52 protein-coding genes and 1 pseudogene (1 of these 53 only partly in view) are annotated in these 56,577 nt (G+C 75.0%); 30 read left to right on the forward strand and 23 right to left on the reverse strand.

Going from position 1 to position 56,577, the window contains the following annotated elements:
* Positions 1 to 154: 154 nt before the first annotated feature.
* The gene (locus tag E4P41_RS03305; RefSeq protein WP_135139456.1) at positions 155 to 1,579 is read right to left on the reverse strand and encodes an NAD(P)/FAD-dependent oxidoreductase; all 1,425 of its coding nucleotides are present in this window, start codon (positions 1,577 to 1,579) and stop codon (positions 155 to 157) included.
* A 119-nt stretch (positions 1,580 to 1,698) separates the two neighbouring features.
* Between E4P41_RS03305 and E4P41_RS03310 the strand changes: the two genes are divergently transcribed.
* A complete protein-coding gene (locus tag E4P41_RS03310; protein WP_135139457.1) occupies positions 1,699 to 2,376 on the forward strand; it encodes an alpha/beta hydrolase in 678 nt (225 codons plus the stop codon).
* Positions 2,377 to 2,551: 175 nt separating this feature from the next.
* Here the strand turns inward: E4P41_RS03310 and E4P41_RS03315 are convergent, their stop codons facing one another.
* The 4 genes from E4P41_RS03315 to E4P41_RS03330 form a co-directional block, all read right to left on the reverse strand.
* Positions 2,552 to 2,974 carry a hypothetical protein gene (locus E4P41_RS03315; protein WP_135139458.1) on the reverse strand — a complete coding sequence of 141 codons (423 nt, stop codon included), beginning with the start codon at positions 2,972 to 2,974 and terminating at the stop codon, positions 2,552 to 2,554.
* Positions 2,971 to 3,453, reverse strand: a complete 483-nt coding sequence (locus E4P41_RS03320) for a plastocyanin/azurin family copper-binding protein (protein WP_135139459.1) — start codon at positions 3,451 to 3,453, stop codon at positions 2,971 to 2,973. Before E4P41_RS03320 ends, E4P41_RS03315 begins: the two co-directional genes overlap by 4 nt.
* A gap of 125 nt (positions 3,454 to 3,578) precedes the next feature.
* Complete coding sequence (locus E4P41_RS03325; RefSeq protein WP_135139460.1) at positions 3,579 to 4,505, reverse strand: alpha/beta fold hydrolase; 927 nt, start codon at positions 4,503 to 4,505, stop codon at positions 3,579 to 3,581.
* Between the two features lies 1 nt (position 4,506).
* Positions 4,507 to 4,845, reverse strand: coding sequence for a hypothetical protein (locus E4P41_RS03330; RefSeq protein ID WP_209307517.1), 339 nt, complete (start codon positions 4,843 to 4,845; stop codon positions 4,507 to 4,509).
* A gap of 62 nt (positions 4,846 to 4,907) precedes the next feature.
* Between E4P41_RS03330 and E4P41_RS03335 the strand changes: the two genes are divergently transcribed.
* On the forward strand, positions 4,908 to 5,438 hold the full coding sequence (locus tag E4P41_RS03335; RefSeq protein ID WP_135139462.1) for a helix-turn-helix domain-containing protein: 531 nt from the start codon (positions 4,908 to 4,910) through the stop codon (positions 5,436 to 5,438).
* A gap of 33 nt (positions 5,439 to 5,471) precedes the next feature.
* Here E4P41_RS03335 and E4P41_RS03340 read toward each other — a convergent pair whose 3' ends face one another.
* Entirely contained in the window at positions 5,472 to 5,972 is a 501-nt protein-coding gene (locus E4P41_RS03340; RefSeq protein WP_135139463.1) for a hypothetical protein, read from the reverse strand.
* A gap of 94 nt (positions 5,973 to 6,066) precedes the next feature.
* Positions 6,067 to 7,671 carry a DEAD/DEAH box helicase gene (locus tag E4P41_RS03345; RefSeq protein WP_209307518.1) on the reverse strand — a complete coding sequence of 535 codons (1,605 nt, stop codon included), beginning with the start codon at positions 7,669 to 7,671 and terminating at the stop codon, positions 6,067 to 6,069.
* Positions 7,672 to 8,066: 395 nt separating this feature from the next.
* Here E4P41_RS03345 and E4P41_RS03350 point away from each other — a divergent pair, with 395 nt between their 5' ends.
* On the forward strand, positions 8,067 to 8,399 hold the full coding sequence (locus tag E4P41_RS03350; RefSeq protein WP_245177075.1) for a hypothetical protein: 333 nt from the start codon (positions 8,067 to 8,069) through the stop codon (positions 8,397 to 8,399).
* Between the two features lie 62 nt (positions 8,400 to 8,461).
* Here the strand turns inward: E4P41_RS03350 and E4P41_RS03355 are convergent, their stop codons facing one another.
* Positions 8,462 to 9,640 carry an MFS transporter gene (locus tag E4P41_RS03355; RefSeq protein WP_135139464.1) on the reverse strand — a complete coding sequence of 393 codons (1,179 nt, stop codon included), beginning with the start codon at positions 9,638 to 9,640 and terminating at the stop codon, positions 8,462 to 8,464.
* 57 nt (positions 9,641 to 9,697) lie between these two features.
* Here E4P41_RS03355 and E4P41_RS03360 point away from each other — a divergent pair, with 57 nt between their 5' ends.
* Positions 9,698 to 10,666, forward strand: a complete 969-nt coding sequence (locus E4P41_RS03360; RefSeq protein ID WP_135139465.1) for a DUF5937 family protein — start codon at positions 9,698 to 9,700, stop codon at positions 10,664 to 10,666.
* Positions 10,667 to 10,743: 77 nt separating this feature from the next.
* Here the strand turns inward: E4P41_RS03360 and E4P41_RS03365 are convergent.
* The 3 genes and pseudogenes from E4P41_RS03365 to ppk2 all read right to left on the reverse strand — a co-directional run.
* Positions 10,744 to 10,902, reverse strand: a pseudogene (locus E4P41_RS03365) (GMC oxidoreductase); the annotation flags it as partial.
* A 48-nt stretch (positions 10,903 to 10,950) separates the two neighbouring features.
* A complete protein-coding gene (locus E4P41_RS03370; protein ID WP_135139466.1) occupies positions 10,951 to 12,474 on the reverse strand; it encodes an aldehyde dehydrogenase family protein in 1,524 nt (507 codons plus the stop codon).
* 50 nt (positions 12,475 to 12,524) lie between these two features.
* A complete protein-coding gene (ppk2, locus tag E4P41_RS03375) occupies positions 12,525 to 13,457 on the reverse strand; it encodes a polyphosphate kinase 2 (RefSeq protein ID WP_135139467.1) in 933 nt (310 codons plus the stop codon).
* Positions 13,458 to 13,515: 58 nt separating this feature from the next.
* On the opposite strand from ppk2, the gene E4P41_RS03380 reads away from it, so the two are divergent.
* On the forward strand, positions 13,516 to 15,693 hold the full coding sequence (locus tag E4P41_RS03380) for a hypothetical protein (protein ID WP_245177077.1): 2,178 nt from the start codon (positions 13,516 to 13,518) through the stop codon (positions 15,691 to 15,693).
* 130 nt (positions 15,694 to 15,823) lie between these two features.
* Here E4P41_RS03380 and E4P41_RS21900 read toward each other — a convergent pair whose 3' ends face one another.
* Complete coding sequence (locus tag E4P41_RS21900) at positions 15,824 to 16,114, reverse strand: hypothetical protein (RefSeq protein ID WP_167760903.1); 291 nt, start codon at positions 16,112 to 16,114, stop codon at positions 15,824 to 15,826.
* Between the two features lie 208 nt (positions 16,115 to 16,322).
* Here E4P41_RS21900 and E4P41_RS22985 point away from each other — a divergent pair, with 208 nt between their 5' ends.
* The 6 genes from E4P41_RS22985 (at position 16,323) to E4P41_RS03410 (ending at position 22,066) form a co-directional block, all read left to right on the forward strand.
* Positions 16,323 to 16,685: an STAS domain-containing protein gene (locus tag E4P41_RS22985; protein WP_245177078.1), complete on the forward strand. Its 363-nt coding sequence runs from the start codon at positions 16,323 to 16,325 to the stop codon at positions 16,683 to 16,685.
* Between the two features lie 307 nt (positions 16,686 to 16,992).
* Complete coding sequence (locus E4P41_RS03390) at positions 16,993 to 17,781, forward strand: ABC transporter ATP-binding protein (protein WP_135139470.1); 789 nt, start codon at positions 16,993 to 16,995, stop codon at positions 17,779 to 17,781.
* Entirely contained in the window at positions 17,778 to 18,701 is a 924-nt protein-coding gene (locus E4P41_RS03395; RefSeq protein WP_135139471.1) for an ABC transporter ATP-binding protein, read from the forward strand. The genes E4P41_RS03390 and E4P41_RS03395 overlap by 4 nt, the downstream gene beginning before the upstream one ends.
* Entirely contained in the window at positions 18,698 to 19,588 is an 891-nt protein-coding gene (locus E4P41_RS03400) for a branched-chain amino acid ABC transporter permease (RefSeq protein ID WP_135139472.1), read from the forward strand. The genes E4P41_RS03395 and E4P41_RS03400 overlap by 4 nt, the downstream gene beginning before the upstream one ends.
* On the forward strand, positions 19,581 to 20,819 hold the full coding sequence (locus tag E4P41_RS03405; RefSeq protein ID WP_135139473.1) for a branched-chain amino acid ABC transporter permease: 1,239 nt from the start codon (positions 19,581 to 19,583) through the stop codon (positions 20,817 to 20,819). Before E4P41_RS03400 ends, E4P41_RS03405 begins: the two co-directional genes overlap by 8 nt.
* A complete protein-coding gene (locus tag E4P41_RS03410) occupies positions 20,816 to 22,066 on the forward strand; it encodes an ABC transporter substrate-binding protein (RefSeq protein WP_135139474.1) in 1,251 nt (416 codons plus the stop codon). Before E4P41_RS03405 ends, E4P41_RS03410 begins: the two co-directional genes overlap by 4 nt.
* Before the next feature lie 156 nt (positions 22,067 to 22,222).
* Here the strand turns inward: E4P41_RS03410 and E4P41_RS03415 are convergent, their stop codons facing one another.
* Complete coding sequence (locus E4P41_RS03415; protein WP_167760904.1) at positions 22,223 to 23,377, reverse strand: MFS transporter; 1,155 nt, start codon at positions 23,375 to 23,377, stop codon at positions 22,223 to 22,225.
* 122 nt (positions 23,378 to 23,499) lie between these two features.
* Here E4P41_RS03415 and E4P41_RS03420 point away from each other — a divergent pair, with 122 nt between their 5' ends.
* A complete protein-coding gene (locus tag E4P41_RS03420) occupies positions 23,500 to 24,711 on the forward strand; it encodes an acetyl-CoA C-acetyltransferase (protein WP_135139475.1) in 1,212 nt (403 codons plus the stop codon).
* 127 nt (positions 24,712 to 24,838) lie between these two features.
* On the forward strand, positions 24,839 to 25,606 hold the full coding sequence (fabG, locus tag E4P41_RS03425; RefSeq protein WP_135139476.1) for a 3-oxoacyl-ACP reductase FabG: 768 nt from the start codon (positions 24,839 to 24,841) through the stop codon (positions 25,604 to 25,606).
* A gap of 138 nt (positions 25,607 to 25,744) precedes the next feature.
* On the opposite strand, the gene E4P41_RS03430 is transcribed toward fabG, so the two are convergent.
* The 3 genes from E4P41_RS03430 to E4P41_RS03440 are packed head-to-tail and all read right to left on the reverse strand — an operon-like array spanning position 25,745 to position 28,835.
* Positions 25,745 to 27,097, reverse strand: coding sequence for a DUF2254 domain-containing protein (locus tag E4P41_RS03430; protein WP_167760905.1), 1,353 nt, complete (start codon positions 27,095 to 27,097; stop codon positions 25,745 to 25,747).
* A complete protein-coding gene (locus tag E4P41_RS03435) occupies positions 27,094 to 27,960 on the reverse strand; it encodes a DUF1206 domain-containing protein (protein ID WP_135139478.1) in 867 nt (288 codons plus the stop codon). Before E4P41_RS03435 ends, E4P41_RS03430 begins: the two co-directional genes overlap by 4 nt.
* Before the next feature lie 23 nt (positions 27,961 to 27,983).
* Positions 27,984 to 28,835: a DUF1206 domain-containing protein gene (locus E4P41_RS03440; RefSeq protein WP_135139479.1), complete on the reverse strand. Its 852-nt coding sequence runs from the start codon at positions 28,833 to 28,835 to the stop codon at positions 27,984 to 27,986.
* A gap of 388 nt (positions 28,836 to 29,223) precedes the next feature.
* Between E4P41_RS03440 and E4P41_RS03445 the strand changes: the two genes are divergently transcribed.
* The 4 genes from E4P41_RS03445 to E4P41_RS03460 all read left to right on the forward strand — a co-directional run bounded on the left by E4P41_RS03445 (position 29,224) and on the right by E4P41_RS03460 (position 33,286).
* A complete protein-coding gene (locus E4P41_RS03445; RefSeq protein WP_135139480.1) occupies positions 29,224 to 29,847 on the forward strand; it encodes a hypothetical protein in 624 nt (207 codons plus the stop codon).
* Positions 29,848 to 29,918: 71 nt separating this feature from the next.
* Positions 29,919 to 31,550: an SIR2 family protein gene (locus E4P41_RS03450; protein WP_135139481.1), complete on the forward strand. Its 1,632-nt coding sequence runs from the start codon at positions 29,919 to 29,921 to the stop codon at positions 31,548 to 31,550.
* 202 nt (positions 31,551 to 31,752) lie between these two features.
* Complete coding sequence (locus E4P41_RS03455) at positions 31,753 to 32,988, forward strand: cytochrome P450 (RefSeq protein ID WP_245177079.1); 1,236 nt, start codon at positions 31,753 to 31,755, stop codon at positions 32,986 to 32,988.
* Between the two features lie 94 nt (positions 32,989 to 33,082).
* Positions 33,083 to 33,286, forward strand: coding sequence for a hypothetical protein (locus tag E4P41_RS03460; RefSeq protein ID WP_135139483.1), 204 nt, complete (start codon positions 33,083 to 33,085; stop codon positions 33,284 to 33,286).
* A gap of 100 nt (positions 33,287 to 33,386) precedes the next feature.
* Here the strand turns inward: E4P41_RS03460 and E4P41_RS03465 are convergent, their stop codons facing one another.
* Together E4P41_RS03465 and E4P41_RS03470 are read right to left on the reverse strand one after the other, a co-directional pair.
* Positions 33,387 to 35,696 (reverse strand): ATP-binding domain-containing protein, encoded by a 2,310-nt coding sequence (locus E4P41_RS03465; protein WP_135139484.1) that lies wholly within the window; start codon positions 35,694 to 35,696, stop codon positions 33,387 to 33,389.
* A 250-nt stretch (positions 35,697 to 35,946) separates the two neighbouring features.
* Complete coding sequence (locus E4P41_RS03470; RefSeq protein WP_135139485.1) at positions 35,947 to 36,426, reverse strand: SRPBCC family protein; 480 nt, start codon at positions 36,424 to 36,426, stop codon at positions 35,947 to 35,949.
* Positions 36,427 to 36,839: 413 nt separating this feature from the next.
* Between E4P41_RS03470 and E4P41_RS03475 the strand changes: the two genes are divergently transcribed.
* The 5 genes from E4P41_RS03475 (at position 36,840) to E4P41_RS03495 (ending at position 42,692) form a co-directional block, all read left to right on the forward strand.
* On the forward strand, positions 36,840 to 37,634 hold the full coding sequence (locus E4P41_RS03475) for an alpha/beta hydrolase (RefSeq protein WP_245177080.1): 795 nt from the start codon (positions 36,840 to 36,842) through the stop codon (positions 37,632 to 37,634).
* An 8-nt stretch (positions 37,635 to 37,642) separates the two neighbouring features.
* On the forward strand, positions 37,643 to 39,916 hold the full coding sequence (locus E4P41_RS03480; protein ID WP_135139486.1) for a SpoIIE family protein phosphatase: 2,274 nt from the start codon (positions 37,643 to 37,645) through the stop codon (positions 39,914 to 39,916).
* Positions 39,917 to 39,975: 59 nt separating this feature from the next.
* A complete protein-coding gene (locus tag E4P41_RS03485; RefSeq protein ID WP_135139487.1) occupies positions 39,976 to 40,302 on the forward strand; it encodes a hypothetical protein in 327 nt (108 codons plus the stop codon).
* 150 nt (positions 40,303 to 40,452) lie between these two features.
* A complete protein-coding gene (locus E4P41_RS03490) occupies positions 40,453 to 41,619 on the forward strand; it encodes an acyl-CoA dehydrogenase family protein (protein ID WP_135139488.1) in 1,167 nt (388 codons plus the stop codon).
* On the forward strand, positions 41,619 to 42,692 hold the full coding sequence (locus E4P41_RS03495; RefSeq protein ID WP_135139489.1) for an acyl-CoA dehydrogenase family protein: 1,074 nt from the start codon (positions 41,619 to 41,621) through the stop codon (positions 42,690 to 42,692). The genes E4P41_RS03490 and E4P41_RS03495 overlap by 1 nt, the downstream gene beginning before the upstream one ends.
* Positions 42,693 to 42,942: 250 nt before the next feature.
* On the opposite strand, the gene E4P41_RS03500 is transcribed toward E4P41_RS03495, so the two are convergent.
* The 3 genes from E4P41_RS03500 to E4P41_RS03510 are packed head-to-tail and all read right to left on the reverse strand — an operon-like array spanning position 42,943 to position 46,177.
* The gene (locus E4P41_RS03500; protein ID WP_135139490.1) at positions 42,943 to 43,746 is read right to left on the reverse strand and encodes an enoyl-CoA hydratase/isomerase family protein; all 804 of its coding nucleotides are present in this window, start codon (positions 43,744 to 43,746) and stop codon (positions 42,943 to 42,945) included.
* Positions 43,743 to 44,891 (reverse strand): acyl-CoA dehydrogenase family protein, encoded by a 1,149-nt coding sequence (locus tag E4P41_RS03505; RefSeq protein ID WP_135139491.1) that lies wholly within the window; start codon positions 44,889 to 44,891, stop codon positions 43,743 to 43,745. Before E4P41_RS03505 ends, E4P41_RS03500 begins: the two co-directional genes overlap by 4 nt.
* A 38-nt stretch (positions 44,892 to 44,929) precedes the next feature.
* Positions 44,930 to 46,177 carry a CaiB/BaiF CoA-transferase family protein gene (locus tag E4P41_RS03510; RefSeq protein WP_135139492.1) on the reverse strand — a complete coding sequence of 416 codons (1,248 nt, stop codon included), beginning with the start codon at positions 46,175 to 46,177 and terminating at the stop codon, positions 44,930 to 44,932.
* Between the two features lie 82 nt (positions 46,178 to 46,259).
* Between E4P41_RS03510 and E4P41_RS03515 the strand changes: the two genes are divergently transcribed.
* Entirely contained in the window at positions 46,260 to 47,162 is a 903-nt protein-coding gene (locus E4P41_RS03515; protein ID WP_135139493.1) for a LysR substrate-binding domain-containing protein, read from the forward strand.
* On the opposite strand, the gene E4P41_RS03520 is transcribed toward E4P41_RS03515, so the two are convergent.
* Entirely contained in the window at positions 47,159 to 48,019 is an 861-nt protein-coding gene (locus E4P41_RS03520) for an acyl-CoA thioesterase domain-containing protein (protein ID WP_209307519.1), read from the reverse strand. The two genes, E4P41_RS03515 and E4P41_RS03520, sit on opposite strands and share 4 nt — an antisense overlap.
* 486 nt (positions 48,020 to 48,505) lie before the next feature.
* Between E4P41_RS03520 and E4P41_RS03525 the strand changes: the two genes are divergently transcribed.
* From E4P41_RS03525 to E4P41_RS03540, 4 genes are all read left to right on the forward strand, one after another.
* Positions 48,506 to 49,480 (forward strand): tripartite tricarboxylate transporter substrate binding protein, encoded by a 975-nt coding sequence (locus E4P41_RS03525; RefSeq protein WP_135139495.1) that lies wholly within the window; start codon positions 48,506 to 48,508, stop codon positions 49,478 to 49,480.
* A 150-nt stretch (positions 49,481 to 49,630) separates the two neighbouring features.
* On the forward strand, positions 49,631 to 50,557 hold the full coding sequence (locus E4P41_RS03530; RefSeq protein WP_209307520.1) for a CoA transferase subunit A: 927 nt from the start codon (positions 49,631 to 49,633) through the stop codon (positions 50,555 to 50,557).
* Positions 50,554 to 51,354 carry a CoA-transferase gene (locus E4P41_RS03535; protein ID WP_209307521.1) on the forward strand — a complete coding sequence of 267 codons (801 nt, stop codon included), beginning with the start codon at positions 50,554 to 50,556 and terminating at the stop codon, positions 51,352 to 51,354. The genes E4P41_RS03530 and E4P41_RS03535 overlap by 4 nt, the downstream gene beginning before the upstream one ends.
* A 25-nt stretch (positions 51,355 to 51,379) precedes the next feature.
* Positions 51,380 to 52,735, forward strand: coding sequence for an MFS transporter (locus E4P41_RS03540; protein ID WP_167760906.1), 1,356 nt, complete (start codon positions 51,380 to 51,382; stop codon positions 52,733 to 52,735).
* A 29-nt stretch (positions 52,736 to 52,764) separates the two neighbouring features.
* Here the strand turns inward: E4P41_RS03540 and E4P41_RS03545 are convergent, their stop codons facing one another.
* Entirely contained in the window at positions 52,765 to 53,430 is a 666-nt protein-coding gene (locus tag E4P41_RS03545; protein ID WP_135139497.1) for a GntR family transcriptional regulator, read from the reverse strand.
* A 132-nt stretch (positions 53,431 to 53,562) separates the two neighbouring features.
* On the opposite strand from E4P41_RS03545, the gene E4P41_RS03550 reads away from it, so the two are divergent.
* The 3 genes in view from E4P41_RS03550 to E4P41_RS03560 are tightly spaced (each overlapping or abutting the next) and all read left to right on the forward strand, a layout consistent with a single transcriptional unit that may run on beyond the window.
* Positions 53,563 to 54,828: a CoA transferase gene (locus E4P41_RS03550; RefSeq protein WP_245177081.1), complete on the forward strand. Its 1,266-nt coding sequence runs from the start codon at positions 53,563 to 53,565 to the stop codon at positions 54,826 to 54,828.
* Positions 54,825 to 55,595 carry an aldolase/citrate lyase family protein gene (locus E4P41_RS03555; protein WP_245177082.1) on the forward strand — a complete coding sequence of 257 codons (771 nt, stop codon included), beginning with the start codon at positions 54,825 to 54,827 and terminating at the stop codon, positions 55,593 to 55,595. The genes E4P41_RS03550 and E4P41_RS03555 overlap by 4 nt, the downstream gene beginning before the upstream one ends.
* Positions 55,592 to 56,577, forward strand: partial view of an acyl-CoA dehydrogenase family protein gene (locus E4P41_RS03560; RefSeq protein WP_135139499.1) — the 5' portion only. The gene runs 178 nt beyond the window's last position; 986 of the gene's 1,164 nt are visible here — the first part of the coding sequence; the start codon lies at positions 55,592 to 55,594; the stop codon falls past the right edge of the window. The genes E4P41_RS03555 and E4P41_RS03560 overlap by 4 nt, the downstream gene beginning before the upstream one ends.

The following is a 56,577-nucleotide window of genomic DNA, read 5'->3' on the forward strand; positions in this document are numbered from 1 at the left end:
GCGCGACCCTTCAGGTCCAGGCCCCAGCGTCAGACTGAGCTACGGGATCGTGTCCCAGGCGGGAGACCGACGTCGGCGGGCGACCCGGCCACATTTTCACGCCTGCCAGGCGTCACCGATAGGGACAAGAAGACTGAGCTGATCGTCGCCGAGCTCAGGCGCTCTTGCGCTCGGTGACGTCCGTTGCCGGGGCCGCCTCCTCCTTGGGCCCGCCGGTCTTGGAGACCGCGAACTCCGGGCCGAGCTTCTCCAGCGCGAGCCGCCCGTAGACCTGCTGCACGGTGGCCACCCGCTCGGCGCGGCCGCGGCCGAGGAAGCTGACCAGCCAGTGCAGCACCGTGGTGACCCGGCTCTTGAACCCGACGATGTACATCAGGTGCACCACCAGCCAGAGCACCCAGGCGGTGAAGCCCTCGAACTTCAGCTTCCCGATGTCGGCGACCGCGGAGAACCGGGAGATCGTCGCCATCGAGCCCTTGTCGCGGTAGCGGAACGGGCCCTGCGGCGCCTTGCCCGCGGTCCGGCGCTCGATCGCCTCGGCGGCGTAGCGGCCGCCCTGGATGGCCACCTGGGCCACGCCCGGCAGCCGGTCCAGGCTGATCATGTCGCCGACCACGTGCACCTCGGGGTGACCGGGCAGCGTGAGGTCGGGCAGCACCGAGACGCGGCCGGCGCGGTCGACCTCGGCGCCGGACTGCTCGCCCAGCAGCCGGCCCAGGGGGCTGGCCTGCACGCCGGCGGCCCAGATCTTGGTGGCCGCCTGGAGCCGGCGGATCTGCCCGTCGGCGTCCTTGACCTCCAGGCCGTCGGCGTCGACGTCGGTCACCATCGCGCCCAGCTGCACCTCGACACCGATCTCGTTCAGCTGGCGGCGGGCGCGGTCGCCGAGCTTCTCGCCGAACGAGGGCAGAACCGCCGGTGCGGCGTCGAGCAGGACCACCCGGGCCTGGGTCGGGTCGATGGTGCGGAAGTCGCGGCGCAGCGTGCGGTGAGCCAGCTCGGCGATCTGCCCGGCCATCTCCACTCCCGTGGGGCCGGCGCCGACGACGACGAAGGTGAGCAGCCGGTCGATCTCGGCCGGGTCGGTGGCCAGCTCCGCCAGCTCGAACGCGCCGAAGATGCGGCCGCGCAGCTCCAGGGCGTCGTCGATGCTCTTCATGCCGGGCGCGAACTCGGCGAAGCGGTCGTTGCCGAAGTAGGACTGCCCGGCGCCCGCGGCCACGATCAGCTCGTCGTAGGGGTGCACCGTGGTCCGGCCCAGGATGGTCGAGGTGACCGTACGGGCGGCCAGGTCGATGTCGGTGACCTCGCCGAGCACGACCCGGGTGTTCCGGTTGCGCCGCAGGACCTCGCGGGTGGGCGGGGCGATCTCCCCCTCGCTGAGGATGCCGGTGGCCACCTGGTACAGCAGCGGCTGGAACAGGTGCTGGCCGGTCTTGGCCACCAGCGTGACGTCGACGGGGGCGTGGCGCAGCGCCTGCGCGGCGAACAGGCCGCCGAAGCCGGAGCCGACGATGACGACCCTGGGCCGACCGGACGAGGAGATGCCGACGGGGTCGGTCACAGGTGATGTCGTCATGATGAATCAGTCTCCCACCTCGGTGTCTCGGGGCCGTGCACGCCCGGAGGCGATCCAGGCCACAGTCGAGTCCCCTACCCGCCGCCCGGCGCCTCACGCGGACCGGGTAGACCGGTCCGGTGCCTGATCCCGCGCGCCGGGTGGTCCTCGTCCCCGGCCTCGGGCTCGACGCCCGGTCGTCGGCGCGGCTCCGGGGCCAGGTGCCGGCGGACGTCGTCCCCCTGCCCGGGATGGGGGTGCGCGGCCCGGTGCCCGACCTCGAGGAGCTCGCCGCCCGGCTGTGCGCCGGGCTCGGCCCCGGCCCGGTGCTGATCGTCGGTCACTCGCAGAGCTGCCAGGTCGCCGCCGCCGCGGCCGGCGACCCGCGGGTCGCCGGGCTGGTGCTGCTCGGGCCGACCACCGACCCCCGCCTGCGCTCGGTCGCGGCGCTGGTCCGGCGGTGGGTGCCGACGGCGGCGTGCGAGCGGTGGCCGCAGGCGCTGCTGGTGCTGCCGCAGTGGCTGCGCACCGGGCCGCGCGCCATGCGGCAGCTGTGGCGCGCCACCTCGCCGGACCGGATCGACGTCCGGCTGCGCGGGGTCGGGGTGCCGGTGACCGTCGTCCGCGGCACCCGCGACCGGCTGTGCCCGCACGACTGGGCCGCCGCCGTGGCGGCTGCCGCACCCGACGGTCGGCTGGTCGAGCTGTCGGGGGCCGCGCACCTGACCCCGATGAGCCACCCGGCGGAGGTCGCCGCGGTGCTGCTGCGGCAGGCCGCAGGCGGCATCGGGTCGAAGCGGTGCCGACCGGGCGCCTGACCCCGGCGACGGGCAGGGTCGCCGGGGTCGGTCGGCGCCTCCGAGGCGCGGACCTCCGTGCGCGGGCCGGTCTCCGACCCGCCCGCGGCCGCCCTCGACGCGGCCGTCGCCGACGGGCACCGAGGGGACCGGGAGGTGGACGGCGGTCGGGGGGCCCGCCGTCCGCCGCCCGGGGTCAGCGGCCGGCCCGCCGGCGGCCGGCGAGCACGGCCAGCGCGGTGAGAACGACGACCGCGGCGACCTCGACCCAGAAGGACTCCCACCACAGCGTGGCCGCGGTGGTCTCGACGAAGCCGAAGAGGCCCACCGTCGTCGACAGCACCAGCGCGGCCAGCGACCCGGCCGCGAACGCCGCGCCCAGCGCAGCCGCCCAGGGCACCAGCCGCGGCGGGGCGACCAGCAGCAGCAGGGCCCCGCCGACGCCGAGCGCGGTCTGCACGAGGAACGCCGGACCGATGACGTCGATGCCGCTGTAGCCCTGCTGCCACAGGTAGCCGTGGATGCCGGCGATGACGGCCAGCAGGACGGCGCCGAGCAGCCGAAGGACGCCGACCACGGTGCCCGACCGCTGCCGCGGTGCCGCGGTGCCGGCGCTCATCCGGTCACCGTCACGGGGACCTCCATGCCCATCGCGCGGTGGTTGCCGACGGAGCAGTAGAAGACGTAGTCGCCCTCCTCGAGGGTGACCGTCAGCGTCGCCGTCCCACCCGGCGCGATCGTCTCGGTCCGGGCGACGTCCGCGCCGTCCCGCTCGACCACCAGGTCGTGGGTGGCGCTGCCCTCGTTGACGACCTCGATCGTGTACTCGCCGGGGGAGAAGGAGTCCTCGGAGAGCTCGATGTACATCTCGCCCTCGGTGGCGGTGATCGTCTCGCTCTCGCTCTCGCCTTCCGCGGGCGAGCTCGACCCCGGCGAGGCCGGAGCCGCCGCCGACGTGCTCGTCTCGGCGGTGACGGCGGGTGCGGCGTCGGGGATGTCGGCGGCGTCGTCGTCCGCGGAGCACCCGGCGAGCAGGAGGGCGCCGAGCGCCAGTGCGACCGCCGTGGCGCGGCGGGTGGGACCAGAGGGGTGGGACACGCGGGAACCTCCTGGATGCGGGCGGCGGACCAGCCCGACGGCGGGACCCCCATGGATGGCGATGCTGCAACTTCGAAGCACCTGGGGGCACCCCCCAGTACGGGGTGTTCGTCGCCGGACCGCGCTCAGGATGGGGCGGGGTCTCCCACGCGCCGGCACCAGGCCACGATGGTCGCGAGCACCTCCGGGTCGACCGGACGGCGCAGCTCGCCCCGGTAGTGCCGCAGCGAGGCCGCGCGCGGCTGCCGGCGCAACGTGTGCGTCAGGTCGGGTACGCGGTGGACCTCGACCGGTCCGGCGACGGCCGCGGCCAGGACGGCGAGGTCGTCGGGTGGCACCTGGAGGTCCTTGTCACCGGTGACGGCGAGGACCGGGACGGCCAGCCGGGCGAGGTCCACCCGCGGGTCGTGGACGAGGAACTCGCGGGTCCAGCGGGCGTTGACCCGGACGCCACCCATCCGCGCGACGTCGGTCGTGGTCGCCGCGATCCTGCGGTGGTTGGCCGCGACCTTTCTCTCCAGGTCGGTGCGCAGCAGGCGGAGCAGCCCGCGGACCGGCGCCGGCAGCGTGGGCGCGATCTGCCGCGCCTGCCAGCGGAGCAGCTCCGCCCCGGGCGTCGCGCCCATCGCCAGCAGGACGACGCCGGCCACCGGGGCGCCCCGCCGGCCGGCCAGCGCCGCGGCCAGGAGAGCGCCCTCGCTGTGCCCGGCCAGCAGGACCCGGCCGGGGTCGACCTCGGGCCGGGCGGCCAGCGTCTCCCGCGCCCGGGCGAGGTCGTCGACGTTGTCGTGCAGGCCGGCGGCCCGCCAGTCGCCGGGACTGTCGCCGACGCCGCGCTTGTCGTAGCGCAGCGAGGCGAGCCCGTCCTCGGCCAGGGCGTGCGCCAGGGCGCGCGTGACGTCGAAGCGCATGCGGCGGTGGTTCGAATCGCGGTCGAGCGGGCCGGACCCGGCGGCCAGGAGCACCGCGGGCACCGGCCCAGGACGGTCGGGGAGGGTCAGCGTGCCGGCGAGCGCCGGCTCGCCAGGCACCCGCAGGAGCAGTTCGCGCACCTCAGCGTGCCGGGGCGAGGGCGCCGGCCACGCCGGCCGGGTCGTCGACCCCGAGCAGCAGGGTGTCGAAGCGCTGCCCGGTCAGGCGCACCCGCACGGCCGGCCGGCCGCGCCGCACCGACACCAGCGTCTTCTCGCCCCGTCCGCGCCAGGTGCCGATCTTGCGCCGACCGGGCAGCGCGAGACCCGGAGCGCGCAGGCCGCGGGTGGCCGCCAGCCCGTCGGGGAGGACCTCCACCGACCGGACGGCCGACCGCGGCACCTCCAGGTCGCGCAGCAGGCCGAGGACCCGCTCGCCGCGGGAGAGGGAGACGGTCAGGGTCCGGGGTGTCGTGGTCACGGTCGCCATGGTTCGATCATTACCGAGACTGAGAACGATGTCAATCATGAGAATGGTGAGCCATGGCGACGGCGGACCTGCTGCTGCACCCGGTGCGACTGCGGATCGTCCAGACCTTCCTGGGCGACCGCACGCTGACGACGGCCGACCTCCGCGCCGAGCTGCCCGACATCCCGTCGGCGACGCTGTACCGGCACGTCGGCGTGCTGGCCGAGGCCGGTGTCCTGGCCGTGGTGGGAGAGCGGAGGGTGCGCGGAGCTGCCGAGCGCAGCTACCGGCTGGTGACCGAGGCCGCCTCGGTCGGTGCCGCGGACGCCGCGGCCATGTCGGTCGACGAGCACCGGCGGGCGTTCGCCACGTTCGTCGCCGCGTTGCTGGCCGAGTTCGACCGGTACGCCGACACCGCCGGGAGCCCCACGCTCGACCCGGCCTCCGACGGGGTCGGCTACCGGCAGGTGGCCCTGTGGCTCAGCGACGAGGAGTTCACCGGGCTGGTGGCCGAGCTCCGCGCCGTCCTGACCGCACGCGCGGCGCTCGAGCCCGACGGCGTCCGCCGACGGCGGATCGTCAGCCAGGTGTTCCTGCCGGGATGACGGCCGCGAACACGTGCCCGGCCACCAGCCGGGTCACCCGGCGCGGCGTGCCGCCCGCACCGCCGTCCGGTTGGCCCTGGCCAGGGTCTTGGCCGCCTTGCGGACCCGGCGCGGCTCCCGGTCGACGGTGCCGCGGGTGAGCAGCCCGACGCCGATGCCGAGCAGCCAGACGTCCTTGGCCACGGTCAGCCCCTCCTGGGTCGGGGCCAGGCTGCCCGGCTTCCGCATGCCCGGGGTGTTCAGGTACAGCCCGAGCAGCCCGCCGGAGAACGCCGTCAGCGCCGCGCCGGCGACCGCGGTGGGCACGAAGGGCGTCAGCAGCGCGGTGCCGACGGCAATCTCCCCGTAGGCCAGCGCCCTGGCGAACTGCTGCGGGTCGACGTCCTTCAGGAATGGGTAGGTGCCCGAGGCGAAGCCGTGCAGGCCGGCCGCGGTGCCCTCGTCCGCGCCGCGCTTGCCCAGGCCGCTGTTGAGGATGAACGCACCGGCCGAGATCCGGGGGCCGATCTCGGACAGGGTGATGGGCAGACGCATGGTGCTCCTCGCTGACCGCCGACGGTGAGGGCCCGGACTGACCCTCGGCGGCAGTCCTGTGCCCACCACCCGGGGCGTCAACCCTCGTTGCCGGTCAGCGGCCCCCGCGGCGGGAGCGGCCGCTGAACGACGCCGCCGAGTGCGTCCCGGCGCGGGCGGCGAGCTCGGCCCGCGTGCGCGCCGGACCGGATGCCCGGCCCTGGCCCCGCTCGGAGGCCGTCGTCCCCCGGCTGGACGCGGCAGCCGACGCGCTCCCGGAACGGCGGCGCCGCCCGCCGCCCTGGCCCTGCGGCTGGGGCTCGGGGGCGGGGGCCGGCTCGACGTACGGCGCGGTCGGGCCGGTCAGCGCGGTGATCTCCGCCGCGCCGGGCCGGACGGCGCTCACGGTCGGGGTGATGCCGGCCTGCCGGGCGAGGGTGCGCACCTCGCCGGCCTGGTCCGGGGTCGAGACGGTGACCACGGTGCCACCGGCGCCGGCCCGGGCGGTGCGCCCGGAGCGGTGCAGGTAGGCCTTGTGCTCGGCCGGCGGGTCGACGTGCACGACGAGCGCAACGTCGTCGACGTGGATGCCGCGGGCGGCGATGTCGGTGGCCACCAGCACCCGCGTGGTGCCGTTGCTGAACGCCTCGAGGTTGCGCTCGCGGGCGTTCTGGCTGAGGTTGCCGTGCAGGTCGACGGCGGGGACGCCGGCCGCGGTGAGCTGCTTGGCCAGTTTCTTGGCCTGGTGCTTGGTGCGGGTGAACAGCACGCTGCGGCCCAGTCCGGAGGCGAGCTCGCGGACGACGGTGGGCTTGTCGGCGACCTCGACCCGGAACACGTGGTGGGTCATGGTCGACACCGGCGCGACGGCCGGGTCGACCGAGTGCGTGGTGGGGTTGCTCAGGTAGCGCTTCACCAGGACGTCGACCCCGTTGTCGAGGGTCGCCGAGAACAGCAGCCGCTGGCCGGTCCTGGGCGTCCGGTCCATCAGCCGCTTGACGCCGGGCAGGAAGCCGAGGTCGGCCATGTGGTCGGCCTCGTCCAGGACGGTGATCTCGACCGCGGACAGGTCGCAGTGGCCCTGGCCGATGAGGTCCTCGAGCCGGCCGGGACAGGCGATGAGCACGTCGATGCCGGCGGCGAGCGCCTGCACCTGCGGGTTCTGGCCGACGCCGCCGAAGACGGTGGTGGCCCGCATGCCGAGCGCCCGGGCGAGCGGGTCGACGACGGCGAGCACCTGGTTGGCCAGCTCGCGGGTCGGGACCAGGACCAGCGCCCGCGGACGCTTCGGCTGCCGGCGGCTGTCGGAGGCGGCCAGCCGGGCGGCCAGCGGGAGGCTGAAGGCCAGCGTCTTGCCCGAGCCGGTGCGCCCCCGGCCGAGGACGTCGCGCCCGGCGAGGGTGTCGGGCAGCGTCGCCACCTGGATGGGGAACGGGGCGGTGATGCCGCCGGCGGCGAGCACCTCGACCAGCGGCGCCGGCACGCCGAGGTCGGCGAAGGTGGTGTCGGTCGGTAGCTTCGCCGGGGTGGTGGGGTGGGCGGACGACATGGCCGGTGCGCCGGCCGGGACGACGGGGGTCGGTGCCGGCTCCGGAGCCGTCGTGCGGGGCTGCTGATCGCTCTGCTGCCGGCCGGTCGCGGGGCGGGTGCCCCGGCCGCGGCCGCCGCGGCGTCGGCGGGTGCCCTCGCGGGCAGGGGTGGACGGGTCGTGCGGAGTCATGGTGTTCCTCGGGCTCGGTTCGCCGTCGGGCGTCCGGCCCCGTCCAGAGGCTCTCCGCCTGCGCTTGCGAGGCGTGAGGGGGACGGGGTCCTCTTCGGGACGTCGGACAGCCGGGCGCGCCGGGATGGCGCTGCCTGGGTGGGCGGGCCCGGCGTCACAGTCGAGTCCCACGCCCCGGATGGGCAGCAGGGCAACGCCGGTCTCTCCACTCAACCAGACGCGGGGCCCGGCTGTGCCGGGACACGGGGGAGTCCCCGGTCACACCACTCCCGGCGGTGAGGGCCTCGTGACCGGACGCCTGCGGGCGCCGGCCCTCCGGCCACTGTCCCGCCCTCCGCCCCGTCGGCCATGCTGTCCGCCGTGACCAGCACCGCCGCGCCGACCTGCACGTCAGCATGGTCGTGTTCATCGTCCTCTACGGACTGGATCGGGTGGCCACGGTGCCACCGACGCTGGCGCTGTGCCGCGAGTTCTTCGACGCGCGGGCGCCGGTGGTCTTCGGCTGGGTCTTCGCCTCGCACCAGGTCGGCTCGGCGTTCGCGGCCTTCGGCGGCGACGTCATCCGCGACGTGACCGGCTCCTACGACCTGGCCTGGTTCCTCGCCGGGGCGCTGTGCATCGCGGCGCCGGCGATGTCGATCCTCATCCTGCGCCGTCCGCCGGCCGTGGTGGGGACGACGCTGCCGACCGACCGCGACGAGGCCGCGGCCGCACAGGCCCACGGCTGAAGAAGGACCCCCCTGCCCCCCGCCACTCGCAGGCTCGCGGCGGGACCCCGCAGGGGGGCCGCTCACGCGCGGGCTGCGGCGGCCGCGGCCCGTGCCAGGGGACGGGTGAGCGCGGCCGAGGCCAGCAGTGAGCAGAGCGCCAGGAAGCCGATGGTCACGGCCGGTGACGAGAGGTCGGCGAGGGCCCCGGCCAGCACGGCACCCAGCCCCTGGCAGGTCATGCGCGTCGACGACTCCGCGCCCAGCACCTGGCCGCGCAACGGCGCCGGACTGAGCGCCAGCAGCCACTCCAGTTGCGCCAGCGAGGCGGCGTAGCCGACGCACGCGACGGCGACGAGGAGGACGGCGACCGGCAGGCCGGGCTGCAGGACGAAAGGCGCGAAGGGCGCGGCCAGCAGGAACCGCAGGGGCGTGCTCGCCCGCTGCCGTCCGGCCGCGGTGAGAAACCGCCCGACCACCAGGTCACCGGTCAGCATCCCCGCGGCGGCCGCGGCCAGCAGCCATCCCGCGGCGTCCCCGACGTAGGGGACGAACAGCGCCTCGCATCCCACGATCAACCCGTTGGGCAGGCACAGCGCCAGCAGCAGCACGCGGGTGTCGCGCCCGGCGAGGATCAGCCGGTTGCCCCGCGCGGTCTCCCGGATGCCCGGCCGCGCCGTCCGCCGCGGCGCGCGCTCCCGGACGCCGGAGCGCAGGACCGGCACCGCGACGGCCGACAGCAGCGCGGCGACCGCGAACACCTGGCCGGTGGTCAGCAGGCCCAGCAGCAGCCCGCCGGTGGCGAAGCCGACGATCTGGAACGCCCCGACCGCCACGTTCATCGCCGAGCGGGCGAGGGGGAACCGCTCGGCCGGCACCACCTCGCTGAGCAGTCCCCAGCGCACGCCGCCGCCGACGGAGAGGACGTAGGCGCCGCCCAGGAGCAGCGCCAGCCGCCCCGCCGTGCCGAGCGGGAGGGCGGCCTGCAGCACGAGGACGGCGGTCGACAGGACCCCGACGGCGGTGAGGGCCCGGCGCGGCGGGCTGGCGTCGGCCGCGGACATCAGGGTCGTGGCGCCGAGGACCTGGATCACCGACGGGCCGAACATGGCCAGGGCACTGAGCAGCGCGGACCCCGTCCGCTCGTGCACCACGACCGCCAGCGCCAGGCTGGCCGTGGTGGAGGCGGCGACGGACAGCGCGCTGCTGGTCCACAGGGCCCGGAACTCGCGGTCGGTGAACAGCTGCCGGTAGGTCGTCACCTCGTCAGGCTCGGCCGCGCTGCCGGGCGCACCCACACTTTCGGCTACGGTCGAAAGGTGGGTGAGCTGATCGTGGACGCCGACGTGCTGGCGCGCACCCGCTTCGGCACCTCGCCGTGGGCGGAGACCCTCGCCGGCCTGTCGATCCTGCTGCACCCCCAGGTGCAGCCGTGGCACCGCGACTGGCGCACCGCCCACCTCCCGCAGCTACGCGCCCGGCTGGCCGACGACGAGGTCACCGCGGCGCTGGTGCGCGCGGCGTTCTCGCGGACGTGGATGGCGGACTTCCTCACCGTCCCGCCCCGCACGCCCGATCTCACCCTCGACGAGGAGCTGGAGCACCTCGAGTCCCTGCCCGACGACCGGATCCGGGCCGACCTGGAATACGTCTCGGGCCCGCTGCCCGCCGTCCTCGGGGCGAGCGGGCTGGCGCACCGGGCCGCGGAGCTGCTGCGCTGGACGTGGCGGACCGGCATCGCCCCGGAGTGGGAACGCCGGCGCAGGGTCCTGCGCGCGGACGTGGTGTCGCGCACCGCGCGGCTGAGCACCGAGGGCTGGTCCGGGGTGCTCGACGGCATCGGCCCCGGCGTCCGCTGGCTGGAGAACGGCCGCCTGCAGGTCAACCCGCAGCCGTACCCGCCGCGGGACATCCGCGGCCGGGACCTCATGCTCATCGCCGCGCACAGCCGGGGCAGCTCGGTCTCCTGGCACCTGCCCGACCGGTACGCGGTGGTCTACCCGGTCGTCGGGGTCTTCGCGACCGCGCCCGCGCCGCTGCCCGAGCCGCTGGCCCGGCTGCTCGGCCGCTCCCGCGCCCGCGTCCTCACCCGGCTGCGGACGCCCGGCAGCACGAGCGCGCTCAGCGCCGAGCTCGGGGTCCCCGTGGGCAGCGTCGGCGGGCACCTGCGGGTGCTGCTCGACGCCGGGCTCGTCGAGCGGCGCCGCTCGGGACGCGAGGTCCTCTACTGGTGGAGCGACACGGGGCAGGAGCTGGTCGAGGCCGCGGCTGCTCAGGCCCCCGGCTGATCACTGCCGGACCAGCAGGGAGGCCTGGGCACGCTCCGTCGCTGAGTGCAGGGGCACTCAGCGACGGAGCGTGCTGCTCAGGTGGTGCCGGTGAGGGCGGGGTCGACGGTGCGGCCGGCGATCAGGTCGGCCGCCCGCTCGGCGATCATGATCGTCGGGGCGTTGGTGTTGCCGCGGACCAGCGTCGGCATCACCGAGGCGTCGACCACCCGCAGCCCGTCGAGGCCGTGCCAGCGCGCAGCCGGCCGAGCCGGCGCCGACGACGACGATGTCGAAGTCGTCCCTCACCGGTGCCGCCCGTGCACCAACCCCATGATCCGAGCCAGCGCGTCCGCGGCCGCCGCCGGCCGGCCGAAGCTCATCAGGTTCACCGGCAGCGGCACCCGCTGGCGAGTGATGGCCTTGGCGCGCGTGAACTCGCGCAGCCCGTCCTCGCCGTGGATCCGGCCGAAGCCGCTCTCGCCCACGCCGCCGAAGGGCAGCGCCGGCACCGAGGCGAAGGTGAGCACCGAGTTCACCGAGGTCATGCCGCTCCGCATCCGGCGGGCGAGGTCCATCGCGCGGGCCTTCGACCGGGAGAACACCGCACCGGCCAGGCCGTGGGGGTTGGCGTTGGCGCGCTCGAGGGCCTCCTCGGCGTCGCGCACCTTCGTGATGGTCAGCGTCGGGCCGAAGGTCTCCTCGCACACGGCGGCGGAGGTCTCCGGGACGTCGAGCAGCACGGTCGGCGCGACCATGCGCCCCTCCACCGTGCCGCCGGCCGCCACCCGGCCGCCCGCGGCGACCGCGTCGTCCAGGTGCCGGCGGACGACGTCGGTCTGCGACGCCATCGTCATCGGGCCGTAGGCGGCCCCGTCGTCCGACCCCGGCCGCAACGCGCGCACCTTCTCGGTCACCTCGGCGACGAAGGCGTCGTACACCCGCTCGGTGGCGTAGACCCGCTCGATGCCGATGCAGGTCTGCCCGGCGTTGCTCATCGCGCCCCACACCGCGGCATCCGCGGCGGCGGCCACGTCGGCGTCGTCGTCGACGATCATCGCGTCCTTGCCGCCGAGCTCCATGAGGACCGGCGTGAGGGTCTCGGCGCAGGCGGCCATGACCGTGCGGCCGGTCGACGCCGAGCCGGTGAAGGCGAGCTTGCCGACGCCGGCGCGGCACAGCGCCGCGCCGGTCTCGCCCAGGCCGGTGACGACGCAGAAGGCGTCGGCGGCGTCCGGGACGGCGGCCCGCCAGGCGTCGGCCAGCCACGTCCCGACGGCCGGGGTGTGCTCGGAGGGCTTGACGACGACGGCGTTGCCGGCGGCCAGCGCGTAGGCGATCGAGCCCATCGGGGTGAAGACCGGGTAGTTCCACGGGCCGATGACGCCGACCACGCCGAGCGGCTGGTACTCCAGCCAGGCCGCGTGATTGGCCGCCAGCAGGCCGGGGCTGACCCGCCGCGGGCCGAGCACCTTCCGTGCGTGCGCGCCGGCCCAGGCCAGGTGGTCGACGGCCAGGGTGATCTCGAGGATCGCGTCGGCGTGCGGCTTGCCGTTCTCCCGGTGCACCAGGTCGGCCAGCTCGTGCATCCGGCGGGCCAGGTAGCCGCGGTAGGCGGCCAGTCGCTGCCGGCGGCCGTCGAAGCCGAGGCCGGCCCAGGTGGTGGCGGCGGTGCGGGCCCGCTCGACCACGGCACGGACGGCGTCGGCGTCCTGCACGGGGAACACCCCGACGACCGCACCCGAGGCGGGGTCGGTCGACTCGAAGGTCTCGGCGGCGCCGTCCCGGAACTCGGCCGGGGCGCCGTCCATCTGCTCGGCGAGAGGCATGGGAACGCAGGTTACTCGCCGGTAGGCGGACCCACCGGGGACGGTCGGGGTCAGCGCGCCGGCACCAGGTCCTCGCGCTCGAGCGCCTCACGGTCGGACTCCAGGACGTCGGCGGCGGCCACGACGATGTTCGGATCCGGCCGCCCGACGACCGCCTCGTCCTTGCCGTCGTAGGGCATCGTGCAGAGGACGAAGCGCAGCGCCTCCAGCCGGGCGCGCTTCTTGTCGTTGCTCTTGATCACCGTCCACGGGGCGGAGTCGGTGTCGGTGGCGGCGAACACGGCCTCCTTGGCCGCGGTGTAGTCGTCCCACCGGTCCAGCGAGGCCAGGTCGGTGGGCGAGAGCTTCCACTGCCGCACCGGGTCGATCCGCCGGACGATGAAGCGGGTGCGCTGCTCGCGCCGGGAGACGGAGAACCAGAACTTCACCAGCCGGATGCCGCTGTCGACCAGCATCCGCTCGAACTCCGGCGCCTGGCGCATGAACCGCTGGTACTGCTCGTCGGTGCAGTAGCCCATCACCTGCTCCACGCCGGCGCGGTTGTACCAGGACCGGTCGAACAGCACGATCTCCCCGGCGGCCGGCAGGTGCTGCACGTAGCGCTGGAAGTACCACTGGGTCTGCTCGCGCTCCGACGGCTTGTCCAGCGCGACCACCTTGGTGCCCCGCGGGTTGAGGTGCTCGGTGAAGCGCTTGATGGTCCCGCCCTTGCCGGCGGCGTCGCGGCCCTCGAAGAGGATCACGACCTGCTGCCCGGTGTCCTTGACCCATCTCTGCAGCTGCAGCAGCTGGATCTGCAGCCGGCGCTTCTCCCGCTCGTAGTCCTTGCGCGGCAGCCGCTCCTCGTACGGATAGCCCTCCCGCCAGGTCTCGATCCGTCGCCCGTCGGGTCCGAAGAGCTCGCCGTCGTCGTCCCAGTCCTCGTCGGACGCGTCGTCGGGGAGGGCCTGCAACCGGTACTTCGAGACGTCGATCTCGCTCACGGTCCCCCCGGTACCCGCGGCCGCGCCCGCTGCACGCGCCGCTGCGATGCTGACCGGCGTGTCCGACCCCTTCGACACCGCCGAGCTGCGGCGGCGGGTGCTCGCCGCCTGGGCCGACTCCCCGGCCCGGTTCCGGGAGGACGCCAATGCCGAGGAGGACCTCGTCCGCGGCGGCTACCGCGATCGGCTGCTGGTCGAGCTGGCGCAGAACGCGGCCGACGCCGCCGCCCGCGCGGAGGTGCCGGGACGGCTGCGGCTCGAGCTCGCCGACGACGGCGCCGGGGGAGAGGTGCTGCGGGCGGCCAACACCGGCGCCCCGCTGGACGCCGCCGGGGTGCAGGGCCTGGCCTCGCTGCGCGCCTCGGCCAAGCGCGACCAGCCGGGGTCGGTCGGCCGCTTCGGGGTGGGGTTCGCCGCCGTCCTCGCGGCGAGCGACGAGCCGGAGCTGCGCTCCACCACCGGCGGGGTGGTCTTCAGCGCCGACCGGACCCGCGCCACCGTGGCCGGCGTCCCGGCGCTGACCGACGAGGTGGCCCGTCGCGGCGGCGCGGTGCCGGTGCTGCGGCTGCCGTGGCCTGCCCTCGGGGTGCGCCGGGTCGGCACGGCCGAGGTGGTGGAGGCCGTCCGCGGTGTGGCCCGCCCGCCGGCGTGGTGGGCGCGGCTCTACGCGGCCCTCGACGGTGCCGAGCGCGAGGAGCTGGCCGGGCTGCCGGTGCCGCTGGCCGACGGCCGCACCGCGCACGGCCCGGCCGGGGTGCTGCTGCCCGACGAGGGGCTGCCGGTCTCGCGGCTGGGCCCGCTCGGGCTCCGGCTGGCTGATCCGGCGGCCGTCGCGCCGGCGCCCGCCCGGCGGCTGCTCGAACGGCTGGGCGCCCGGCCGGCGACCGCCGCGGCCGTGCTCGCCGACCCGGAGGTGCGGGCCGCGGTGGAGACCTCGGTCGATGCGTTGGAGGACGGCTGGGACGCCGACCGCGATCCGGCCGCCTTCGCCGACGCCGTCCTGGCGCTCGTCGCGGCCGCCGGGCCCACCCCCGGGGAGCTGCCCTGGCTGGCCGAGCTGGCCCTGCCCGACGCCGACGGTGGCTGGGCGCCCGCCGGCGAGCTGGTGCTGCCCGGGTCGGCCTTCGCCGGCGTCCTGGTCGAGGGCGGCCTCGGCACGCTGGACGCCGCGGTGGCCGCCGACCCCGACGCCCTGCGGGCGGTCGGCGTGCTCGACGGCTTCGCGCTGGTCCGGGCCGAGGACCCCGACGACCTCGACGTCGACGGTGCGGAGGACTGGGCCGACGCCGTCCTCGACCGGCTGCCCCCGGACGCGCCGGCGCCGTCCTGGCCGCCGCTGACCGCCGTCCGGGACCTCGACCTGGTCGCCGACTGGCCCGGCGCCCTCCCGCTGCTGGCCGCGCTGCCGGCGGAGGCCTGGGCCGACGTCGCCCTCGGCGGCGTCGCGGTGCCCGGCCATCTGCGCTGGTGGCTGGGCACCCACCCCGTGCTCGGCGGCCGGCGTCCCGACCGGCTGCGGCACCCGGACGCAACGGAGTTACAGGGACTGTACGAACCGGCGGACGTCGATGCCGCTCTGCTCGACCTGCTGCGCCCGCCGGCCACGGTCGACGACGTGCTGGCCGACGTGGACGGCGCCCTGGACCTGCTCGACCGGCTCGGCGACCCCCGCCGCACGGTCGCCCCGGCCGTGCTGCGCACCGTCCACGCCCGGCTGGCCGCGGCACTGGACGGGGTGGACGCCGAGCCGCCGGACCGGGTGCGGGTGGCGCCGGACCGCGTGGTGCCCGCCGGAGAGGCCGTCGTCCTCGACGTGCCGTGGTTGCAGCCACTGGTCGATCGGCCGCTCGTGCCGGCCGGCGGGACCCCGGGGCCGGTGGCCGACCTGCTCGACCTGCCGCTGGCCGGCGAGGTGGTGCGGGCACGGGTCGAGAGCTGGCCGGCCCGGCGGATCCGCTGGGCCGACGTCCCGGGGGCGGGGCTGGCCGCGGCCCGGCTCGGCGTCGCGGAGCTGACCGGGGAGATCGCCGTCCACGAGCCGCTGCGGGCCGGTGGCCGGGCGGTGCCGTGGTGGCCGGGGGACGAGCTGGACCACGTCGACGGCACCCCGGCAGCGCTCGGGCGGGCGCTGGCCTGGCGGGCGGGGGCGTGGCCGCTGCGCCAGGCGCTGGCCGAGGCGTTCGCCGCCCCCGACCGGACCGCCGCGCTGGCCGCCGAGGACGCCGTCGGCCCGTAGGTCGGCCCGTAGGCCGGCCATGCCTCCGTCCGGTAGCCGGTCCCCGGAGCGCTCACTGCCGGCGATGAACCGCCATCGCGCTCCCCGCATGGCCGTCGGCCGACGACGGTCGCCGGCGTCGGCCGGATCCCTAGCCGGCGGAGCGACCGGCCTTGCGTTGCTGGTGGGCCTCCCAGCGGGCGCGGTCGCGGGCGCGCGCCTCCTTGGTCCGCTCCCGGTGCGCGGCGCGCCGGCGGGCCCGGGCGAGCTCGCGCTCCTCGAAGGACGAGTGCTGCTCCCAGTTGCTGGACAGCAGCGCGACCACCCAGAGGCAGAGGCCGCAGATGGCGACGAAGGCGGCGAGGACGGGGTCGAACAGCAGGAAGGCCGCGACCGACCCGGCCAGCCAGAGCCCGCCCCACACCGCCAGCCGCTTGGACACGCCCTCCAGTATCCCCGCCCCCGTGCGGGGCGCCGAGCGGGTGCACCCGCTCCCTCCCAACAGGCCCTTGCTTCCGGGGACCGAGGTCCCTACGGTCGCGGACAGCGGTTCAACAGCCAGCCGCGGCACCAGATGCCGGACTCCGTGGTGTGCCACCGCTGCTCCCGTGGCCGTCCGTACGGGTTCGCTTCCAGCAGAGAGGCGCACCGTGACCGCTCTCCCCGAGACGCCTGCGGATCTCGTGTCGATCGACGTGACCGGGTCGGCCACCAGCGTTCTGGTCACCGTCGCCGGTGAGGTCGACTCCTCCACCGCCCCCTCGCTGCGGGCCGTCGTCGACTCGGCGCTCGCCGGCGGCGCCTCCTGCCTGACCGTCGACCTCGACGGCGTGACCTTCCTCGACTCGGCCGGGCTGTGCGTGCTGGCCGGTGCCCACCGCCGGGCGGCGGAGGACGGCGTCCGGCTGCGGGTCCGCGCCTCCACCCGGGCGGTCGTCCGGCCGCTGCAGATCACCGGGCTCTACGACCTGCTGGCCGTCGAGCGGGTCCGGTCCGGGGCCGGCGCCGCCTGACCCACCGGGGCGGCCATCTCGCCCCGCGAGCACCCGCCCGACGGCGGCCGCTACGTGCTGCCCCACACTCGGCCGGTCCGTTCCATGTGGTGAACGAACATCGCGGGGGCGATTCGGACAGCACCGGCCCCGCGACGATCGTCGATAGATCACCTGCAGGTCACGATCGATGTCGCCTCTGGCAAACCCGGCACGTCGTCCCTTTACAGTGTCCGGCCATGTGCCAGAGATCACACCGTGACGCCGTGCGGCGAGGCGGTCCACAGACGCCGCCCGACCCGCCGGGAACAGACCTGGAGCGGGCCGCATGCTGAGCATCGACGCGCTGCGGGTCGCCTACGGCGGCGCCGTCGAGGCCGTCCGCGGCGTCTCCATGGACGTGCCGGACGGCAAGGTCGTCGCCGTCCTCGGCAGCAACGGCGCGGGCAAGTCCACGCTGCTGCGCACGATCTCCGGGACGCTGTCGCTGCACCGGGGCAGGGTCGACGCCGGGAGCGTGCGGCTCGACGGCGCCGACCTGGTCGGTCGCGACCCCGGCAAGATCGTGCGGCTCGGCGTGGTGCAGGTGCCCGAGGGCCGCCGCATCTTCGGCCGGCTCACCGTGGAGGAGAACCTCCGGGCCGGGGGCATGGCCAGCAAGGACAAGAGCGCCAAGGCAGCGGCGCAGGAGCGGGTCTACGACCTGTTCCCCGTGCTCAAGGAGCGCACCTCGCAGCGGGGTGGGCTGCTCTCCGGCGGCGAGCAGCAGATGCTGGCCATCGGCCGGGCGCTCATGGCGAGCCCCAAGCTGCTGCTGCTCGACGAGCCGTCCCTGGGCCTGGCCCCCCGGATCATCGGACAGATCGGTGAGGTGATCGCCGAGATCAACCGGCAGGGCACCTCGGTGCTGCTGGTCGAGCAGAACGCCACGATGGCCCTGGGCGTCGCCGACCTCGCCTACGTGCTCGACGTCGGTGAGGTGTCGCTGTCCGGGGACGCCCGCGAGCTCGCCCGGACCGACGAGGTGCAGCGGCTCTACCTCGGCCACGAGAGCGAGGCGCCGCAGGAGCGCACGACCGCGGCACCTCGCAAGACCCTCTCGCGGTGGACGGCATGAGCGCGCACGCTGCCGAGGTGCCGCAGCTGCGCAGCGACGTCCCGCCCTTGGAGGTCCGCGACGTCACTGTCCGCTTCGGTGCCATCACGGCGCTGGACAGCGTCTCGTTCACCGTCGCGCCCGGCTCCGTCCACGCCATCATCGGCCCCAACGGCGCCGGCAAGTCGACGATGTTCAACGTCCTCTCCGGCGTCTACCAGGCCGCCGAGGGCGAGGTCCGGTTCGGCGACGTCCGACTCGACCAGATGCGGCCGTACAAGATCGCCGGGGTCGGGGTGGCCCGGGCCTTCCAGAACATCGCGCTGTCCGCGACGCAGAGCGTGGCCGAGAACCTCATGCTCGGCCGCCACCACCTGACCAAGGCCGGCTTCCTCGCCGCCGGGCTGCGGCTGCCCCGCGCCACCCGGGAGGGCCGGCGGCACGGGGAGCGGGTCGCCGAGATCGCGGAGTTCCTCGAGCTCGGCGACAAGCTGCACACGCCGGTCGGCGTGCTGTCCTACGGCGACCAGAAGCGGGTGGAGGTGGCCCGGGCCCTGTGCACCGAGCCGCGGCTGCTGCTGCTCGACGAGCCCGTGGCCGGGATGAACGCCGAGGAGACCACCCGCATGGCGGAGGCGATCCGCGAGATCCGCTCGGCCCTCGGCATCTCGATCGTCCTCGTCGAGCACGACATGGGGATGGTCATGTCCCTCGCCGACCGGGTCACCGTCCTCGACTTCGGCCGCCGGATCGCCGACGGCACACCCGCCGAGGTGCAGGCCGACCCCGAGGTCATCCGCGCCTACCTCGGCTCCGGCGAGGACGACACCCCGTCCGAGGCCTATGCCGCCCACCAGGGGTCCCCGCGGGAGCCCACGCCGCGCTCCCGCTCCGGAGCCACCGCCACCCATCCCTCCGACACGCCCGGGACGCCCTCGTGACCCAGTTCCTCTCCCTGCTCGTCAACGGCATCTCGCTCGGCACCATCTACGCACTGATCGCCCTGGGCTTCGTGGTCATCTTCAAGGCCAGCGAGGTCGTCAACTTCGCCCACGGCTCGCTGCTGCTGCTGGGCGCGTACGTCATCGCCGTGACCTCGGACGCCCTGGGCTTCCTGGGTGCGGTACTGGTCGGGGTCGCGGTGACCGCGGTGGCTGCGGTGCTCGTCGAGCGCCTGGTCATCAACCGGCTCCGCGGCGCCCCGGTGATCAGCCTGGCGATCGTCACCATCGGCGTCGACATCATCATCCTGACCGAGCTCGTCCGGCGGCTCGGCTCCGACATCCTCAACGTGCCGCATCCGTGGGCGGGGGAGTCGATCCGGTTCGCCGGCGTCGGCATCAGCCTCAACCGTGGCGTCGCCATGGTGGTCGCCGCCGTCCTCATCGGTCTGTTCTTCCTGGCCTTCAAGTACTCGAACTGGGGCGTGGCGATGCGCGCCTCGGCCGAGGACGGCGAGACCGCGGCGCTGATGGGGATCAAGCAGGGGCAGGTCTCCGCGCTGGCCTGGGTGGTCGCCGGCGTGCTCGCCGCGGTCGCGGCGCTGTTCCTCGTCGGCTCGCCCACACCCGGGGTCAGCCCGACCGTGTACGCCGTGGCGCTGGCCGCGTTCCCGGCGGCGATCCTCGGCGGGCTGGACTCCACGGGTGGGGCGCTGGTCGGCGGGCTGCTCATCGGGATCGCCGAGACGCTGGCCACCGGCTACCAGGACGAGATGCTCTTCCTCGGCCGCGGGTTCGGCACCGTCGTCCCCTACATCGTCATGCTCGTCATCCTGCTGGTGCGCCCCTCGGGGCTCTTCGGCACGAGGGAGCTGACCCGTGTCTGAACTCACCGCCCCCGCGCGGCCGGGAGCCAGCCCGGCCCGGACCGACCGTCCCGCCGGCCCCCGGCGGAGCCCTCGCTCGCTGGTCAAGCCGCTCCTCGTGGCCGCCCTGCTGGTGTTCCTGCTCGTCTTCCCGCTCTACTTCGACGAGTTCTGGCTGCGCACCGGGTTCGCGGTGTTCGGTGCGATCGTCGGCGCCATCGGGCTGAACCTGCTGGTCGGCACCACCGGTCAGCTCTCTCTGGCGCACGCTTTCTTCCTGGCCGTGGGGGCCATCAGCTACGTCTACGTGTCCGGAGAGTCCGGCGGCCTGGGGGACTTCCAGGTGTCCGGACTGGGCCTGCCGCCCATCGTCGGCATGGTGGTGGGTGTGCTGCTCGCCGGCCTCGCCGGCCTGCTGTTCAGCCCGATCGCCGCGCGGCTGGGTGGCATCTACCTCGGCGTCGCCTCGCTCGGCCTGGTCTTCATCGGCCAGCACGTGCTCAACAGCTGGACGTCGGTGACCGGCGGCTTCAACGGCCGGGCGGCACCGCCGTTCGAGCTGTTCGGCTTCAGCTTCGGCAGCACCGACCCCCAGCTCTTCGTCCTCGGCGTCCCCTTCCGCGAGGCCGAGCGGCTCTGGTACCTGGGGCTGGTCCTCGCCCTCGGTGCCTACGTCGTGGCCCGCAACATCCTGCGCAGCCGCCCGGGGCGGGCGCTGCAGACGCTGCGGGACAGCGAGGTGGCGGCCTCGGTCATGGGGGTCAACGTCCAGGCCTACAAGGCGCGTGCGTTCCTGATCAGCTCGATGTACGCGGGGCTGTCGGGGGTGATGTACGCCCTGTCGATCGGCAGCGTGGCGCCGGAGTCCTTCGGCCTGCTCGTCTCCATCCAGTACCTGGCGATGATCGTGATCGGCGGGCTGGGCTCGGTCGGCGGCGCGGCGCTCGGCGCACTGTTCGTCACCGCGCTGCCGCTGGTGTTCCAGCTCTACGCCGACGCGCTCCCGCTGGTGACCGGCGTCGGCGGCGGTGGCCTGGCCGCCGGCGAGGCGGCCCGCTACCTCTACGGACTGGCCATCATCCTCGTCATCCTCTTCGAGCCCGCCGGTCTGGCCGGGCTCGCCCACCGCTTCCGCCGGGGACGGGCACGGCCCGGCGGCAAGGTCACCCGTCCACCCATCGACCAGTCCAGCACCTCTGGACAGAGCACCAACCTGTCGGACCGACCAGCACAAGGGAGCAACCCGTCATGACCCGTCGTAGAGCACTCCGCGCGGCCACAGCCGTGGCCGCGATCACAGTGGTGGCCACCGGCTGCAGCACCCGGGCCGAGGACGCCGGGGGCGGTGGCGGCGGCGGAGCGGCGGCCGGCGACGTGGCCACCGACGTCGGGGTCGAGGGGGAGACCATCAACCTCGGCGTCCTCACCGACCTGACCGGCGTCTTCGCCGCGCTCGGCAACGACATCACCAACGGCAACCGGCTGTTCTGGCAGGACAACCAGGTCTGCGACACCTACGACGTCAACCTGAACGTCCAGGACACCGGCTACGTGCCGCAGAACGGCGTGCAGCTCTACAGCGCGATGCAGGACAGCGTCCTGGCCATGCAGCAGACCATCGGGTCGCCGATCAACACCGCGCTGGCTCCCGAGTACGAGGCCGACAACATCGTCAACTTCCCGTCCGCCTGGTCGGAGACGCTGACGCTCATCCCGGGCACCGGCGTGCTGGGCGCCACCTACGACGTGGAGATCGCCAACGGCTACGACTACCTCTTCGACCAGGGGTTGCTGGCCGAGGGCGACACCGTCGGGCACATCTACTTCGAGGGCGAGTACGGCGCGAACGGGTTGGAAGGCAGCCAGGCGGTCGCCGAGGCGCGCGGCCTGGAGCTCATCGAGGCGCAGATCACGCCGCAGGAGCAGGACATGAGCGCGATCGTCAGCCAGTTCGCCGCGGCCGGGGTCAACGCGATCGTGCTCACCGTGGCCCCGGGCCAGACCGCCTCGGTGGCCGTGGCCGCACAGGCCCAGGGCCTGGACGTGCCCATCCTCGGGAGCAACCCGGTCTTCGCGCCGGGCCTGCTGGAGGGCCCGGCGGCCGAGAAGCTCAAGGAGGACCTGTACGTCGCGGGGCCGATCGCGCCGTGGGACCAGTTCCCCGAGCTGCTCGAGCAGTACCAGGCCGAGTTCCCCGGCGCCACGCCCAGCCTCGGGGCGGTCTTCGGCTACGGGATGGGCGAGGTCATGAAGCAGGTGCTCGACACCGCCTGCGAGAACGGCGACCTCACCCGTGAGGGCGTGCTCGCGGCGTTCAACGAGCTCGAGAACGTCGACACCGGCGGGCTGATCGTGCCCATCGGTGGCTTCGAGGAGGGCCAGTCGCCCAGCCTCCAGAGCTACATCGCCCGACCCGCGGACGTGCCCGGTGGTCTGACCATCGCGGCCGAGCCCTTCGAGGGAGAGCTCGCCTCCGACCTCGCCTCCGAGGCCGACTGAGAGAGGACCTCCCTGCCCCCACCCCTCGCAAGCTCGGGGTGGGCCCCTGAAGGAGCCGGATCGGCGGCGCCCCTCCCCTGCGGGAGGGGCGCCGTTGTCGTGTCCTCCCGAGTGAGCCCCGGGGGGCCCGCGGTGCGGTCCGGTGGGACCGCAGTGTCACAACCGGCCGCGGCGGGCGACCGGAACCAACCGGACGGCGAGGAGCCCGACGAGCACCGCGGCGACCCCCAGGGGCACCGAGGGCGGCGCCGACCGGGCCGCCGTGGCCATGAGGAACGGGGCGGCGAAACCCAGGTAGGCGCAGGCCAGGAACGCCGACGTCAGCTCACCCCGCCGGGTGGGCGCGGCCAGCCGGCCGGTGACGGTCAACCCGGCCGCCAGGCACAGGCCGCCGCCGGAGCCGAGCAGCGGCGCCGCGACGAGCAGCCACGGCCACGCGTCGGTGGCGACGAAGACCGCCGCCGCGGCGAAGCCGGCCGAGCCCAGGCCCGCGCCGGTGACCGCCGTCCACGGCCCCAGCCGGCGCTGCAACCCGGCCACCAGCGTTCCCGCGCCGAGCGTGATCCCGGCGAGCACGCCGGTGACCGCGACCCCGCCGGCCGGCAGCTCACCCAGGAGCGGCACGGCCGAGATCACCGAGGACGGGAAGGCGTAGACGCAGACCGCGACCGGGGCGAGCACGGTCGCGGCCAGGACCAGGTTCCCCGGCGGCAGCAGTGGGGCCGCCGGGCTGTCGGTGGCGCGCCGCCCGCCGGGGTGCAGGACGACCGTCTCCGGCAGGCGCACCGCCAGGACCAGCCCGGCCGCCACCAGCACCGTGTGGAGGAGGTAGGGCAGGACCGTCGGCGCCGGCGCGAACTGCCCGAGCAGTCCACTGGTCAGCGGCCCGAGGGAGAAGCCCGCCGTCATGGCGAACGCCGCCCGCCGTCCGCCCGCACCTTCTCCGGAGGCCGCGGACAGCTCGCCGACCCAGGCGCTCGCGACGCTGAACACGATCCCGCTGACCACTCCCTGCAGGAACCGGGCCGCGAACAGCAGCGCCAGCGAGCCCCCCGCCGCCGCGAAGGCCAGCGACGCCAGCCCGGCGAGGGCCACCCCGGGGATCGCGACGCGGCGGCGGCCCAGCCGGTCCGACAGCGGACCGGCGAGGAAGAGCGCGGGCACGAGGCCGGCGGCGTAGCAGCCGAACAGCGCGGTCAGCACCTCCGGCGACAGGTCGAGCCGCTCCTGGTAGACGAGCAGGAGGGGGATCGGGACGTTCGTGCCGGCCGCGACCGCGAACAACGTGAACACCGCTCGCTTCCAGGCCACCGGGGCACCCTACGGACGGTCCGGCACTCCCCGCCCGGAACGTGCGGAGGGGGCGCTGCGGCGGGGCTGCGCGGTCAGGGGCAGACTCTCGGGTGTCGACGTGGACTGACGAGGAGGACCCCGTGCGCAATGCGGTCATCTGCGAGCCCTTGCGGACCCCGGTGGGCGGCTTCGGCGGCTCGCTCCGCGACGTCCCGGTGCAGGAGCTCGCCGCGACGGTCGTCCGCGCCGTCATGGAGCGCACCGGGCTGCCGCCCGAGTCGGTGGACGACGTGCTGCTCGGCCACTGCTACCCGACGATGGACGCCCCGGCGCTCGGCCGCGTCGCCGCCCTCGACGCCGGCCTGCCGGTGACCGCCTCCGGCCTGCAGGTCGACCGGCGCTGCGGCTCGGGGCTGCAGGCGGTGGTCTACGCGGCGATGCAGGTGCAGTCCGGCGCCTCGGACGTCGTCCTGGCCGGCGGCGCGGAGTCGATGAGCAACGCGCCCTTCTACTCGACCGCGATGCGGTGGGGCGTCAAGGCCGGTCCGGGCGTGCTGCTCCAGGACGGCCTGGCCCGCGGCCGGGTGACCGCCGGCGGCCAGAACCACCCGGTGTCCGGCGGCATGCTGGAGACCGCGGAGAACCTGCGGCGGGAGTACAGGGTGTCCCGCGAGGAGCAGGACGAGTACGCCGTCCGCAGCCACCAGCGCGCCGCCGCCGCCACCGAGGAGGGCCGGTTCGCCGACGAGGTCGTGCCGGTGACCGTGAAGGGCCGGAAGGGCGACACCGTCGTCGACCGCGACGAGCACATCCGCCCCGACTCGACCGTGGAGACCCTGGCGAAGCTGCGGCCGATCCTCGGCAGGGACGACCCGGAGGCCACCGTCACCGCCGGCAACGCCAGCGGGCAGAACGACGGCGCCGCGGTCTGCGTGGTGACCTCGCCGGAGAAGGCCGACGAGCTGGGCCTGCGGCCGCTGGCGCGGCTGGTGTCCTGGGGGGTCGGCGGCGTCCCGCCCAAGACGATGGGCATCGGCCCGGTGCCGGCCACGGCCAAGGCGCTCGACCTGGCCGGGGTGGCGCTGAAGGACGTCGACCTCATCGAGCTCAACGAGGCGTTCGCCAGCCAGGTGCTCGCGGTGACCCGCGAGTGGGGCTTCACGCCCGGCGACTTCGACCGGATGAACGTCAACGGCTCCGGCATCTCCCTCGGCCACCCCGTGGGCGCCACGGGCGGTCGCATCCTGGCCACGCTCACCCGCGAGATGGTGCGCCGGGACGCGCGGTACGGCCTGGAGACGATGTGCATCGGCGGCGGTCAGGGTCTGGCCGCCCTGTTCGAGCGGGTCTGAAACTCAGACCCCCTGCCCCCACCGTAGAAGGACCCCGTCCTCCTCACCCCTCGCACGCTCGGGGTGAGCCTCGGGACGGGGCACCGCAGGGGACCAACCCTTCCACTTCGAGTACAGGAGCTCCCACATGTCCGGCCCCACCGACCAGCAGCGTGTCGCGATCGTCACCGGCGCGGCCCGCGGTATCGGCGCCGCCACCGCCCGGCGGCTGGCCGAGGACGGCTTCGCCGTGGCGGTCGTCGACCTCGACGAGGACGACGCCCGCGGCACCGTGCAGGCCATCGAGGGCGCCGGCGGCCGGGGCCTGGCCGTCGGCGCCGACGTCGGTGACGCCGATCAGGTGCAGGCCGCCGTCGACCGCGTCGTCGCCGAGCTGGGCCCGCCGGTGGTGCTCGTCAACAACGCCGGCGTCACCCGTGACAACCTGCTGTTCAAGATGACCGACGCCGACTGGGACATGGTCATGCACGTGCACCTGCGCGGCTCGTTCCTCATGGCCCGCGCGGTGCAGGAGCACATGGTCGAGGCCGGCTGGGGCCGGGTGGTCAACCTGTCGAGCACCTCGGCGCTGGGCAACCGCGGCCAGGCGAACTACGCCACCGCCAAGGCCGGGCTGCAGGGCTTCACCAAGACCCTCGCCGTCGAGCTGGGCAAGTTCGGCGTGACCGCCAACGCGATCGCCCCGGGCTTCATCGCCACCGACATGACGAAGGCGACCGCCGCCCGGATCGGCGAGGAGTGGGAGTCCTACGTGGCCAAGCGGGCCGCGGCGATCCCGGTGCAGCGGGCCGGCCGGCCGGAGGACATCGCCCACACGGTGTCCTTCCTCGTCAGCGAGGGCGCCGGCTTCGTCTCCGGACAGGTCGTCTACGTCGCCGGCGGCCCCCGCAACTGAGGAAGGACCCCCTCCCCGCGCCCTTCGTGAAAGGACCCCGTCCTGGGCCCCTTCGCAGGCTCGGGGACGCCCTGGACGGGGCCCCGAGCGGCGAGGGTCGGGCCCTGGAGGGGGCCGCTCGCCGAACCCTTCGCCCGCTCAGGTCTGCAGCGGCTCCCAACGGCCGGCCAGTGCCCGCTCGACGGCCTCGGCCAGCCGCCGCACGTCCTGCTCGGTGCGCCCGGCGGGGAGCTCCTCGAGGGACTGGGCGGTCAGCGCCGCGCAGTGCTTCAGCACGGCCTGCCGCTGCCGCTCCGTGCGCGCCTGCCAGCCGGCCTCGGCGAGCACGGCGAACAGCCGCTCGACGATGGTGGTGTCCTGCCGGCCGTAGCTGCGGATCTGGGTGACCGAGAGGTCCAGCAGCGCGGCGTGGTCCCACGACGGCAGGAGCAGCCGGTGGACGCCGTCGTCGGCGGCCACCCGCCGGTGCCAGGTCTCCCGGCTGCTCAGCCGCCCCATGAGCGCCGAGATGTGCGAGAGGGCGTGGACGGCGGTCGTCGGGTCGTTGATGCCCGGGGAGAGCGCGCGGGCGGCGATGTCGACCAGTTTGCGCAGCCCGTAGCTGGGGTCGGCCGCCGGCGACCGCTCGAAGGAGAGCGCCACGTGCCGCTGCAGCGCGGCCTCCAGATCCCCGACGGGCGGTTCGACGGTCCCGCCGTCGCTCCACACCCAGGCCAGCGGCGTGCCCTCGACCACCGACTCGCCCGGACGGCGGTCCAGGCGCAGCACCGCCCCGCACCCGGACAGCGCCTCCAGCAGCGGACCCTCGTCGGTCCGCACCAGGAAGCCACTGGCGCGGGCACACAGCGGCCGGGCGTGCGCGGGCACGGCCGACAGCGGCCCGTCGGGCTGCTCGTCGGCCTGCAGCTGGGTCGCCAGCCGCTCGATGGTGTCGGTGGACTCGGCATGGACCTGACGCATCATCGTCTCGACGCGCAGCTGCCGGGTCTGGTGGGCGAGGAACGTCACCAGCGCCGCGACCGAGGCGAGGGCGAACAGGAACCCGACGGTCACCGACAGGCGGGGGACGAACGCCGACTCGCCCGACTCGTCCGCCGACCGCACGCTGCGCAGCACCACCAGCGCGTACACGAACGTGGCCAGCAGCACGCCGAGGCAGACCTGCACGACGCGGTCGCGGACGAAGGTCTGCAGCAGCCGGGGGCTGTACTGGCTGCTGGCCAGCTGCAGCGTCACGATCGTGAGCGAGAACAGCAGCGTGGTGACCGAGATGATCGACCCGGCGATCGTCGAGAGGATGCCGCGGGCGGCCGACGGCCCGCCCTCGAACACCAGGGCCAGCGGCTCCTCCCCGGTGTTGAGGATCTCGTCGAAGATCGGCAGCACGAGCCCCAGGGCGAACGCGAGCACGATGAGCGCGGTCGGCAGCGGCCAGAGCGCGCCCGTGAAGGAATCGCGGAGCCTCGACCAGGCACCGCCCCGCGGTGTCACGACGACGGGTCCCGGTCGGGGTAGCGGGCGCGGGCCAGCGCGTACACGCCGAACGCGGCGAACCCGGCGGCTACCGCGCCCAGCAGCCAGGGCCCCGCGCTGACCGAGGCGATCGCGGTCAGCGCGCCGTCCAGGCCGGTGGCGGTGGAGACGTCGGCGGTCGTGGCCGCCCGCCACAGCAGCACCCCGACCAGGCCGAACGCTATGCCCTTGGCCATGTACCCGACGCGCCCCAGGGCCTCGATCAGCGGCTCCCAGCGGTCGGGAGCCGCGGGCAGGTCGATGTCCTTCATGAAGCCTCCGGTCAATCCGCGGACCAAGGTGTAGACACCTACGGCGACCACGCCGACCGCCACGGTGAGGACCAGCGCGGCCCCGCCGGGGATGCCCAGCGTCTCGCCGGTGAGCTCGCGCAACCGCTCGTCGGCCTCGTACTCCAGACCGAAGGCGAACAGCAGTCCGGTGAACCCGAGAACGGCGTAGACGGCGGCCTTGGCCAGGCACCTCGCGCAGACGAACGCCGTCCGCCAGCGGTGCTGCGGGTCGAGGAGCCCGTGCCACCACAGCAGCACCTCGCCGGCCTGCCACAGCGCCAGGGAGAACAGGCCTACGCCGATCAGCCAGAGCAGCGCCGTCCCGCCGGGGGTGGCGGCGACCGTCTGCAGGGCGCCCGTCTGGTCGGCGTCGGTGTGGGTGCTGCCCAGGGCCAGCTGCACCGCCAGCCAGCCGATGAGCAGGTGCAGGACGCCGTAGGCGACCAGGCCCACGCGGGCGACCGCCTCGAGCACCGGGTGGTCGGTGACCTCGCGGGCGTGCTCGACCAACCGGTGGACGCGGTCGAGCAGCGGGCGGGCGGTCGGCACCGGACGATCGTGCGGGACGGAGCTCAGGTCCGCTCGGGGTAGCGGGCCCGGACCAGGCAGAAGGCGCCGAACGCGGCGATGCCGATGGCGACGACGGTGAGCAGCACCTGGCCGAAGGGCACGGCCAGGAGACTGCGCAGGGCGCCGTCCAGGCCGCTGGCCGCGGCCGGGTCGACGGTGACCGCCGCCCACACCAGCAGCACCCCCACCAGGCCGAACGCGACCCCCTTGGCTGGGTAGCCGGCCTGCCCGAGGCGGGTGACCAGGCGGGTGGCCTCCGGCGGGGCCTCGCGGAGGTCGATCTCCTCGAGGAACCGCTTGGCGACGCCCTTGTGCACCAGGTACACGCCGATGCCGACGATGGCCAGACCGATCAACCCCACCAGCCACCGCCCGGCGGGCCAGCCGAAGATGCCGGCGGCGGCCTGCTGCTGCTGGCCACCGGACTGCCCCCCGCCGGTGGCGTACCGGACCGCCAGCGCCGCGAGCACCGCGTAGACGACGGCCTTGGCCACCGACTTGACGACCGTGACGACCGCCTTCTTCCGCGCGTCCCCGGACGCGGACAGGCCGCTGCGCCAGCGCAGCACCTCGGCCGCCTGCCACACGGCCAGCGCGACCATCCCGGCCGCGACCACCCACAGGAGCACCGCTCCGAACGGCTGCTGGGCCAGGGTGGCGAGCGCGCCGCCCTGGTCGGCCTGCGGCGCACTGCCGCCGACGCCCCAGGCCAGCTGGACGGCCAGCCAGGTGATCAGCAGGTGCACCACGCCGTAGGCCACCAGGCCGACCCGGGCCAGGTGCTCCAGGGTGTCGCTGTCACCCGCCCGGCCCGCGGCTCCCGCGGCCTGACCGATCGTCCCGCGCCCGCCCATGGCTCGCTCCTCCCACGTCCGCACGGCACCGTGCGACTGGTCAGCGTGGCACAGCGCGGGTCCGGCCGACAGGCGACGGAGCGCCGGTCAGCCGCTGAGGCGGAGTCGCTCGAGCGCGGAAACCGTCACCGAGCGACTCCGCTCGGGCGTGGAGGCAACCACAGCAGCCCCGGGCCACCGAGCGCAGCGCCGTGTTGTGCGCGGCCGGATGCGCCATCCGTGACGACGTCCCCTCCACGTGCTCCGCCTCGGTCGTCACGCCGCTCCCCGCTCCGCCGGCCGCTGTGCCACGGCGGCGCGGGCGGCGTGACACGGCTCTCGCCGGACCGCCGTGGCCGGGCCGCGCCGGGCCGCGGTCGCCGTCCGCCGGTGGGGGACACTGACAGCCGTGGCGAGTGGTGCAGCGGCGGCGGCGGTGGAGCGGACGAGCCCGGAGCAGGCCCGCCGGGCCTGGCCCCGGTGGCTGGCCGGCGGCGTCGCGCTGCTGGTCGTCGCCGTGGTCGCGGTGTTCTGGGAGGCCGGCGGCGCCCGGCTGCTGCTCGGCGTGGCCGGTGTGCTGACCGCGGGGCGCGGCGCGGTGCTGGCCGCCTCCGGTCGCGGCCGGGTCGCGGGTGTCGCGGCGCTCGTCGTCGGTGCGGTCGCGGTCGCGGTCGCGCTGGGGCCCGCGGGCGCCGCGAGCCGGGTGCTGCTGGTGGCCGTGCCGGCCGGGCTGCTCGTCGGGGCGCTGGCGCTCCTCGGCCGCGGCGGGGCGGTGCGCCGCAGCGGCCAGGCCGCACTGGTCTGGTGGACGCTGGTCACCGGCCTGCTGGCCACGACCGGCCTGGTCGCCGGCTGGGACCGCGCCGCCGACGGCGCCACGGTCGTCGGAGCCCTCGGCCTCGGCCTGCTCGGTGTCGTCCTGCTCGTCGGATCCGCCAGCCTGCGCGCCATCGCCACCCGGCCCGCCCCGGCCCGCCCGGCGGCCTGTGCCGGCTGTGCGTGCGGCGCCGGCGGCTGCGGCGTGCCGCGCTGAGCCCCGGCCGCCGCGGATAGCGGCCGATCCCGTACCGGTTCGCCGCCGACCGGACGGGGCACCCCGTGTCCGTGAGCGGACACGTGTTCGTCGTCGGGGCCGACCTCCGGCGGCTGGTCTGCGACGACGTCCTGGTGCCCACCGACCGGTCCCTGCGCGTCACCCCCGGATGGCGCCGGCTGCTGCCGGACGACCTCGTGGCCAGCGAGGACTCCCACGGCCTCTGCCTGGACCTGGTCTGGCGCGACAGCGAGCGGGTGCTCGAGGTGTCCGGCGGGCGGGCGGACGGCCGGGCGCAGCAGCGGCTGTGGCTGGTCGACACCGTCGACGACGGGGAGGGCGACCCCGACGACGCGCTGCGCTGGATCGTCGACGGGGCGCGCGAGGCGCTCGCCGCCGTCGCGCGGCAGGAGGTTTCCGCGCCCGTGCACGGGCGGGCCCGCCGGCTGGTCGCGCTGCCGGCCCTCGGCACCGGCTGGGGCGGGGCCGCCGGGCTGCGCGGGACGCTGCTGCAGCAGCTGCTGCCCGTGCTGCGCGAGTGCGCGGCCGCGCACGGCCTCGACGTCGCGCTCGTGCTGCGCGGGCCGAGCGACCTGGCCGCGGCGCAGCGGGTGCGCCGGGCCGAGCCGGACAGCTGGGACCTGCCCGGGCACCTGCGGGAGCTCGCCGAGGATCTCGGCGAGCGGGCCCGCCGCGGGCAGCTGGCCGCGTTCGTCGGCGCCGGGGTGAGCGCCGCCGCCGGGCTGCCCACCTGGGAGCAGTTGCTCGACGAGCTGGCCGAGCGGGCCGGACTGGACGAGGCGCTGCGCACGGGGCTGTCCCGGCTGCCGGCCCAGGACGCCGCCGCCCTGCTGGCCCGCGAGCTCGGCCGCGAGGAGGTGGAGGGCTTCGTCGGGGAGCGGTTCGGGCCGGGGCAGTACGCGCTGGCGCACGCGCTGATCGCCGACCTGCCGGTGCAGGAGTTCGTCACCACCAACTACGACCCGCTGGTCGAGCTCGTCGCCGCCGACATCGGCCGCGACCTGTCGGTGCTCCCGTTCGACGACGCGGAGCCGGGCCGGCCGTGGCTGCTCAAGCTGCACGGGGACGCCGCCCATCCGGCGAGCGTCGTGCTGACCCGCGAGGAGTACCTGCAGCTCGGCGACTCCCGCGCGGCGCTGGCCGGGGTGCTGCACTCCCTGCTGCTCACCCGGCACGTCCTCTTCGTCGGCACCTCGCTGCAGGACGACGACCTGATCCGCATCGCCCACCAGGTGCGCAGCGCGATCCAGGCCCCGGGCGCGGCGTCGCGCCGGCGCAGCGGCACCGTCCTGGCGCTGCGGGAGGACCCGGCCCGCGCCCGGCTCTGGGAGCAGGACGTGCAGACGGTGGCGATGGCTCCGGCCGACACCCCGCCGGCCGAGGCGGCCCGCCTGCTGGAGGTGCTGCTCGACCTCATCGGGTGCCTGTCCACCCCGCCGACCGGCTACCTGCTCGACCCGGCCTACTCCGGGATGCTCGACGAGGAGGAGCGGGCGCTGGCCGGGGCGCTGCAGCAGGTGGAGCGCGCCGTGCCCGGAGGGGCGACGGCGTCGGCGACCGGCGAGGTGGCCGCGCTGCTGCGCCGGCTGGGCTCGCAGGGTCGCGCGACGCGCGAGCGGACGCCGGCGGACCAGGCCAGCACGCCGAACGACGACCGCCTGCAGCAGCAACGCCCCGGGTGAGAGAGGACTACCCTTCCCCCCACGCCCGGCCCCCTCCAGGGGCACCGCCGCGAGCGTGCGAGCGGTGGGAGGAGGGGGTCCTTCTGCTGGAAGGCGGCCGTTCCAGTACGTCACCAGGCCCGCGGCGGGACCCTGCAGAGGGGCCGCCGTCTCACGTGAGCCGGTGGTGTGCGGAGCTGGTGGCCTGGGCACCGGTCCCCTCGTGCGTCGACCCCGTCTCGAGAACAGTGCCCTCCTCCTCGCCAGGGGCTACGGCTGGCTCCCCGACGCCCGGCGGGCGCGCGGCCGGCGCACCGTCGCCGTCCGGCTCGGGGGCATGCCGGCGCTGGGGATCGAGGGTCCCGACGCCGCCCGCTTCCTCTACGACGAGGACCACGTGCGCCGCTCGCACGCCATCCCCGAGCCGGTGCGGGGGACCCTGTTCGGCAAGGGCGCGGTGCACACCCTCGACGGGCAGCAGCACCGGGTGCGCAAGGCGATGTTCGTGTCCCTGCTCATGGACGACGCCCGGATCACGGCGCTGGTCGAGCGGGCCACCGCCGCCTGGGACGCCGCGGTGCCGGGCTGGGCCGGCCGGGAGCGGATCGTCCTGTTCGACGAGGCGGCCGAGGTCATCACCCGCGCGATCTGCGACTGGGCCGGCGTCCCGGTGACCGACGACGAGGTGCCCTCGCTCGCCCGCGACCTGACCGCGATGGTCGACGGCTTCGCCACCGCCGGGCCGCGGCACTGGCGCGCCCGGCGGGCCCGCGGCCGCCGTGAGGCGTGGCTGGCGCGGCTGGTGGAGGACGTGCGCAGCGGTGCCACCACGGTGTCCGGGAGCTCGGTGGTCGACGCGGTCGCGCGGCACCGCGACGCCGACGGGGAGCGGCTCGACCCGCGCACCGCCGCGGTGGAGGTGATCAACGTCATCCGGCCGACCGCGGCGATCAGCTGGTTCCTCGCCTTCTCCGGGCACGCGCTCGTCCGGTGGCCGCGGTACTGCGAGCGGCTGGCCGCCGGCGTCCCCGGGTTCGCCGAGGCCTGGGCGCACGAGGTGTGCCGCTTCTACCCCTTCGCGCCGTTCATCGGTGGCCGGGCGCCGCGCGCGGTGGAGTGGGACGGCGAACGGGTGCCGGCCGGCGCGATGGTGCTCCTCGACCTCTACGGCCAGAACCACGACCCCGACCTGTGGGGCGACCCCTACAGCTTCCGGCCGGAGCGCTTCCTCGACCGCGAGATCGGCGCCTTCGAGCTGGTGCCGCAGGGCGCGGGCGACCCGCGCACCAACCACCGCTGTCCGGGCGAGCAGATCGTCGTCGCCGTCCTGGCGGCGCTCTCCATCCGGCTGGCCCGCCTGCAGGCCGACGTCCCGGAGCAGGACCTGTCGATCTCGCTGCGGCGCATCCCGGCCAAACCCGTCAGCGGCGTGGTGCTGCGGGTGCGCGGCACCGACTGAACCGGGCCGGTCGCGCTCCGTCGTGGGCGCGCCGGGGACGACGGCGGTCGTCGGTACCGCGTGGTGTCATCGCAGCCCGGGGATGGGGGGATGCATGGGCAGGTGGCTCGTGCCGCTGATGGGTGTCGTCGGTCTGCTGACGCTGGTCGTCGGCGTGGTCTGGGCCGAGTTCGACCGGGGTTCGATGGGCGGCGTCGGCGTCGTGGGTTACGGCGCTCTCCTGCTGGTCGTGGCCGCCGCGGCCGCCGTGGCCGTCGAGGCGCAGGGCCGCCGCCGCCCCACCTCGCCGCGCCGCTGAGGAAGGACCCTCCTGCAGGCAGAAGGACCCCGTCCTCCTCACCTCTCGCAGGCTCGGGGCGAGCCTCGGGACGGGGCCGGAGGAGGTAGGGGGTCCTTCCTCAGGACAGGCGGGCGAGCTCCGCGGGCAGCGCGCCGGGGGAGAGGACGCCGAGCCGCTGGGTGGCCCGGGTGAGCGCGACGTAGAGGTCGTTGTGCCCGCGCACCCCCTCGTCGAGGACCCGCCGCGGATCGACGACGAGCACCGCGTCGAACTCCAGCCCCTTGGCCTCGGCCGGGGCGAGGACCACCGGGCCCAGGGAGGAGTCGGCGTCGGGGCCGGACGAGACGCCGCCCAGCTGCGAGGAGACCGCGGCCGCGAGCTCGGCGACCCGGCTGGCCGGCGCGACCACGGCGGTGGTGCCCTCCTCCACCGCCCACTCCGCGGTGACCTCGGCGACCCGGTCGGCCAGCCGGGCCTCGCCGGTCACCTCCGCCCACGGCGCGGCGGTGCCCGGCCGGACCGAGCGGGGCGCGCCGGCCCCGGTGCCGCCCGCGGCGAGGACGTCGGCGGCGACGGCCATGATCTCGGCCGGCGTCCGGTAGTTGACGGTGAGCTCCTCGAGCCGCCACGCGTCGCCGACGTGCGGGCGCAGCGTCTCGTCCCAGGCGGCGGCACCGGCCAGGGTGCCGGTCTGCGCGAGGTCGCCGACCGCGGTCATCGACCGGGTGGGGCAGCGGCGCACCAGCAGCCGCCAGGCCATGGGGGAGAGCTCCTGGGCCTCGTCGACGACGACGTGGCCGAAGGTCCAGGTGCGGTCGGCGGCGGCCCGCTCGGCGGTGCTGCGGGTGTCGACCGCCCGCTGCCGGTCGGCCAGCTCCTCGGCGCTGATCAGGTCGCCCGCGCTCAGGACCTCGGCCTCCAGGTGCTCGTCCTCGAGGTCGATGGAGCGCGAGCCGTGCAGCACGTCGAGGGTCTCCTGGGCCTCGGCCAGCCGCCGGCGGCGGTCCCGCTCGGCGCGGGCCCGCTGCGCGCTGTCGTCGAAGCCGAGCAGCTCCTCGGCCTCCTCCAGCAGCGGGACGTCGGCCGGCGTCCACTGCTCCGAGGACATGGCCGACCCCCGCGGACGGTGCAGCAGCGCGCGGTCGGCGTCGTCCCACCCGGGGGTGGCGGCGGCGATCCGGGCGGGGTCGGCGAACAGGTCGGTGAGCAGCCGCTCGGGGGTCAGCACCGGCCACAGGTCGTCGACCAGCAGCCGGACGGCGGGCTCCTCGGCGACCTCGCGGCGCAGCGCGGCGACGTCCTCCCGGTCGAGGAGGTCGGCCGCGTCGATGCCGGTGCCGATGCGTTCGGCGTAGCGCCGGGTCAGCAGGTCGACGACGCGGCGGGCGAACACCGGTCGGGCCAGGTTGTGCAGCCGCTCGGCCCTGCGCGCGGCGGCCTGCGCGCGCCGCACGTCGACCGGCCGCAGCCGCAGGGCGAAGCCGTCGACGGTCACCTCGCGTGGCGCGTCGGGCACGACCTGCCGGCCGGCGACGGCGCGCTCGAGCACCTCGACCATCTCCAGCCGGCCCTTGACCCCGGCGGCCTCCGGCGACTCGACCCCGCGGGCGTCGAGGCCCGGCCGCAGCTGGCCCAGGCCGGCCAGCAGCACGCCGGTCTCGCCGAGCGAGGGCAGCACGTCGGCGATGTAGCGCAGGAACGTCGGGGTGGGGCCGACGACGAGCAGGCCGCGGCGGGCCAGCCGCTCGCGGTGGGTGTAGAGCAGGTAGGCCGCGCGGTGCAGCGCGACGGCCGTCTTGCCGGTGCCCGGCCCGCCCTGGACGACGAGGACGCCGCGGTCGTCGGCGCGGATGATGCGGTCCTGCTCGGCCTGGATGGTGCGGACGATGTCGGTCATCCGGCCGGTGCGGGCGGTGTCGAGGGCGGCCATGAGCGCGGCCTCGCCGGTGAGGCCGGACCCGGCGACCCCGTCGGTCAGCACCTCGTCGTCCAGCCGGACGACGGTGCGCCCACGGGTGCGGATGTGCCGGCGGCGCGCCACGCCCAGCGGGTGCACCGGGGTGGCGGTGTAGAAGGGACGCGCGGCCGGCGCGCGCCAGTCGACCAGGGCGGGGTCGCCACCGGCGTCGTCGGCGGCCAGCCCGATCCGGCCGATGTAGAGCGGGCCGTCGCCGGTGCGGTCGATGCGGCCGACGCAGAGGCCCGCCTCGGCGGCGTCCAGGGCGGTGACCCGCTCGGTCTGGAACCGAACCGTGGCGTCGCGCTCCTGCAGGGCTTGCGGGTCGACGGCGGGCCACGCGATGGCCTGCCGCAACCGCTGCTCGGCCAGGTCGCGGGCGGCGTCGAGCCGGCCGTAGAGCTCCTTGACGTACTGCTGCTCGGCGTCGATCTCGGGGTGGGGTACGGCATCGTGCTGCGTCGTCGACACTGCGCGGTCTCTTCCTCCGGCACTCGTCCTGGGGAAACGGACGAACGCCCATGGTGCCCGCGCATTCCCGGGGCCGGTCAGCCGTCCGGCCCGTCGCGGACTCAGCCGGTGGAGCCGGGTTCGTGAGCGCCGGGGTTGTGCACTTATCGTGGTCTCAGGGCCGAGACCACGAGGAGCGCACAATCACCCCCGCAGTGACCATTCACGGCAGCCATTGGCCAGGGGAGTATCGCGGGCATCGTCGCCGGGGTCAGGAAAGGGCGCCGTCCCGCTCGAGCAGCCGGGCGTAGCGGTCGAGAGCGAACGGCCACCCCTGCTCGGCCATCATCCGGCGGTAGTCACCGGCACCCTCGCCGTGCCGGCGGAACGCGCGGTGCTCGACCGCTACCCGGGTGCGTCCGTCCTCGACCCGCTCGAAGCGGACCTCGACCTCGCTGGCGCGGCCGGGGTCGGGCACCGGCTCGCGGCGCGGGCTGATCTGCCAGGTGAACAGCGCCCGGCGCGGACGGTCCACCTCGCGCAGGGTTCCCCAGTCGATCCGGAAGCCGTCCGGGCCGTACTCCGACGCCCGCCCACCGGGGCGCGCGTCGAGCGCCACGGACTCCAGCACGTCCTGGGACCAGCTGAACTCCCGTGGCCACCACTCGGCGAAGCGGTCGAAGAAGACGGCGAGGGCCTGCTCCGGCGAGCCCGGCACGGTGACCGTCGTCGTGGTCGCGTCCTCGGCCATGTGGCACAACCCTACGGACCCTCCTGGAGGGATGGTCGGCGCCCAGGCGCCCAGGCGCCCAGGCACCCAGGCGCCCAGGCGGTCAGCTCGGCTAGCAGTCGCAGCTCCCGCCGCGCCAGCTGGTGCAGCCGCGCTGCGAGGCGACCGCGCGCGACCCGGGGCCGGCAGGCGGCGTGAGGGGGACGGAGGGATCGCGTAGGCGGGACGGCGGCGCAGGGCCGTGGCGGCGGGCATGGAGCACCTCGCTGCAGGTCGGATCGGTCCGGGATGCCGGGGAGCGTAGGGACGGCGGCGTCCCGGGCGACAGGGCTCTCGGTCCCTGTCCGGCCGGGACGGCGGCTGCCCGCGGCCGGTGCGGCGACCCCGCGTGGCGAGGGGGGACAGAAGGGTGCCCGGGCCGTTACGTTCGCCCGGTGAGCGTGATCGCCCGGAACCGGGTCCGCGTGCGCGGGGTCGCCGACGGGCGGCCGATGGTCTTCGCCCACGGCTTCGGGTGCGCCCAGGAGATGTGGCGCCTCGTCGCCCCGGCGTTCGCCGTCGACCACCGCGTCGTCCTCTTCGACCACGTCGGCTCGGGCCGGTCGGACCTGTCGGCCTACGACCCGGGAAAGTACGGCTCGCTGGACGGCTACGCCGCCGACGTCGTCGAGATCTGCCGGGAGCTGGCGCTCGACGACGTCGTCTTCGTCGGGCACTCGGTGAGCGCGATGATCGGCGTCCTGGCCGCGGCGCGGGCGCCGGGGCTGTTCGGCGCGCTGGTGATGGTCGGGCCCAGCCCCCGCTACGTCGACGACGACGGCTACACCGGCGGTTTCTCGCGGGAGGACGTCGCCGCGCTGCTGGAGTCGCTCGACAGCAACCACGTGGGCTGGTCGGCGGCGATGGCTCCGGTGGTCATGGGCAGCCCCGACCGGCCGGAGCTGACCGCCGAGCTGACCGACAGCTTCTGCCGCACCGACCCGGACGTCGCCCGGCAGTTCGCCCGCGTCACGTTCCTCTCGGACAACCGCGCCGACCTGCCGGGCGTGCGGGTGCCCACGCTGGTCCTGCAGTGCCGCGCCGACGCGATCGCCCCCGAGGTGGTGGGCCGCTACGTGCACGCGCAGGTGGCCGGCAGCGTCTTCACCCTGTTGACGGCGACCGGGCACTGCCCGCACCTGTCGGCACCCGAGGAGACGACCGCCGCGATCCGGGACTTCCTCGGGTAGGAGCGGCGATGGGGGAGCAGCGGCGACCGGATCGGCGGGAGGGTCCCGCGGGCCTGCGCCGGCTCCTCGAGGAGGACCCGGCCGACCTGTACGAGAACGCCCCGTGCGGCTACTTCTCCGCGCTGCCCGACGGGCAGGTGGTCAAGGCCAACCGCACCTTCTGCGAGTGGACCGGCCGGCCGCTCGGCGAGCTGCTCGGCGTGCGGTTCCAGGAGCTGCTCAGCATCGGCGGGCGGGTGTTCTACGAGACCCACCTGGCGCCGCTGCTGCGGATGCAGGGGATGGTGCGGGAGGCCGCGCTCGACGTCGTCCGGGCCGACGGGTCGCTGCTGCCGTGCCTGCTCAACGCGGTCGAGGTGCGCGACGCCGACGGGGCGCCGCTGCTGGTGCGGGCGACGGCGTTCGAGGCGACGTCCCGGCGCCGCTACGAGCGCGCGCTGCTGGCCGCGCAGCGCGCGGCCGCGGAGTCCGAGGTCCGGGCGAGGACGCTGCAGGAGGTGGTGTCGGAGGTGTCGGCGGCGACCTCGGCGCGCGACGTGGCCGAGGTGATCGTCCGCCGGAGCCGGGAGGCCGTCCGCGCCAGCGGTGCGGCGTTGTGGCTGGCGACCGAGCGGCGGGGGACGGCGCGGCCGGAGCCGTCGGTGCCGCCGATCCAGCTGGTCGCCGCGGACGGGATCCCGTCGGACCTGCTGGAGGCGATGGAGTCGGCGGCCCTCGGCGGCGCGGAGCTGGTGCGCGACGGCGGAGTGCACGTCGTGCCGCTGGGGGCCGGGCTCCGGGCGGTGTGGCCCGGCCTGGCCGCCGCGATGGCGGACACCGGGCAGGAGGCGCTGGTCGTCGTCCCGGTGGACGCCGACAGCCGGCACCTGGGCGCGCTGGTCCTGCTGCTCGGGGTGGTGGGGGACAGCGGTCTGATCGACCTCACCCCGCCCGGGGAGCGCGGCACGCTCGCCCGGGCCGACGCCGACCTGCTGGCGACCGTCGGGCGACAGGCCGGCCAGGCACTGGAGCGGGTGCGTCTCCACGAGGAGACCGTGCGGCACGCGGAGCGCTCGGCGTTCCTGCTCGACGCGGCACGGCTGATGGCCTCGGCCGGCGACGTCGGGCAGACCGCCGAGCGGCTGGCCGAGCTGGCGGTGCCGCGGCTGGGCGACGTCTGCGTCGTCGACCTGACCGGCGAGCACGGCACCAGCCGGCACGCTGCCCGGCACGGCGACCCGGCGCGCCAACCGCTGCTCGACGAGCTGGGCGACCGGAACCTCTCGCACCTGGCTGCCTCCCACCCGGCGGTGCAGGCGGTGGAGCTCGGCCGGACGGTGTGGATCCGCCAGGTGACCGACGACTGGCTGGCCGAGATCACCGCCGATGCGCGGCACCTGGAGGTCGGCCGCGCCCTCGAGCTGGTCGACATGGTGTGCGTGCCGCTCGTGGCCGACGGGCGCATCCTCGGCGTCCTCACCCTCGGCAGCGACCGTCGGCGCGGGCCGCTCACCGCGGCCGACGTCGAGGTCGCCGAGCAGCTGGCGCTGCAGCTGTCGCAGGTGGTGGAGAAGGGACAGCGCCTGGAGCTGGAGACGCGGACGTCGCACACGTTGCAGGCCAACCTGCTACCGCCGGCCCCGCCACCGGTGGCCGGGCTGGCCGCCGCCGTCCGGTACCTGCCGGCCAGTCGCGGTGCCGACGTCGGCGGCGACTTCTACGACGTCGTCCCGCTGCCGGGCGACCAGGTGGCGCTCGCGGTGGGGGACGTCGTCGGCCACGACGTCACGGCCGCGGCGGTGATGGGCCAGCTGCGCAGCGTCTACCGGGCGCTGCTGGCCGACCGGCCACCGCCCAGCGCGGTCATCGACCGGCTGCAGGCGGGGTGGTCGCTGCTGAGCCTGCAGCGCATGGCGACCGCGCTGTTCGCCACGCTCGACCCGGGCAGCGGCCGGCTGCGGGTCGCCTCCGCCGGGCACCTGGCGCCGCTGCTGGTGACGCGCGGCGGAGCGGAGCTGCTCGACGTGCGGCCCAGCCGCATGCTCGGCGCGCCGCCGGCGCCCGGCCCGGCGGTGGAGTGGGCGGGGGTGCTGTCCCGGGGCGCCACGCTGGTGCTCTACACCGACGGGCTGGTCGAGAGCAGGGACGCCGACCTCGACCGGGGCCTGACCGCCCTCCTGGACGTCGCGGCGCGGTCCGGGACGGCCGACCCCGACGAGCTGTGCGACCGGCTGCTGGCCGAGCTGGCCGGCGGCGTGCGCGCCGACGACGTCGCACTGCTGGCGATCACCCGCCGGCCCTAGCGCAGGCGCCCCCCGCGCGCGACCATCGGCGCAGGGCACGTGCGGCGCGGGAGGCGGCCATGGAGCGTCCACCCAACCCGGTGACGGACGCCATCGACGGCGCCACCGGTGACATCACGATGTCCGGCGATGCGATGCGCTGGTCGCCGGAGCTGGCCGAGGCGCAGCCGCGGACGACGTCGTCCTCCTTCCCGGGCGTGGACGTCGCCGCCGGGTTCGGCTCGCTGCTCGGGCTGGACGGCGCCGGGGTACGGCGCCTGGTGTCCGGCGCGGTGACCTCGCTGACGACGGCGGCCGGGGACGTCGTCGCCGAGCTGCGCCAGCTCACCCGGAGCCCCGATCCCGACGAGGGGACCGACGTCGACCCCGACCCCGCCCCGCGTTGATCATGGGCTCGTTGCCGGCGACACGCGGCGACACGTCGTGCGGACGGGCAACGAGCCCATGATCACGGCTCCCCTCGGGTGCGCCGGTTCCGGCGGCGCCCTGTAGAACCGACACAGGACCTCGGCCACCGACGTGGGGAGTCGTACCGCATGAGCAGCTCGTTGACCCTGGCGCCCGCGCCGCCGTCCGAGGCCGCCGAGGAGGTCCGCACGCAGGTGCGGGAGTTCCTCGCCGCCGAGCAGGCCGCGGGCACGTTCAGCACGCACGTCGACACGTGGTTGTCCGGCGTGGACCCGGCGTTCTCCCGGAAGCTCGGGGAGCGCGGCTGGCTGGGGATGACCTGGCCGAAGGAGTACGGCGGGCACGAGCGCTCCGCGATGGAGCGCTACGCGGTGACCGAGGAGCTGCTGGCCGCCGGGGCGCCGGTGGCGGCGCACTGGATCGCCGACCGGCAGTCCGGGCCGAACCTGCTGCGCTACGGCACCGAGGTGCAGCGCCAGGAGATCCTGCCGCGGATCGCCGCGGGGGAGTGCTACTTCGTCATCGGCATGAGCGAGCCGGACTCCGGCTCCGACCTGGCCTCGATCCGCACCCGCGCGGCCCGCAACGGCGACGGGGACTGGGTGGTCAACGGCGCGAAGATCTGGACGTCGAACGCCCACCACTCGCACTACGGCATCGTGCTGGTGCGCACCGGCCCGCCCGGTGAGGGGCCGCGCGGCAAGCACCAGGGGCTGACCCAGCTGCTGGTCGACCTGTCGCTGCCGGGGATCAGCATCAACCCGATCCGCATCCTCGACGGCGGGCACCACTTCAACGAGGTGGTGTTCGAGGACGTCGTCGTCCCCGGCGACATGCTCCTGGGCGAGGAGGGCGCCGGCTGGCACCAGGTGACCGCGGAGCTGGCCTTCGAGCGGTCCGGGCCGGAGCGGTTCCTGTCGACCTACCCGCTGCTGGCCGAGTTCGGCCGCCGGGCCGCCGACTCCGGCGACGCCGCGCAGCTGGCCACCCTCGGCCGGCTCTCGGCGCGGCTGCTGGCGCTCCGGCAGCTGTCGCTGCGGATCGCGGCGGCACTGGACCGCGGCGAGCTGCCCGACATCCCGGCCGCGCTGGTCAAGGACGTCGGGACGACGTTCGAGGGGGACGTCGTGGACGAGATCCGGCGGGTCGTCGAGGTGACGCCGTCGCTCGACTCGCCCGACCCGCTGGACCGGGCGCTGGCCGAGGCGCAGCTGCACGCGCCGGGCTACACGCTGCGGGGTGGGACCAACGAGATCCTGCGCGGGATCGTGGCACGAGGGCTGGGGTTGCGCTGATGGCATCGGATCAGGACCTGGTGGTCGAGACCGTCCGGGACATCCTCGCAGGCCACGAGCCGTTCGCGCTCACCGCGGAGAGGCCGTGGGACGCCGGGCTGTGGGCCGACCTCGCCGAGGCCGGGCTGACCGGTGTCGGGCTGCCCGAGGAGGCGGGCGGCTCGGGGGGCGAGCTCGCCGACGCGATCGCGATCGCGCGCACCCTCGCCGCGGGTGCGGCCGCCGTGCCGGTGGCCGAGCAGCTGCTGGTCGCGGGGCCGGCGCTGCTCGCGGCCGGGCTGGACCTCCCCTCGCCGGAGGAACCGCTGACGATCGCGGTGGAGGGGGCGGTCACCGCCGAGCCGGTGGACGACGGCGACGGGCCGGGGCGGTGGACGCTCACCGGCACCGCGACCGACGTCGCCTGGGCCGGAGTCGCGCGGCACGTCGCCGTCCTGACCGCCGCGCCGGAGGGCATCGAGGGCGCCGTCCTGGCGCTGGTCGACACCGAGGGGCTGGCCACCAGCGACGCGCGCAACCTCGCCGGGGAGCCGCGCGGCTCGCTGGTGCTCGGTGGCGCACCCGCGGCCGGGGCGCTGCTGACCCCGGCGCGGGCCGGGGAGGTGCGGGCGCGGTACGCGCTGGCCCGCGCGGTGCAGCTGGCCGCGGCCCTGGAGCGGGTGCTGGCGTGGACGGTGCAGTACGCCGGCGAGCGGCAGCAGTTCGGCCGGCCGCTGGGGAAGTTCCAGGCGATCCAGATGGAGCTGGCCGAGATGGCCGGCGAGGTGACCGCGGTGACCGCGCTGGTCGACGCCGCCGTCCAGACCCTGGGCCGCGGAGAGGACGTCGTCCTCGCCGCGGCGGCGGCCAAGGTGCGCGCGGGGGCGGCGGTCGAGGTCGTGGCCCGGCTGGCGCACCAGGTGCACGGCGCGATCGGGTTCACCCAGGAGCACAAGCTGCACCACCTGACCCGGCGCTGCTGGTCCTGGCGGGACGAGGCCGGGTCGGAGCTGACCTGGTCGAGGGTGCTCGGCGTCGGGCTGCTCACCGAGGGCGGCGACGGCCTCTGGCCGGCTCTGACCCGGGTGGTCTGAGGCAGGACCTCACCCGCCCTCCACCGTGGAGGGACCCGTCCTCACCACCTCTCGCAGGCCCGAGGCGGGGCCCGGGACGGGGCCGCGGTGGGACCTGCAAGGGGGCCGGCGGGGCCGGGCGGTGCGGACCGGCCGGCCCCACGACGGGTCCGGGGTCGGACTCCGAGCTCGGTCAGGGAGGCCGCTGCGGGGCTCGTCCGCATCATCGCCGTCAGCACGCAGCACCCATGGGACTCGGGCCCCGCCGCGCTCAGGTGCGGTTGGTGCTGGGGAAGACCGGGCGACGGCGTCCGAGGAAGGCCGCCCGGCCCTCCTCGAAGTCCGGTCCCGCGAGCAGCTCCACCTGCACCTGCTCCTCGGCGGCGAGGACGGCCTCCAGGGACTGGTCGTCCTGGGCGAGAATCCGTTTGAGGCCGGCGGTCGCCGCCGGCGACGCCGCCGCGAGTTCCTGCGCCATGGCCAGCGCCTGTTCGACCGCGCTGCCGTCCTCGACGACAGCGTCGACGAGGCCGATCCGATGGGCTTCTTGCGCCGACACGGTCCGCGCGGTGAGCATCAGCTCGCGGGCGCGGCCGGCGCCCACCCGCCGGGGGAGCGTGTAGAACAGCCCGGTGTCGGCGACCAGCCCGATCTTCGCGAACGAGGCGACGAAGCGGGCCGAGGAGCCGGCGACGACGAGGTCGCTGGCGCAGGCCAGCGACAGGCCGAGGCCGAAGGCGCCGCCTTCCACCGCGCTGACGATCGGTGTCGCGGTGGTCACCATGTGCCGGGCGATCTCGTTGACCAGCTGGAGGCGCCGGTGCGCCACCTCGGGGTCCGGGGACATCGACCGGATGTCGCCACCGGCCGAGAACACCGCGCCGGCCCCGGTGAGGACGACGGCGCGGCAGCCCGGGTCGTCGGCTGCGCGGCGCAGCTGCTCGAGGAAGGCGATCCGGTCGTCGAGATCGAGGGCGTTGCGGCGCTCGGGGCGGTTGAGCCGCAGCAGTCGGACGGTGCGGTGCTCCTCGACGAGCACGGCGGGGGCCTCGGACGAGGCCGCCCCGGCGGTCACTTCGCGGCCCCCCGGAGGAGTTGCCTGGCGATGATGACCCGCTGCACCTCGCTGGTGCCCTCGTAGAGGCGGAACAGCCGGGCGTCGCGGTAGAAGCGCTCCACCGGGACCGAGCGCATGTAGCCGAGGCCGCCGTGCACCTGCACCGCGCGGTCGGCAACCCGGTCCACCATCTCGGTGCAGAAGAGCTTGCAGCTCGACGGCGCCAGCCGCTGGTCCGTGCCGTCGTCGTAGGTGCGCGCCGCCTCCATGACCATGGCGCGCCCCGCGTAGGTCTCGGTCTGCGAGTCGGCCAGCATCGCCTGCACCAGCTGGAACTCCGCGATCGGCCGCCCACCCTGCTTGGTCGTGGCGGCGTACGTGACGCTCTCGTCGACCAGCCGCTGGGCCAGCCCGACGCACAGCGCGGCGATGTGGAGCCGCCCTTTGGCCAGCGAGCGCATCGCCGCACCGAACCCCGCGCCTTCGACCCCGCCGACGAGGTCCTCGGCCGATACCCGGACGTCGTCGAAGAAGACCTCTGCGGTGACCGCGCCGCGCTGGCCCATCTTGGCATCCTTCGGCCCGATCGTGACGCCGTCGGCCCGGGCGTCGACCGCGAGGACCGAGATCCCTTGGGTGCCCTGCGTGGCCTCGCCGGTGCGCGCGAAGACCATGAACAGGTCCGCGTCGGGTGCGTTGGTGATGAACCGCTTCTGACCGTTGACCACGTAGTGGTCGCCGTCGCGGACCGCCCGGGTGCGCAGACCGCTCGGGTCGGACCCGGCCTCAGGCTCGGTGAGGGCGAACGACGCCACGAGCTCCCCGGCCGCGAGCCGGGGGAGGTAGCGCTGCTTCTGCTCCTCGGTGCCGAAGTTGACCAGCACCTGGCCGGCGATCCCGTTGTTGGTGCCGAACATGGAGCGGAAGGACGGGGTGGTCCAGCCCAGCTCCATGGCCAGCCGGACCTCCTCCTGCATGGACAGGCCCATGCCGCCGTGCTCCTCGGGGATCGCGTAGCCGAACAGCCCCATGTCCGCGGCCTGCTTGCGGAGCCGGTCGGGGATCCTGTCGGTCTCCTCGATCTCGTCCTCGGCGGGCACCACCTCGCGGCGGACGAAGGTGCGGACGGCGCCGAGGACGGCCTCGAAGTCTTCGTTGTCCATGGTCGGTCTCCTGGGTCGAGAAGTCGGTCGGAGGCGGATCAGGCAGAGGGTGCGGGCCGGGCGTCGAGAGGCTCGGCCGGTACCGGGCGGCCGGCCGCGCCGGTGGCGCAGAGGTGCTCGATGTCGGCGGCGGTGTAGCCGAGCTCGGACAGCACCCCGTGCGTGTGCTCACCGAGGTCCGGGATGCCGCCCATGGCCAGCTCCACGTCGGAGAAGGTCATCGGCGGCAGGATGGCGCGGACCGGGCCGGCGGGAGTGCCCACCTCGCGCCACCGGTCGCGGGCGCGCAGCTGGGGGTGCTCGATCAGCCCCTGCATGTCGTTGAGCTGCGCCGCGGGCACCCCCGCCTCGGCCAGGCGCGCGTCGAGGTCGGCCGTCGACCACCTCCGGGTCTCGTTCGCAACCGCCTCGTCGCACTCGCCGCGGTTGGCCACCCGCAGGACGTTGGTGCGCAGCCGGGGGTGCTCGGCCAGGTCGGGTCGGTCGAACACGTCGACGACGAGCCGCTGCCACCCCCGGTCGTTCTGCACTCCGATGAGGATCTGCCCGTCCCGGGTGGGATAGGCGTCGTAGGGCGCGATCGAGGCGTGGCTCAGGCCCATGCGCGGGAGCTGCCGCCCGGCGTACATCTGCATGTACATCGGGTGGCCGAGCCACTCGGCGGTGGCGTCGAACATCGACACGTCGACCGTGGCGCCCTCACCGGTCCGCTCCCGGCGGAACAGCGCGGCCAGCACGGAGTTGGTGGCGTAGAGGCCGGCGGCGATGTCGGCGCTGGGCACGCCGGTCTTGGTGGCGGCGTCCGGGGTGCCGGTGATCGAGACCAGGCCCGACTCCGCCTGGATCAGCATGTCGTAGGCCTTGCGGTCGCGCCGGGGGCCGTCGGTCCCGTAGCCGGAGATGTTCACGACCACGAGGCGGGGATGTGCGGCCCGCAGGGTCTCGGCGTCGAACCCGAGGCGGGCGGCCGCCCCGGGTGCGGAGTTCTGCAGGAAGACGTCGGCGCGGGCGACGAGCGCCCGGGCCACCGCCAGGCCCTCGTCGGTCTTGAGGTCGAGGGCGACGGACTCCTTGCCCCGGTTCAGCCAGACGAAGTGCGAGGCGAGCCCGTGGACGGCGCCGTCGTAGTTGCGGGCGAAGTCGCCCTCGCCCACACGTTCGATCTTGATGACGCGGGCGCCGAGGTCGCCCAGGTGGCGGGTGGCCAGCGGAGCGGCCACGGCCTGCTCGAGCGCCACCACGGTGACCCCGGCCAAGGGGAGGGGCGGCGGTGGAACGGCGGTCATGGCCTCAACATGGCGGACCGATTGCGCGAAGTCCAATACCCAATCGCCGGCCGACTGATGCTCCGTCAGTTCATGATGCGGTATGGATCTGCACCAGTTGGAGGCGTTTCTCGCCGTCGCCGAGGAGCTGCACTTCGGCCGCGCCGCCGAGCGGCTGCACATGGCCCAGCCGCCGTTGAGTCGGATGATCAAGCAACTGGAACGCGACCTGGGTGCCGTGCTCTTCGAGCGCACCACGCGCAGTGTCCGGCTGACCTCCGCGGGGGAGGCGCTGATCAAGCCGGCCCAGGAGGTCCTCGAGGGCTGCCGGCTGGTGCGCTCGGCGGTCCGGGGAGCGGGCCAGGGCGAGACCGGCCGGGTCCGGCTGGGCTTCGCGGGGCCGTCGTCCTACCTGCTGGTGGGCCAGCTCGCCCGCCTGGTACGGCAGCGTCAGCCCGGCATCGAGCTCAACCTGCAGAGCGTCACCTACGCCTACGAGGCGCTGCGGCTGGTGATCGAGGGATCGATGGACCTGGCCCTGGTGCGCTTCGCGGTGGAGCCCCCCGGCATCGCCTCCCGCGTCGTGGCCGAGGAGCACTACGTCCTCGTCGTTCCCGAGGGGCACCGGCTGGCCGGCCGGAGCGAGGTCAGCATGGCCGATTGCCGCGACGAGGCGTTCGTGGCACTGCCGGCCGATCCCGGCTCGAGCGTCCGCGACGCGTTCGTCCGGGCCTGCTACGAGGTCGGGTTCGCGCCCAACATCGTGCAGGTGGCGCCGGACTCGTGGACGGTGATGGCCCTGGTCGCCGCCGGGGTCGGCGTCACGTGGAGCATCGACACCGCACTGGCCAACATGCGCACCGACGGCATCGTGGTCGTGCCGCTGGCGGAAGGGCGGGAGCCCTCGTATGCCCGCCTGGCGTGGCGGGCCAAGGACGACAACCCCGCGCTCCGGGAGGTCCTGCGGGCGTCGGAGGACGCGCTGCCCTCCCCGGCCGTGGACTAGGCCAGCCGGACGAGCCCGAGCTGGCTGGCCGAGACGACGTGGCGGCCCTCCCGGTCGAAGATCTCTCCCGTACCGAGGGTCCGACCGTGGGCCACCGCCTGGATCCGGCTGTCGAACTGGTGCCAGGCCGAGAAGTCGGGATGCCGGTGCCAGGTCAGCGTGTGCGTGAGGCTGAGGATGCGACTGCCGGGAGCGTGCCGGCGTGATCCGAGGGCGCGGAAGGCCCCCTCGAGGATGCTCATGTCGGTCACGTAGGCGACGACGGCGGCTCGGACCACCTCGTCGTCGGGCAGTTCCCCGGTCGTTCGCAACCACGCGGTCTGGTGGTCCTGCGGCGGCTCCACCACCTCGAGGTACGGCGGGACCGCAGCGTGCCGGAACGACACCGGGCGCTCCGTCCGCCACCACGCCGGCACCCGCTCGTCGTCCCCGAAGCGGTCGGCGAGCTCGGGCAGCTCCTCGGGTGGCGGGGCCGGGAGCGGCCGTGCCGGATGGTGCACCGGGAGGTCCTCCCGCGTCGTTCCCCACCGGGAGAGGGCGGTGAACCGCTCGGTCCCGTCCTGGGCCAGGAGGGTCGAGCGCCGGGTCGACATGGAGGCCGAGTCGGTGAGGCGCTCGACCCGCCAGTGCAGCGGCTCGTTCGTGGGGACGCCGGCGAGGAAGTCGGCCTGGAGGCTCAGTGCGCGGTGACCACCGGGCACGGTGCGTCCGGCCGCGGCGACGGCCTGGGCGAGCTGGAGTCCGCCGAAGACCCGGTCGGCGGGGTGCCGCTGCGGCCGGCCGAGGAAGTGATCGGCATCCGGGGCGCCCGGCTGGCGCTGCAGTGCGAGCAGATCGAGGAGCTGATCCAGGGTCACGGCGGCAGGGCGCGTCTGGCGAACGGGTGCGGACACGGGAGCTCCTTCGGCGGCCGGGTGCCGCAGATCCTAGTGATTGATTCGGGACCGCTGTGCTTCGTGAATCGATTGATGCTGCTCGCTCAATAACCGTGCGTGCAGAAAGTATTGGACGTCGACCGTCGGCGCTGGGCACAGTGATGACGACCACACCCGGGCGGCACGGGTCCACAGCGTTGCGCCGCACGCCGGACGCGAAGCGACGAGGAGCCCATGTCGCTGCCTTCGCCAGCCCCCCTGGCGGTCCACATCGCCCTGGCCACCCCGCCGGCCCCGGGCCGCCTTCCGGCACGGTCACGCGGAGGGCGACCCCTGTGCGGTTCTCCGGCCGGTCGCCGGTTCGGCGCCGGCCGCCATTCCTGGGCCGGCCGCCGCCCGCGAACCGGCACCTGCCCGGCCCACCCCCGACAGCCCCGACTCCGACGTCCCGACTGCATCTGGAGAACGATGAGATCCCTGCGTGCCCTCGCCGCCCTGCTCGTCGGCGTCTGCCTCGTCCTGGCCGGCTGCGGCCAGGACGAGGCAGACTCCGCCGCCGCCGGGGAGTACCCCTCGGAGCAGATCCGGCTCCTGGTGCCCTACACCGCCGGCGGCCCCACCGACATCGCCGCGCGGGCGCTCGCGGCCTACATGGAGGAGGAGCTCGGCACGTCGTTCATCGTGGAGAACCTGCCCGGCGCCTCCGGCGCCACCGCCTACCAGGAGCTCATCGCCTCGGAGGCCGACGGTCACACGCTCTCCATGACGGCGTTGCCCACCGCGGTGCTCAACTACCTGATCAACGACGTCGGCTACACCCGCGAGGACTTCGCCCCGATCGGGGTCGCCACCCAGATCCCCTCGGCGATCCTCGTGCCCGGCGACAGCCCGTACCAGGACCTCGAGTCGCTGTTCGAGGCAGCCCGCGCCAATCCCGGCTCCGTCACGGTGGCCACCCCGGGAGCCACCAACACCCACGCCGCCGAGACCATGCGGATCACCGAGCTCTACGACGTGCCGCTGACCGTGGTCCCGTTCGAGGGCGGGTCCGAGGTCAAGACCGCACTGCTGGGCGGCAACGTGACGGCGGGCTTCACCAACGTGTCGCAGGACATGCTGCCGGCGCTCGAGTCGGGTGAGATCCGGGCCCTCGCCGTCGGCACCGAGGAACGGCTGGACTACGTCGACGCCCCCACCTTCACGGAGCTGGGGTACCCGGAGCTCACCCAGAGCACCACGACGTTCGGCCTGATCGCGCCGGCCGGCACCCCCGAGGAGGCGATCCAGGAGCTCGAGGACGCCCTGCGCAGCGCGTCGGAGGACCCCGAGGTGGTGGAGGCGCTGGACCCGAACTACGTGCCGGAGGAGTTCATCGGCAGCGAGGGCCTCGAGGAGCTGTTCATCGACGTGGAGGAGACCTTCGGCGATGTCCTGGGGGGCTGAGACGGCCCCGGCCGGCACAGCCGGCGGCGAGCGCGCCACGGGCGTTCGCCGGCACGGTGCAGCCCGGCGTACCCGCAGGGATCCGGACCGGTCGGCCGGTTCCCGGGTCGGCGCCCTGGTCGGCGCCGGGCCCGGGGGCGGGGGGCCGGCGTGGTGAAGCCGGTCAAGACCCGCGGCCTGGCCGATGCGATCGCGGAGTACGTCGAGGACGGGATGACCGTCGCCCTGGAGGGCTTCGGGCACCTCATCCCGTTCGCGGCGGGGCACGAGATCATCCGGCAGGGCCGTCGGGACCTGACGCTCTGCCGGATGACGCCGGACCTCATCGCCGACCAGATGATCGCGGCGGGCACGGTGCGCAAGCTGGTGGCGAGCTTCTTCGCCAGCGGGTCCGCCGGCTCCCTGCACGAGGTGCGGCGGCGGATCGAGCGGCACGACCCCGAGCCGCTCGAGGTGGAGGAGTACAGCCACTACGGGATGTTCTGCCGCTACCAGGCGGCCGCCTCCGGGCTGCCGTTCTTCCCGCTGCGCTCGTACGCAGGCAGCGACCTGCCCGAGCTCAACCCGCAGATCCGGAAGGTCGAGGACCCCTACGGCGGCGCCCCGGTGCACGTGGTGCCGGCCCTGGCCCCCGACGTCACCGTGGTGCACGCCCAGCGGGCCGACCGCTACGGCAACGTCCAGATGTGGGGGATCGTGGGCGCGCAGCAGGAGGTTGTGTACGCCGCCCGACGGGCGATCGTCACGGTCGAGGAGATCGTCGACGAGGAGGTCGTGCGCTCCGATCCCAACCGGACGGTCATCCCGGCGCACGCGGTGGACGCGGTCGTGCACTGCCCGGGCGGGGCGCACCCGTCCTACGTCCAGGGCTGCTACGACCGGGACAACGCCTTCTACCGGGACTGGACGCCGATCAGCAAGGAGCCCGCGCGGCTGCACGCCTGGCTGGCCGAGTGGGTGTACGGCGTGCCGGACCGGGCGGCCTACCTGGCCAAGCTCGGGGACCACTGGCCGGCCGCCGTCGCGGTCGGGGAGCGGCTCTCCCAGCCGGTCGACTACGGACGGAGGCTGGCGTGACCGTCATCCCCACCAGCGAGCCCGACGACAGCGTCGCGGTGTCGAGCACGGAGTTCCTGGCGGCGGTCGCGGCCCGTGAGCTGGCCGGCAAGGGACGGGTCTTCGCCGGCGTGGGGCTGCCCACGCTGGCGGTGGACCTGGCCAAGCGCACGGTCAACCCGTTCCTCGAACTGGTCTACGAGTCCGGCGTCTGCGGAGCGCATCCGGAGGGGATGGCCGAGGGCATCGCCGACTCGGTGCTCGTGTCGGGCGCCGACGCCGTGGTGAGCATGCAGGCGCTGTTCGGCTACGTGCTGCAGCGCGGCAACGTCGACGTCGGCTTCCTGGGCGCCGCCCAGGTCGACCGGCACGGCAGCCTCAACACCAGCGTGATCGGCGACTGGCACAAGCCCAAGGTGCGGCTGCCCGGCTCCGGCGGGGCGGCGGACATCATGCCGAACGCGGGGGAGTGCATCGTGGTGCTCCGCCGGCACGACCCCGGCGCACTCCCGGCGCAGCTGGACTTCTGCACCTCCCCGAGCCCGGTGCGTGCCCGGGCGTCCGACCCGCGCGCGGTGCCCCCGGGCCACGGGGTGGCCACGGTGATCACGCCGCTGGGCGTGCTCCGACGGCCGGACAAGTTCGGCGAGCTGGAGCTCGCGCAGGTGCATCCGGGGGTCTCGGTGCAGCAGGTCCGCGAGAACACCGGCTGGGACCTGGCGGTCGCCCACGAGGTCACGGAGACGCCCCGACCCACCCGTGAGGACGTGCGGCTGCTGCGGGAGGAGATCGACACCGTCCGCCTCTACCTGCGGTGAGCGCCGGCCCGCGCCGGACGTCGAGGTGACGGCACCGGGCCGGCTGCCCTACGTCGTCCTGCTGAGCTGCACGACGCTCGGCACGCTGTCGAGCACGATCATCACCGCGCCGATCAACGCGATCGCCGCGGACCTGGACGCGTCGGCGCGGGAGATCGTCTTCGCGGTGAGCTCCTTCACGCTGGCGATGGTGCTCTTCGCCCCGCTGGCCGGCTGGCTCGGCGAACGGTTCGGCGCCCGGCACTTCCTGGCCGCCTCCCTGGTGCTGATGGCGCTCGCCGGTATCGGGGCGGCGTTGAGCCCCGACCTCTGGGTGCTCGTGCTGATGCGGGCTCTCCAGGGGGTGGCCTGCTCCGCCGTCCCGGCCGCGGTGCAGCAGACCCTCGGGGCCTTCTGGAGCCATCGGCGGGCCCGGGTGATGGCCGCCTGGGCGTCGGCCATCGGTGTGGGGCAGGCGCTCGGCCCGCCGTTGGGCGGTCTCGTCGCCGACCTGGCGGGCTGGCGGGCGGTCTTCGTGACCCACGCCGTGCTCAGCGGTTCGCTCGCGGTGCTGCTGACCCTGTTCGTGCCGGCCGTCCATCGCGGCCGGCCGCCGATGCACGTCGCGGGGATGCTGACGCTCGTCCTCGGGGTCGGCGGCCTGGTCGGCGGGCTGACCTGGGCCGGCCAGGGCGGCGCCGCCCTCGCCGCCGCGGCGGTGTCCGTCGCCGGCGCGGGCGCTCTCGCGGTGCACGCGCAGGTCGCCCGGCGCAATCCCCGGGCCCTGGTGGACCCGCGGCTGCTGGTGGAGAAGCGCTATCTGCGCAGCACCGCCTCGGCCGGGACCGTCATGGCGTGCCTCGGGGTGATGATCGTGGCCACGCCGCTCTACCTCGGCCGGCAGTTCGGCATGAGCCCGAGCCAGATCGGGCTGGTCACGCTGGCGCTCGCGGCGGCGATGGCGCTGTCGGCGCCGTTGTCGTCTCGCCTGGGTGACCGGATCACGCCGCGCCGGGTCCTGCACGTCGGCCTGGCCGGGCTGGCCGTCGGGCCGCTGGCGACGGCCGTGGTCCTGGCCGCGCCGACGCGGTCGGTGGCCGTCGGGGGAGCGGTGCTCCTCCTCGCGCTCACCGGGTGCGCGATCGGGGCGGTGCAGGCGGTGTCCGGCTTCGGCGTGATGCGGTCGCAGGCGGCCGCGCACGGCACCGCGCTCGGCATCCACAACATGATGCGGTTCGCCGGGCTCGCGGTCGGCTACGCCTGGGTGTCCCTGAGCTACCCGACCGGCCAGCTCGCCCTGGTGTACGGCGGGCCGACCCTGCTGGCGGGCAGCACGCTGGCCCTGGTCCTGATCGGCCCGCCCGCGGCGCCGCTGCCCGGCGACGAGATCGCGCTGGCGTGAGGAGCGGCCGGTCGCGGACGCGCCCGTGGTCAGTCGCCGTCGCCGGCGGCGGCCACGCCCGGGAGGCCGGCGTGCGCGATGAGCAGTTCCCCGGCGTGCGCGATGTGCTTCTCCATCGCCAGCCGGACGGCGTCGGGATCGGCCAGCCGCAGCCCGTCGAGGATCGCGGCGTGATCGTGCAGCGACGCGTCCGGCCATCCGCCGACCCGGTGGTAGAAGCGCTGCGGGACGTACCTGGTGGCGGTGCGCAGCAGCCAGGTGAGTTTCGGCGCTGCGGCGGCCAGGTTCAGCACGCGGTGGAACGCGTGGTTGCACCGTTCGACCTCGTCCAGGTCGTCGCGAGCGAGGGCCTCGACGAGCTCGGCCTGCAGCGTGCCCAGCCGGTCCAGCTGCTCGGCACCCATCCGGCGGGTGGCGCGAGCGGCGAGCTCGCCGGCGATCTGCGCCTGGACCCAGAAGAGGTCGCGGACGTCCTCCTCGCTGAGTTCGGCCACCACGAAACCGCGCCGGGGAGCGAGTTCCACGAAACCCTCGCCGCGCAAGGCGAGCAGGCCCTCGCGGACGGGCGTGGCCGACATGTCGAGCTCCTCGGCCAGCCGCTCGACGCGGAGGAACTCGCCCGCCTTGAGCTGGCCGGTGAGGACGAGCTCACGGACGTACGCGGCCGCCTCGTCGCTCAGCTGGGGCCGGGCCATGGCACCTCCTCGGGGACGTCCGCGCCGCAGGGCGGCCGGGCGCGGGGGTGTGTGCGCCCGCAGACGATAGTGGGCCCCGGTCTCTACATAATATGTTATTTGGGTCGTCGTCGCCCGATGTGAGGAGCCATGGTGACCGAGAGCGTTCCCGCCGGGAGCCCCGCGCCCGGGGACGGCGCGGCCAGGCCGCTGCACGGTCTGCGCGTGGTCGAGCTGTCCAGCTACGTCGCGACGCCGCTGAGCGGGATGACGCTGGCCCAGCTCGGGGCCGAGGTGATCCGGGTCGAGCCGCTGGGCGGTGGGGCCGACCGCGGGCGGTGGCCGCTGTCGCGGGCGGGCGTCAGCCTGTACTGGACCGGGCTCAACCGCGGCAAGCGCGCGGTGGAGGTGGACCTGCTGCGGCCCGAGGGGCGCCGGCTGGTCGCCGACCTCGTCGTCGACGGTGGCGGCATCCTCGTCAGCAACACCGAACGCTGGTCCGACCTCGGGTTCGAGGCCCTCCGGGAGCGCCGGCCCGATGTCGTCCACGTGCAGCTGACCGGCCTCCGCGACGGCGGGGCCGCGGTCGACTACACCGTGCAGGCCGGCACCGGCTTTCCCCTGATCACCGGCCCGGACGGGCTCGCGTCACCGGTGAACCACGTGCTCCCGGCCTGGGACGTGGCCGCCGGCCTCTACCTGGCCACCGGCCTGCTGGCCGCTGAGCGGCACCGCACGGCCACCGGTACCGGTGTGCAGGTCCGGGTCGCCCTCGAGGACGTCGCGCTCTCCCTGGCCGGCATCCTCGGGTACCTCGGCGACGCGCAGCTGGGCGGGCCTCGGGCCCGGGACGACAACTACGTGTACGGGACCTTCGGCCGCGACTTCGTCAGCAGCGACGGCGTCCGGTTCATGCTCGTGGCGCTCACCGCGCGGCAGTGGTCGGACCTGCTCGAGATGACCGGACTGCGCCGGGTCGTCGCCGAGCTCGGCGCCGCCCTGGGGGCGGACTTCGACACCGAGGACGACCGCTACCGCCACCGCACGGTGCTGGCCAGCCTGCTCGCCGAGTGGTGCGGGCGGCGCTCGTGGGACGAGATCAGCACCGCGCTCGCCCGGACCCGCATCCTCTGGTCGCCCTACCGCAGCTTCACCGACCTGGCGGCGGACGACGCCCGGCTGCTGCGCGGCAACCCCCTCTTCCAGCCCGTCGAGGAGGAAGGCGTGGGCAGCTACCTCGCCCCCGGCTCACCCATCGTCGTCGACGGCGCGCCGTCGACGCCGCTACCGGCCCCGGAGGTCGGGGAGCACACGCTGGAGGTGTTCGGCCAGGACCTCGGCCTGCCCGCCGGCGAACTGCACCGGCTCGCCGAGCACGGCGTGCTGCGGATGCCGGCCCGGAAGGGGATGCCGGTGTGAGCGCCCACGGCACGGTGCCCGGGCTGGCCCGGACGGCGGTCACCTGGCTGGGCGTCCCCGGGGACCGGCCCGACCGCTTCCCCGAGGCTGCCGCGGCCGGAGCCGACGTCGTCGTGCTGGACCCCGAGGACGCCGTCGCCCCGCACGGCAAGGGCACCGCTCGCGCCGAGGTCGCGGCCTGGCAGGGGGACGCGCCCCGGCCGTGCGCGGTCCGGGTGGACGCCGACAGCCCCTCCCCGGACGCCGACCTCGCCGCGCTCGCGGCGACCGGGCCGGTGCTGGTGCTGCCGGAGTCGGAGGACCCGGGAGCCGTCGCGGCGGTCGTCGACCGCCTGCCCGCGGGCTCCTGCGTCGTCCCCGGCGTGGTCCGGCTGGCCTTCGGCAGCTCGGACCTGGCCGCGGAGCTGGGCGTGGACCCCGAGCACGGCCCGGCGATGGCGAGCGCCCGCGGCGCCCTCGTGCTCGCCTCCGCGGCCGCCGGACTGCCCGGCCCGGTGGACGGCGTGACCGGCGCGGTCGGTGACGCCCAGCGCCTGGCGGCCGACGTCGCCCGGGCGCGTGCGCTCGACGTCGCCGGAAAGCTCTGCATCCACCCGGTGCAGGTCGGCCCGCTGGCGTCGGCGGAGGAGCTGGCCTGGGCCGAGCGGGTGCTCGCCGGCGCGGGGAGCAACGGAGTGGCCGTCGTGGACAGGCGCACGGTCGACAAGCCGGTCGTGGAGCGGGCCCGGCGCCTGCTCGCGGTCGGCCGGACGGAAGGAACAGCATGAGCAACCTGACACCCGACGAGCAGGACATGGTCCGCCTGGTCGCGGAGTTCGTCGACCAGCGGGTCAGGCCCCGCGTGCGGGAGTTCGAGTCGGCCGACACCTATCCCGAGGACTTCATCGAGGAGATGAAGAAGCTCGGCTTCTTCGGCCTCCTCGTGCCGGCCGAGCACGGCGGGGTCGACGTCAGCGCCGCCTGCTTCGCCCGGGTGACCGAGGAGTTGGCACGCGGCTGGATGAGCCTGGCGGGCGCCATCGGTGGCCACTCCGTCATCAGCTACCTGCTCTGCACGTACGGCACCGAGGAGCAGCAGCAGAAGTACCTGCCGGCGATGGCCGACGGCCGCATCCGCGCGACCATGGCGCTGACCGAGCCCTCCGGTGGCAGCGACCTGCAGAACATGCGCACCCACGCCGTCCGGGACGGCGACGACCTGGTCATCACCGGGTCCAAGACCTGGATCTCCAACGCCCAGCACTCCGGGCTCATCGGGCTGCTCTGCAAGACCGACCGCACGGCTCAGCCCGCCCACAACGGGATGAGCGTGGTGCTGGTCGAGCCCGGCGCGGGCCTGGAGATCTCCAACAAGATCCCCAAGCTGGGGTACCGCGGGGTGGAGGCGTGCGAGCTCTCCTTCGACCAGATGCGGGTGCCGGCCTCGGCCGTCCTCGGCGGTGTGCCCGACCAGGGCTGGCGGCACATGATGCGTGGCCTCGAGGTCGGCCGGATCCAGGTCGCGGCACGTGCGGTCGGCGTGGCCCAGGCGGCGTTCGAGGCGGCCCTGAGCTACGCCCAGGACCGGGAGTCGTTCGGCAAGCCCATCTGGAAGCACCAGTCGGTCGGCAACCTGCTCGCGGACATGGCGACGAAGACGCGTGCGGCGCGGCTGATGACGCTCGACGCCGCCGAGCAGCTGGACAGCGGGAAGCGCGCCGACCTCGAGGCGGGCATGGCCAAGCTCTTCGCCTCCGAGGTGGCCATGCA

It is taken from the genome of Geodermatophilus sp. DF01-2, assembly GCF_004571065.1.
Taxonomy (GTDB): Bacteria; Actinomycetota; Actinomycetes; order Mycobacteriales; family Geodermatophilaceae; genus Geodermatophilus.

Coding starts and splice junctions, on each gene's coding strand:
- E4P41_RS03305 (WP_135139456.1), bottom strand. CDS start 1,579: ATGACGACATCACCTGTGACCGACCCCGTCGGCATCTCCTCGTCCGGT.
- E4P41_RS03315 (WP_135139458.1), bottom strand. CDS start 2,974: ATGAGCGCCGGCACCGCGGCACCGCGGCAGCGGTCGGGCACCGTGGTC.
- E4P41_RS03335 (WP_135139462.1), top strand. CDS start 4,908: ATGGCGACGGCGGACCTGCTGCTGCACCCGGTGCGACTGCGGATCGTC.
- E4P41_RS03340 (WP_135139463.1), bottom strand. CDS start 5,972: ATGCGTCTGCCCATCACCCTGTCCGAGATCGGCCCCCGGATCTCGGCC.
- E4P41_RS03345 (WP_209307518.1), bottom strand. CDS start 7,671: ATGACTCCGCACGACCCGTCCACCCCTGCCCGCGAGGGCACCCGCCGA.
- E4P41_RS03350 (WP_245177075.1), top strand. CDS start 8,067: ATGGTCGTGTTCATCGTCCTCTACGGACTGGATCGGGTGGCCACGGTG.
- E4P41_RS03370 (WP_135139466.1), bottom strand. CDS start 12,474: ATGCCTCTCGCCGAGCAGATGGACGGCGCCCCGGCCGAGTTCCGGGAC.
- E4P41_RS03390 (WP_135139470.1), top strand. CDS start 16,993: ATGCTGAGCATCGACGCGCTGCGGGTCGCCTACGGCGGCGCCGTCGAG.
- E4P41_RS03395 (WP_135139471.1), top strand. CDS start 17,778: ATGAGCGCGCACGCTGCCGAGGTGCCGCAGCTGCGCAGCGACGTCCCG.
- E4P41_RS03410 (WP_135139474.1), top strand. CDS start 20,816: ATGACCCGTCGTAGAGCACTCCGCGCGGCCACAGCCGTGGCCGCGATC.
- fabG (WP_135139476.1), top strand. CDS start 24,839: ATGTCCGGCCCCACCGACCAGCAGCGTGTCGCGATCGTCACCGGCGCG.
- E4P41_RS03440 (WP_135139479.1), bottom strand. CDS start 28,835: ATGGGCGGGCGCGGGACGATCGGTCAGGCCGCGGGAGCCGCGGGCCGG.
- E4P41_RS03460 (WP_135139483.1), top strand. CDS start 33,083: ATGGGCAGGTGGCTCGTGCCGCTGATGGGTGTCGTCGGTCTGCTGACG.
- E4P41_RS03470 (WP_135139485.1), bottom strand. CDS start 36,426: ATGGCCGAGGACGCGACCACGACGACGGTCACCGTGCCGGGCTCGCCG.
- E4P41_RS03480 (WP_135139486.1), top strand. CDS start 37,643: ATGGGGGAGCAGCGGCGACCGGATCGGCGGGAGGGTCCCGCGGGCCTG.
- E4P41_RS03485 (WP_135139487.1), top strand. CDS start 39,976: ATGGAGCGTCCACCCAACCCGGTGACGGACGCCATCGACGGCGCCACC.
- E4P41_RS03490 (WP_135139488.1), top strand. CDS start 40,453: ATGAGCAGCTCGTTGACCCTGGCGCCCGCGCCGCCGTCCGAGGCCGCC.
- E4P41_RS03495 (WP_135139489.1), top strand. CDS start 41,619: ATGGCATCGGATCAGGACCTGGTGGTCGAGACCGTCCGGGACATCCTC.
- E4P41_RS03505 (WP_135139491.1), bottom strand. CDS start 44,891: ATGGACAACGAAGACTTCGAGGCCGTCCTCGGCGCCGTCCGCACCTTC.
- E4P41_RS03510 (WP_135139492.1), bottom strand. CDS start 46,177: ATGACCGCCGTTCCACCGCCGCCCCTCCCCTTGGCCGGGGTCACCGTG.
- E4P41_RS03515 (WP_135139493.1), top strand. CDS start 46,260: ATGGATCTGCACCAGTTGGAGGCGTTTCTCGCCGTCGCCGAGGAGCTG.
- E4P41_RS03525 (WP_135139495.1), top strand. CDS start 48,506: ATGAGATCCCTGCGTGCCCTCGCCGCCCTGCTCGTCGGCGTCTGCCTC.
- E4P41_RS03545 (WP_135139497.1), bottom strand. CDS start 53,430: ATGGCCCGGCCCCAGCTGAGCGACGAGGCGGCCGCGTACGTCCGTGAG.